Raw genomic sequence first — 54,728 nt, forward strand, 5'->3', positions numbered from 1 at the left:
GCCGGCCAGCGTCAGCTGTTGACGATCGCTCGCGCATTCCTCGCCAATCCCGCGATCCTGGTGCTCGACGAGGCGACCAGCTCGGTCGACACCCGCACCGAGTCGCTCGTGCAGGGTGCCATGGAGCAGCTGCGCTCCGGGCGCACCTCGTTCGTCATCGCGCACCGGCTGTCGACGATCCGCGACGCCGACCACATCGTGGTGATGGAGGACGGCCACATCGTCGAGCAGGGCAACCACGACTCGCTACGGGCCGCCGGGGGAGTGTACGAACGGCTCTACTCCGCCCAGTTCGCCGCTCCAGTGGGGGAGTCGGCGATCGGCGCCCCTGAGTGAGCAGCCCCTGGACGAAGCGGGTCAGTCGGCCAGGAACGCCGCGACCCGGTCCTTGGGCCGCCCGATGATCGCGCGGTCACCGCGTACGAGCACGGGCCGCTGCATCAGCCGGGGGTGCTCGACCAGCAGGTCGGCGACGGCCTCCGGCGTCGTGTAGTCCTCCGCGTCCAGGCCCTGCGCCTTGAAGAACGGGTCCTTGCGCACGAGATCCGCCGGCGGGTCCTCGAGCTTGCCCATGAGGTCGATCAGCGCGGCGCGGTCGAGCGGCTGCTTGAGGTAGTGCACGACCGCCGGCTCGACCCCGGCCCCGGCCGCTTCGTCGAGTGCGTGGCGAGAGGTCGAGCAGGCGGAGTTGTGCAGGATCGTCAGGTCAGACATGTCGCGAGCATACGACTCGTCAGCGCTTCGACCCTTCGAGCGTTCCGGTGGTGCTCGACCCGGTGGACACGAGGCACGTCACGGCGCGGTTGGCGGTCCAGGACGACTCCACCGGACGCAGGAAGAGGACGTCGAGCTGGGAGTCGGCGTAGGGCTTGCCGACGAAGGATTCGAACCGGTCGACACAACCAGCGTTGGCGAGCCGACTGACCTCCGCCTGGCCCGGGAAGTCGCCGGCGGCGAGGTCGAACTCCGCGTATGCCTCATGGAAGTGCGGGGACGTGCAGGGCGTGACGGTGATCTCCAGGTAGGTCTTCTCGCCCAGGTCGTCCGGCGTGCAGTCGCCCGGCCGCAGATCATTGCTGGAGATCTCGCCGCTGTGCGTCACGACGCCAGCGGTGTCGCGATCGGCGTCATTCAATGAGTCGACCACGACGAGCAGGACTATCACGCAGATCCAGACGGGGATGATGATGAGCGCGGCTATTGCCATGCCCTTGCCGTTCCCGGGGCGTCGCTTGGAGTCGCTGATGACCTGGATCGACAGGATGAGGGAGATGATCCAGGTGACCAGTCCCGGGACCAACGCGAGCCCCAAGGCCCACCCAGCCTTGGTCTTGGTCGGCGGTGGCATGCTGCGCCACTGGTCCTGCGGCCTGTATGCGGGGTGGGCGGGGAACGCTGGCAGCGGGGGCTGCTGAGCCGCTGGTGGTGGCGGCGCTGGCGGGTCCTGCTCGGTCATGGAAAGCTCCTCAGGCACGCCGATGTCGCGACAGGCTATCGCGGATCGAATCGCCTGTCCGGGGAATGCCTGTCGTGCGACCATGACCGGATGTGGGAGGCGTTTTCGCACAACCTGAACGACCCGGCGGGTGCCGCGGTCCCGTTCTTCCTGCTGTTCATGGTCATCGAGATGGCCGCGGTGCGCCGAGAGGACCGCGAGGATCGCGAACGTGCCGCCGGCACGCCGCAGGGGATGGGATACCTCAAGGAGGACACCCGGACGAGCCTGACGATGTTCGTCGGCTCGATCGCGTTCTCGGCGATCTTCCGCACCGCGGCGTTCCTGCTCTACACCGTGATCTACGTGCACCTGGCCCCATGGCACCTGTCGGCCGGCAACCCGTGGACGTGGGTCGGCGTGCTGCTCGGCGTCGACCTGCTCTGGTACACCTATCACCGCTTCTCGCACCGCGTACGCCTCGGCTGGGCCGGCCACCAGGCGCATCACTCGAGCGTCTACTTCAACTTCTCGACCGCGCTGCGCCAGAAGTGGAACCAGTGGTTCGAGGTGCTCATCTGGCTGCCGCTGCCGTTGCTGGGCGTGCCGCCGTGGATGATCTACTTCACGTTCTCGATCAACCTGATCTGGCAGTTCCACCTGCACACCGAGCGGATCGACCGGTTCCCGCGCTGGTGGGAGGCGGTGTTCAACACCCCGTCGCACCACCGCGTGCACCACGGCTCGGACCCGATCTACCTCGACCGCAACTACGGCGGCATCCTCATCGTCTGGGACCGCCTGTTCAGGTCGTTCCAGGCGGAACAGCACCGGCCGACGTACGGGTTGACCTATCCGGTCGGCACCTACAACGTCTGGACCCTGCAGTACGGCGAGTACGTCAAGATCTGGCACGACGTCAAGCAGTCACCGCGCTGGCGTGACCGGCTGGGGTACGTCTTCGGCCCGCCGGGCTGGGCGCCACGCAAGTAGCCGTCCGTAAGAATGGGATCCATGGATCACGTTCGGTATGACATCGACGAGAACATCTGCACCATCACGATGGACCGCCCCGAGGTGCGCAACGCCGTGGACGGCCCGATGGCCGCCGAGCTGCGCGAGGCGTTCCAGCAGTTCGAGGAGGACGAGTCCCTCGCGGTCGCGGTGCTGACGGGTGCCGGCGGCACGTTCTGCTCCGGCGCCGACCTGTCGGCGGTCGACGACCCGGAGCGCCGCAACGAGCTGGACCCTGAAGGTCTCGGCAGTGGTCCGATGGGGCCGAGCCGCATGGAGCTGACCAAGCCGGTCATCGCTGCGGTGTCCGGCCATGCGGTCGCCGGTGGCCTGGAGCTGGCGCTGCTGGCCGACCTGCGCGTCGTCGAGGAGGACGCCGTCTTCGGCGTCTTCTGCCGGCGGTGGGGTGTACCCCTGATCGATGGCGGGACCGTACGCCTGCCGCGCATCGTGGGTCAGGGCCGCGCGCTCGACATGATCCTCACGGGTCGACCGGTCGGCGCGCACGAAGCGCTGCAGATGGGCCTGGCCAACCGGGTCGTACCGGTCGGCGACTCGCTCACGGTCGCACACGACCTCGCCGAGCAGATCGCCGCGTTCCCGGCCGAGTGCATGAAGGCCGACCGGGCCTCGGCCTACCGGCAGTGGGACCTCCCGCTGGATGCCGCACTGCGCTCCGAGGGCGCGAACGGCGTGCCGATCGTGCAGCTCGAAGGTGCGGGCGGAGCCGCGCGCTTCGCCGGTGGCGAGGGCCGGCACGGCGAGTTCTGACCCGCGCGCGCCTGAGGGACGCGGCCGAATTGGAGGCACGGGCGGTGTTCTGGCAGAATGAGCCCTTGCGTCCGGTACGCGTGGAGACCCTCTCATCTTCGTGCCGCCCGGCTCACCGATTTCGTCGGCCGTGTCCCCACGCGGCACCGGCAGGTCACCACATACACACATCTGAGGAGACACCACACTCGTGGCAGTCAAGATTCGCCTGAAGCGTATGGGCAAGATCCGTACGCCGTTCTACCGCATCGTCGTCGCCGACTCGCGCACCAAGCGCGACGGACGCGTCATCGAGGAGATCGGCACCTACAACCCCAAGGCCGACCCGTCGATCATCAAGGTCGACGGCGAGCGCGCCCAGTACTGGCTCGGCGTCGGCGCACAGCCGACCGAGGCCGTCGCCGCGCTGCTCAAGATCACCGGCGACATCGGTGGCAAGAACACCATGAAGTTCGCCGAGGAGAAGCGCAGCAAGGAAGACATCTTCCAGGAAGCGCTCAAGGACCTCCACAACGAGCCCAAGGCCGACGCGACGACCAAGAAGGCCGCCGCTGCCAAGAAGGCTGCCGCCAAGGCTGACGAGGCGCCCGCCGAGGAGCCCAAGGCTGACGAGGCCAAGGCTGAAGAGCCCAAGGCCGAAGAGGCACCTGCCGAGGAGGCCAAGGCTGAAGAGCCCAAGGCCGACGAGGCACCCGCCGACGCTGCGCCTTCTGACGAGGCCAAGGCCTGATCGTGGCTGCCCCCATGATCGAGGTCATCGAGCACCTCGTCGCCGGCATCGTCGACAGTCCTGACGATGTCGACGTGCGCGCCAAGCAGACGCGCAACGGCGAGCTGTTCGAGGTCCGGGTCAACCCGGACGATCTCGGCAAGGTCATCGGTCGCCAGGGCCGCACGGCCACCGCCATCCGCAAGGTCGCGGGCGCGATCGCCGGACGTGGCGGCGCGCGCATCGACTTCGTGGACGTCGACCGCCGCAACTGACAACCATGCAGGTTGTCATCGGCCGCATCGGCCGGGCCCACGGCATCCGCGGTGAGCTGAACGTCGACATTCGCACCGACGAGCCCGAACGGCGTTTCGCCCCGGGCTCGTCGGTCGTTTGCGGCGACCGTACGCTCACGATCGCGCGCGCCCGGCACCACAGCGGCCGCCTGGTCGTCTCGTTCGAGGAGATCCTGGACCGCACGGCCGCCGAGGCCCTGCACGGCCGCATCATCGAGGCCGAGGTCGACCCGCTCGACCTGCCCGAAGACCCCGACGAGTTCTACGACCACCAGCTGGTCGGGCTCGAGGCGCGCGCGGACGATGAGGTCGTGGGCACCGTGACCGGCATCGTGCACGGCCCCTACCAGGACACCCTGGCCATCGACATCGACGGCCGCGAGGTGTTCATCCCGTTCGTCACCGAGATCGTGCCGGTCGTCGACGTCACGGGCGGCTTCGTGACGATCAACCAGGTCGCCGGACTGCTGGACCCGGCCGAGGCCGAGAATGCCGCCTCGGACCTGATGGGCGACTGACGTGCAGATCGACGTCGTCTCCATCTTCCCGGCCTACCTCGACGCCCTGCAGCTGTCACTCGCGGGCAAGGCGCAGGTCGCCGGCCTGCTGCAGGTGACCACGCACGACCTGCGCGACTTCACGACCGACAAGCACCGCAGCGTCGACGACACGCCCTACGGCGGAGGAGCCGGCATGGTCATGAAGGCCGAGCCGTGGGGCGAGGCCCTCGACGCGCTGGCCACCGACGCCGCCGTGATCGTCGTGCCGACCCCGTCGGGCGCACCGTTCACGCAGCGCATGGCCGAGCAGCTCAGCACCGAGGAGCACCTGGTGTTCGCCTGCGGGCGCTACGAAGGCATCGACCAGCGGGTCATCGACCACGCCGCCGGCCGGTGGCGGGTCGAGGAGGTCTCGCTCGGCGACTTCGTGCTCAACGGCGGCGAAGTCGCGGCGCTGGCCATGATCGAGGCGATCGTGCGGCTCATCCCCGGTTTCATGGGCAATCCGGAGTCGCTCGTCGAGGAGTCGCACGGCGACGACGGGCTGCTGGAGTATCCCGTCTACACCAAGCCCGCGAGCTGGCGCGGCCTCGACGTGCCCGACGTGCTGCTGTCGGGCAACCACGCGGCGATCGCCGCGTGGCGACGCGAGCAGGCCCTCGAGCGTACGCGGGAGCGTCGGCCCGACCTGCTGGACTGAGGCCACCGGCCGATTTCCTCCGCAGGGTCCGCATGTGGCAACATTGACCCTTGGCGCCGACGGTTCTGCCTCAGGGGAATCGTGTTCACCGCCGCAACAAACTTTCATTCGTACAGCAATCCGTGGGTGACCTGTGGCACCAGCGAGGAGTAGACCATGACCAACATCGTCGACCAGGTCGCCAGCGCATCGCTGCGCACCGACCTTCCTGACTTCCGCGCCGGCGACACGCTCGACGTGCACGTCAAGGTCATCGAGGGCAGCCGTTCGCGCGTCCAGGTGTTCAAGGGCGTCTGCATCAAGGTGCAGGGCTCGGGCATCGGCCGTACGTTCACGGTTCGCAAGGTCAGCTTCGGCGTCGGCGTGGAGCGTACGTTCCCGCTGCACACCCCGGTCATCGAGAAGATCGAGGTCGCGACCCGCGGCGACGTCCGCCGGGCCAAGCTCTACTACCTCCGCAACCTGCGTGGCAAGGCCGCGAAGATCAAGGAAAAGCGCGAGATCTGATCGCCGGTGAGTTGCCTGCCGCACCGCTGAGGTCGCGGGTTAGGCTCACTGCGTGACACGTCTGGCCAAGGGATCCACGATCCGGCGTGATGCCGGCATCTACGGTTTCGAACGCGCGCTGGCCCGCCAAGGTCTGCACCCCGTCGCGGGTGTCGACGAGGCGGGCCGCGGTGCGTGTGCCGGCCCTCTGGTGGCGGCCGCCGTCATCCTCGAGCGGCCCATCAAGGGCCTGGCCGACTCCAAGCTGCTCACCGAGGCACGCCGCGAGGCCTGCTTCGACCTGATCATGGCGCGTGCCGTCGATGTGTCGGTCGTGGTCATCCCGGCTGCCGAGTGCGACCGCATGGGGCTCCACGTCGCCAACATCGCGGCGCTGCGCCGAGCCCTGGCCCGGTTGGCCGTGCGACCCGGCTACGTCCTGACCGACGGCTTCCCGGTCGACGGTCTCGGTGCCCCGGGCCTGGCGATGTGGAAGGGTGACCGCGTCGCCGCGTCGATCGCCGCCGCATCGGTCATCGCCAAGGTCACCCGTGACCGCATGATGGTGCAGATGCACGAGGACTATCCGGCATACGATTTCGCCACGCACAAGGGCTACAGCACCCCGCAGCACCAGGCGGCGCTGCAGCTGCACGGTCCGTGCGACGAGCACCGCCGGAGATACGTCAACGTACGAGCAGCAATGGAAAGCGCGGTAGAGGCATGAGCGAGCGCCAGCGAGCGAATCGTGAGACAGGGATCATGCCGGCGGCTTCATGTCGTGGGTACCAAAGGAAGGCGTCGGCATGAGCTCTGAGGATCTCGAGCGGTACGAGTCCGAGATGGAGCTCGCGCTCTATCGGGAGTACCGCGACGTCGTCACGATCTTCAAGTACGTCGTCGAGACCGACCGGCGCTTCTACCTGTGCAACCAGGTCGACGTGAAGGTGCGCTCGGAGACCGGCGACGCCTACTTCGAGGTCTCGATGAACGACGCCTGGGTGTGGGACATCTACCGCCCGGCGCGCTTCGCCAAGAACGTCAAGGTGCTGACGTTCAAGGACGTCAACGTCGAGGAGCTGCAGGGCTCGGACTTCAAGGTGCCCGGCGCCGACGATTGACGTCGAGCGCCATGACGACGCGACTGTCGGTGGGGTGGGCGATCTCGCGGAACCCTGCGGCGCTGAACAGCTGCACGGAGCCGTGGAACAGCTCGTTGCTGCTCACCTTTCGCTGCTCGGTGTCGATCGGATAGGCCTCGACGACCCGAGCGCCGTGCTCTGCCGCGTGGTCGACAGCAGCAGTCGTGAGTGCCGCGGCGAGCCCTCGCCCGCGGTGCTCCCGGCGTACGACGAAGCACGTGATGGCCCAGACGTCGGCGTCCTCGATCGGCTCGTCGCTGGCCCTCACGATGCGTGAGCGAGCCAGTGCGGGTTGTGCGGGACGCGGGCCGACCCGCGCCCAGGCGGCAGCGACATCGTCGACGTACGCGATGAGAGCGGGCGGGATGTCGGCGTCCTTGAGCTCACGCCGGAGCAGCTGACGCTTGGCGTCGCTGCTGCAGGCGTCGAACTCCTTGCGCGTGATCATGAACCACTGGCATGAGCAGCTCGCGCCGTCACCGCCACCCGTCAGGGTGTGCTCGACGTCGTTCCATGGGGCATCTGTCGCGGCCTCGATGCGAATCGTGGACATGCCTCATCGTACGAACGGCAGCCGGCAGCGTCAGTGTGCGAACGGCGGCGGTCCGAGGATCGTCATTCCGCCGCTGCGCTGCGCCGAGGCGGCGATGCGGTCGAAGTCGACCTCGCCGGAGTCGACGTCGTCAGCGATCGGGTCGCTGGCGTCCCAGAAGAACGACTCGATGTTGCCCGGCGTCTGCACGCACAGCAGTCGCGCGACCGGCGAGGTGACCATGAAGGCGTGGGGGAGCCCGCGGGTGGCGAGCATCATGCCGCCCTCGGCGACTCGCTGCTCCGTGCCGTCGAGGTGCATCAGGATCTCACCTTCGAGGACGAAGAATGCCTCGTCGGTGTCGGGGTGGATGTGCAGCGGAGTGACCTTGCCCTGCTCCATGCGGTCCTCGAACATCAGGAACGCTCCGTTGGACTCCTCGGCTCGCACCTTCCAGGTGACGACGCCGCCACCGGCGAACCAGCGGCGCTCGCCTTCGTCCGCGGCCCTGACGACGGATGTGGGTGTGGTTGTTGCGCTCATGACGCCTTCTCCTTCGTTCGTGTCGTGGGACACGAGTACCATTACGAGACTGCAGTACCATGTCGGGTATGTCAACACCCTATGAAGCCGGCGGCCGCGTCGAGCAGAAGAACCGTACGCGCACTGCCTTGGTGGCGGCCGCGCGCGAGATGGTGGCCCGGGGTTTGGCGCCCAGCGTGGCGGAGGCGGCTGACGCGGCAGCGATCTCTCGCACCACCGCGTACCGCTACTTCCCCAACCAGCGGATTCTCCTCGCTGCTGCGCATCCCGAGACCGGTGCGACCTCGATGCTCGGCGACGATCCGCCGTCGGACCCGGCGGCTCGGCTCGATGTCGTCGTCCGGACCTTCACCGGCACGATCCTCGAGACCGAGGCGCAACAGCGGACGATGCTGCGGCTGTCGCTGGAGGACGATCCTGCTGACCGGGGCGGCCAGCCGTTGCGGCAGGGCAGGGCGATCGCGTGGATCACCGAGGCGCTCGAGCCCCTGCGCGATCAGCTCTCGGAGGACGAGCTGCATCGGCTGGTGCTCGCGATCCGCAGTGCGACCGGGATCGAGGCCCTCGTCTGGCTCACCGACATCGGCGGGCTCTCCCGCGAAGCGGCGGTCGAGCTGATGCGGTGGTCAGCGCAGTCGATGCTCCAAGCCGCGCTGAGCGGTCAGTGTCCGTAGAGGTTGACGTGGTACTGGATGGTGACCGAATCGTCGCCGTCCAAGGGTTGGTAGATGCCGCCGACGCCGATGTCGAGATAGCCGAGCACGGTGTTGCCGCCACCCTCGATGGTCAGATCGGCCGACGGGCCGCTTGAGGGCCGTCCCTCGATCTTCGCGCGCCACTCATCGACAGGTGACGTGCTGAGTCCCAACGACGTGAGACCGTCGTGCATCACCGAGTAGGCCGTGTCCAACGGCATGGCCTTGGTGTCGAAGTCCATGCCGGTGGGGCGGGTGGGATCCGCGGGGTCCTCGTGCATGATGCGCTCGAAGACCAGGAGATAGATGTCCGTCTCCAGCACCTTGCCCTGCGGCAGCAGGAAGCGGACTCGTCGCGGTTTCCGGGTCTCGTACGCGACGTGGTCCTTGTCGGCGCGCATGCCGACATCTGCTGCTGACGGCGGCGTGCGCAGGTCCCACACCTCGACGCCCTTCGCGTCCGTTGGTGCCGTTGCTTGAGGTGCCGTGCTCGGGTCCTTGTCGCCCCCGAAGCTCACGGTGCACGCGGTCGTCAGCAACAGTCCGAGCACTGCCAGCACCGCACACCGCGCACGTCTCGAAGAGCCCCCCATGGGACACAGTGTGCCCGAACGCACGGATGCCACCTGACCGACGTACGTGCCGCGGATGTCCACAGCCCTCGTCGGTCCGCCGGCCGGTCCACAGCCGAGCCGCGGCGCGTGGTGCCAGGGCACCCCGCCGCCGAGGCTGGCTGGATGACGTACGCGCGCAACAAGGCCCTCGGCAGCTACGGCGAGCGGATCGCCGCCGAACATCTCGAGGCACTCGGCATGGTGGTGCTGGCCCGCAACTGGACGTGCCGGTTCGGCGAGATCGACATCGTCGCCCGCGATGGCTCGACACTGGTGATCTGCGAGGTCAAGACCCGCACCAGCAACCACCACGGTGGGCCGTTCGAGGCGATCACGGGTCACAAGGCGACGCGGCTGCGCCGGCTCGCGATGCACTGGCTCGAGGTGCACGACGTCGAGCCGCCGAGCCTGCGCATCGACATCGTCTCGGTCGTCGTGCCGCCCCGTGGCGCTCCGGTCGTCGACCGCATCGCCGGAGTGGCCTGATGGCCGCTGCGACGCACTCGGTGACACTCGACGGACTGTCGGGACGACCCATCGAGGTCGAGGTCGACATCTCCGGCGGATTGCCTGCGACCGTTCTCGTGGGGCTGGCCGACACGATGGTCAACGAGGCCCGCGACCGATGCCGTTCCGCAGTCTCCAACTCCGGCACGACGTGGCCTGACCAGCGCGTCACGATCAACCTCGCCCCATCGACGCTGCCCAAGACGGGTTCGCACTACGACCTGGCGATCGCCCTCGCGGTGTTCGCCGCCAAGTCAGTGGTTCCCGCCGAGCGGCTGGCCGGTGCGGTGTTCCTCGGCGAGCTCGCGCTCGACGGCAGGCTGCGTGCCATACGCGGAGTCCTGCCGGCGACGCTGGCTGCGCTCGAGGCCGGCTTCGACCGGGTCTTCGTGCCCGAGGTCAATGTGCCCGAGGCAGAGCTCGTGCACGGCATCTCGGTGATCGGGGTCCGCTCGTTGCGGCAGACCGTTGCGCTGCTGACCGGCGGTGAGGAGCCCGACGATCCGCCGGTGCCGGCGCTCGACGAGATTCCCGGCATGTCCTGGACCTCGGCCGATCGGCTGTCGCATCTCGACCTTGCCGACATCGCCGGTCAGGAGGACTCCCGGACGGCGCTCGTGGTCGCCGCCGCGGGCGGACACCACCTGCTCATGACCGGGCCGCCGGGCATCGGCAAGACGATGCTCGCCCAACGCCTGCCCGGGCTGCTGCCTGACCTGACGCACGAGCAGTCCCTCGCGGTGAGTGCGGTGCACTCGGTTGCCGGGGTCCTGCCCAGCGACGCCCCACTGCTCAGACGCCCGCCGTTCCTCGATCCGCACCACACGGCCAGTGCGGTGTCGATCGTCGGCGGTGGCAGCAAGGCGATCCGTCCCGGTGCCCTGTCGCTGGCCCATCACGGCGTGCTCTTCCTCGACGAGGCGCCCGAGTTCGCCAGCAACGTGCTCGAGGCCTTGCGCCAGCCTCTCGAGAGCGGCCATGTCGTGGTCTCCCGCGCGGCCCAGACGGCTGCCTATCCAGCCCGTTTCCAGCTGATCCTCGCCGCCAATCCCTGCCCCTGCGGGCTGAGCTCGGCGGTCAGCGACCAGTGCCGGTGCACACCGCTGATGCGGCGCCGCTACTCCGACCGCCTGTCGGGCCCGATCAGGGATCGCATCGACATCCACCGCTCGTTGTCGGCGCTGTCGCGCCCAGAGCTGGCCAACGCGCTGGGCGGTGGCCGGTCGACCGCCGAGCTGGCCAGCGCCGTCGCCGAGGCGCGCGAGCGTCAGGCGCACCGGCTGCGCGAGACGTCGTGGCGGCTCAACAGCGAGGTGCCCGGGGTCGAGCTGCGCAAGCACTTCCCGGTCAGCGACCAGGGCCGGGTGCTCGTCGACCAGCAGCTGCGCACCAACAAGCTCAACGCACGATCTGCCGACCGCATCCTGCGGCTGTCCTGGAGCGTTGCGGACCTGCACGGCCACGCCGTCCCCACCGCCGATGACGTCGACACAGCGCTCTCCCTGCGGCGCGGCACGCCCCTCGGCAGTGCCCTTCGCGACCTGGTGCAGGCCTCGTGACGCGGCAGGACCGGCTCGGCCTGAGCCTCGTGGTCGAGCCGGGCGACGTGCGCCTGCGCAACCTGCTCCTGACGTTCGAGCCGGCCGAGATCCTCGCCGCGATCCTGGGCCGTCATCGGCTGGTCGACACGCGGATCCCTGAGGCGTGGATCGAACGCGGTCGCGACCTCGACCGCACCGCCGAGGTCGCGGCTGCGCGGGCCAAGGCCGCCGGCCTGCGCTGGGTCACCCCGGGCGACAAGGAATGGCCGACAGCCCTGTCCGACCTCGACCACGTCGAGCCGGTGCAGGGCGTGACCGGTGCACCAGTGGGTCTCTGGTTGCGCGGTGTCGGGCATCTCGGGGAGATGTGTGAGCAAAGCGTCGCGATCGTCGGCGCCCGCGAGTGCACGACCTACGGCGCCGAGTGCGCCTCGGACCTGGCCGCGGACTGCGCGGACGCCGGCTGGACCGTGATCAGTGGCGCGGCCTACGGCATCGACGGATGCGCGCATCGCGGGGCGTTCCTCATGAACGCGCTCACGGCCGGTGTGCTGGCCTGCGGTGCCGACCTCGACTACCCCAAGTCCCATGCGGCGCTCATCGCCCGGATCGCGGAGGGTGGAGTTGTCGTCAGCGAGCAGGCGCCGGGGGAGAAGCCCCTCAAGAACCGCTTCCTGTCGCGCAACCGGTTGATCGCCGCCATGACGCAAGGGACAGTCGTGATCGAGGCGCGCGAGCGCAGCGGCTCGCTCAACACCCTCAACTGGGCCGATCAGCTCGGACGCACCACGATGGCCCTCCCGGGCCCCGTGACCTCGGGGCAGTCTGCCGGGGTGCACGCTGCGATCCGGGCCGGCAAGGCCGTGGTCGTGACGACCGGTCGCGAGATCGTGGCGGAGATGTCCGGTCTCGGAGCTTCCACCGAGGAGCAGCCGTCGCTGCCCCTCACGGAGTTCGACCGCCTCCCACCCGCGGCGAGGTCGACCCTCGACGGACTGGAGTGGTCGACGCCCCGCGCGGTGGCCGAGATCGCAGCCTCGGTGCGACTCAGCACGCGCGAGGTGCGGGCGGCGCTCGACCTGCTCGAGCGCCGCGACCTCGTGATCCGGGCCGGAGCCGAGTGGATGCTGGCCCGGCGCGCCGACGTGGGCTGAACAGCCGCACGACGGACACTGGACTCGATGACGGAGTCAGAGGGACCGGGCGAGGCCTGGTCGGCGGTCCTGGCCGCCTATGAGCAGCACCTGCGGGCCGAGCGTGACCTCTCGGCCCACTCGGTGCGTGCCTACCTCACCGACCTCGAGAGCCTGGCGCTGCACGCCGAGCGACTCGGGGTCCACGATCCCCGGGAGCTGTCGATCCGCACGCTGCGCAGCTGGCTCGCCAACCTCCAGACGCTCGGCCGCGCCCGCACGACGATCGCCCGCCGGGCGACCTCCGCGCGGGTGTTCACGCTCTGGCTGGCCCGGACCGGCCGGGCACCTGCCGACGCCGGCGCGCTCCTCGCGAGTCCCAAGGCGCACCGCGAGCTGCCGGTGGCGCTCAGCGAGGTCGAGGTGCGTGGGCTGCTCGATACGACGGCCGCCTCACTGGTTGACGACGGACCGCGTGGACTGCGCGACCTCGCGATCCTCGAGGTGCTGTACGCCACGGGCATCCGTGTCGGTGAGCTGGTCGGGCTCGACATCGACGATCTCGACCGAAGACGCCGGGTCGTCCGCGTTTTCGGCAAGGGCCGCAAGGAGCGATCGGTGCCCTACGGCTTGCCCGCGTCCGAGGCGATCGAGCTGTGGCTCGATCGCGGTCGTCCCAGCATCGCCAACGACTCCAGCGGTGCGGCTGTGTTCCTCGGCGTGCGCGGCAGCCGCATCGACCAGCGCGCGGTGCGCCGGATCGTGCACGAGCGCCTTGCGGCCGTCGACGGTGCACCTGACCTCGGACCCCACGGCCTCCGGCACACCGCGGCGACCCACCTGCTCGAGGGTGGAGCGGACCTGCGGAGCGTGCAGGAGATCCTCGGCCATGCCTCGCTCGGCACGACGCAGATCTACACCCACGTCAGCAACGAACGCCTCCGTGCGGCCTACAAGCTCGCCCACCCGAGGGCTTAGAGGAAGTCTTGGGGGTTGACGGGCTTGCCTGACTTCAGGGCCATGAAGTGCAGGTGGCAGCCCGTCGACAGCCCGGTGTTGCCGGAACGGCCGATGACCTGGCCGGCCGTGACGCGGTCGCCGACCGACACCGACTGCGCGCTGAGGTGGCTGTAGGACGTCTTGAATTCTGGCTGGTGGCGGATGACGACCTGCTTGCCGTATGCCTTGCTGTGCGAGTGGCCGACCACGGTGCCGGCCGCCGCGGCGTGGACCGGGGTGCCGCACGGGACGCCGAAGTCGGTGCCATCGTGCAGCTTGCGCTCACCGGTGATCGGGTGGACCCGCATCCCGAACGGTGACGTGATCGGGCCGCCGAGCGGGCGCTGCAGACGGTGACCGCCGACACCGGCCGGTGGGGCCGGAGGCTTCCCCGCGGGGTCGATGAGCCGGAACCGGCCACCGCCGAGCAGCTCGAGCGGGTCGAGGTAGTCGTCGCCGACGAGCCGGCCGAGGTGCAGGCACGCTCCCGCGCAGTGACTCGGTGAGCCGAGCAGGGTGCCGATCACCTGGCCTGCGCGCACGGCGTCACCGACCCTGACCCGCGCCTTGACGGGCTGGTAGGTCGACCGCTCCCGGCCGTGATCGATGGTCACGACCGCGATCCCGCCGACCTGTCCGGCGAACACCACCCGCCCGGCGGCGACTGCGCGGACGGCATCACCGGCCGTCGCGGCCAGGTCGACTCCGCGGTGGCCTCGGCCGTAGTCGGTGGCCGGAGGGTCGAAGCGCTCGCCGATCGCGTGGTCCTCGAGCGGCCACGTCCACGGATCGGGGGTGCCCGCCTGCACCGGGGGTGGCATGACGAGCAGCAGCAGGAGTGGGGCGACGGCTATTCGACGGAGCATCTGTCCAGCCAAGTCCGACGGCGGACGCGGCGCACCGGCCGGCGTATGGTCTGGGGACAACCGCCATCGAGTCAAGGTTTGTGGATTTCCTCCCGAGTGGTCCGGTGCCCTAGACTGATGGCAACCACTTTTTCGGAAGTGGAATTCGCGCGCCTGTTTCCGTATGACGCGAGAGCTGAATACGGACGCGGTCCTGGTCTCCCGGCAGGGAGTGGGCCGTACGCGACAGGCGCCAGGTCACCGTCAACCGGCGGTGAGACAAACCAGGAACGGCACACGTGTGCCACAAGGAGATACGACCATGGCCGTCGTCACCATGCGCCAGCTGCTCGAGAGCGGCGTTCACTTCGGGCACCAGACCCGTCGCTGGAACCCCAAGATGAAGCGATTCATCTTCACCGAGCGCAACGGCATCTACATCATCGACCTGCAGCAGTCGCTCGCCTACATCGATGCTGGCTACGAGTTCGTCAAGAACACCGTCGCCCGCGGCGGCACGATCCTGTTCGTCGGCACCAAGCGCCAGGCACAGGAGCCGATCGAGGAGCAGGCCAAGCGCGTCGGCATGCCGTTCGTCAACCAGCGTTGGCTCGGCGGCATGCTCACCAACTTCCAGACGATGCACCAGCGCCTTCAGCGTATGAAGGAGCTCGAGGAGATCGACTTCGACGACGTCGCGGGATCCAACCGCACGAAGAAGGAGCTCCTCGGCATGAGCCGCGAGTACGCGAAGCTCTCGCGCACTCTCGGCGGAATCCGCGACATGGGCCGCACGCCGTCCGCCGTCTGGATCGTCGACACCAAGAAGGAGCACCTCGCGGTCGACGAGGCCAAGAAGCTCGGCATCCCGATCATCGCGATCCTCGACACCAACTGCGACCCCGATGACGTCGACTTCCCGATCCCGGGCAACGACGACGCCATCCGCTCGGTCGGCCTGCTGACCCGTGTCATCGCCGACGCCGTTGCCGAGGGCCTCATCGCCCGCGGTGGCAGCAAGACCGGCGAAGAGGAGCCCGGAGCCGAGCTCGGCGCCGAGGAGCCCCTGGCCGACTGGGAGCGCGAGCTCCTGGAGCAGAAGGACGCCGCCCAGACCGGCGCTGTCTCGCCGGTCAAGGCCGACGCTGCTGCTGACGAGACCGCCGTGACCGTCGAGGACGCCGCTGCCGAGACCGAGGCGCCCGTCGTCGAGGCCACCGAGGCCGTTGCCGACGAGGCCCCGGCCGAGAAGGCGCCCGCCAAGAAGGCCCCGGCTGCCAAGAAGGCTGCTGCGACCGACGAGGCTCCCGCCAAGAAGGCCGCCGCCAAGAAGGCCCCGGCTGCCAAGAAGGCTGCTGCGACCGACGAGGCCCCGGCCAAGAAGGCGCCCGCCAAGAAGGCTGCCGAGAAGGTCGACGCCGACGCCGCCGAGTGATCTCGGCACACACGACTACCTGAGAAGCGAGAAGAGAAACATGGCTATCACCGCCACAGAGGTCAAGAAGCTCCGCGACGCCACCGGCGCCGGCATGATGGACGCCAAGAAGGCGCTCACGGAGGCTGACGGCGACTTCGACAAGGCGATCGAGGTGCTCCGCATCTCGGGAGCCGCCAAGGCTGCCAAGCGTGGCGCCGAGCGTGAGGCTTCGGCCGGTCTCGTCGCCAACTACGGCAACGCGATCGTCGAGCTCAACTCCGAGACCGACTTCGTCGCCAAGAACGACCAGTTCATCGCGCTGGCCGAGGAGCTCGCGGTCCTGGCCGACAAGGTCAAGCCCGCCGACGCTGCTGCGTTCGCGACCGAGACGCTCGAGAGCGGCAAGACCGTCGCCGAGGCCGTCGCGGATCTCGCGGTCGTCATCGGCGAGAAGATCGAGCTCGGCCGCGTTGCCAGCTTCGAGGGCAACGTCGCGACCTACATGCACCGTCGTGCCAGCGACCTGCCGCACGCCGTCGGCGTGCTGGTGGAGTTCGAGGGCGACGAGGCCGGTCACGACGTGGCTCGCGGTGTCGCGATGCAGATCGCCGCGATGCGTCCTCGCTACCTCACGCGTGACGAGGTCCCCGCGGACGTCGTCGCCAAGGAGCGCGAGATCGCCGAGGCGACGGCTCGCGAAGAGGGCAAGCCCGAGCAGGCCATCGCCAAGATCACCGAGGGACGCCTCAACGGGTTCTTCAAGGACACGGTGCTGCTCGACCAGGCATCGGTCCAGGACAGCAAGAAGACCGTCAAGGCTCTCCTCGATGAGGCCGGCGTGACGCTCAAGCGTTTCGCGCACATCGAGATCGGCGCCTGACCCTTCGAACGAATTCAGCACCAGCTCGCACGACCAACATCGGAGGCCGGAACGTGGACACTGACACCGCTCAGGAAGTCGACGCTCCGGCCTCTGGTCATGGGCTCAAGCGTGTGCTGCTGAAGCTGTCCGGCGAGGTGTTCGGCGGCGGCAAGATCGGCATCGACCCCGACGTCGTCAACGGCATCGCCAAGCAGGTCGCCGAGGCCGTGGCCGAGGGCGTCGAGGTTGCGATCGTTGTCGGCGGCGGCAACTTCTTCCGCGGCGCCGAGCTCAGCCAGCGCGGCATGGACCGTTCGCGCGCCGACTACATCGGCATGCTCGGCACCGTCATGAACTGCCTCGCGCTGCAGGACTTCTGCGAGAAGCAGGGCATCGAGACCCGTGTGCAGTCGGCCATCACGATGGGGCAGGTCGCCGAGCCCTACATCCCGCGTCGCGCGATCCGGCACCTCGAGAAGGGGCGCGTCGTGATCTTCGGCGCCGGGGCGGGTATGCCCTACTTCTCGACCGACACGGTCTCGGCGCAGCGTGCGCTGGAGATCGGCGCCGACGCCGTGCTGATGTCCAAGAGCGGCGTGGACGGCGTCTACTCCGCCGACCCGCGCACCGACCCGACCGCCCGCAAGTTCGACGAGATCACGTTCGACGACGCGTTGCGACTGGGCCTCAAGGTCGTCGATGCGGCAGCATTCGCGTTGTGCATGGAGAACAGGCTCCCCATGATCGTGTTCGGCATGGAGGGTGAGGGCAACATCGCCCGCGTCCTCCGTGGTGAGAAGATCGGAACGCTGGTCCACGCCGCCTAGGCGTACGGACCGACCAGAACCGGATGGAGACATCGTGATTGACCAGACCCTGCGTGACGCCGACAGCAAGATGGCGCGCGCCGTCGAGCACACCCGCGAGGAGTTCGCGGCGATCCGCACCGGCCGCGCCCACCCGGCGATGTTCGCCCAGATCACGGCCGACTACTACGGCCAGCAGACCCCGCTCAACCAGCTCGCGGGCTTCCAGGTCCCCGAGCCGCGCACCGTCATCATCCAGCCCTACGACGCCGGCGCCAAGCCTGCGATCGAGAAGGCCATCCGCGAGTCCGACCTCGGCGTCAACCCGAGCGACGACGGCAAGGTGCTGCGCGTGACGCTGCCCGAGCTGACCGAGGACCGCCGCAAGGAGTACATCAAGCTCGCCAAGACCAAGGCCGAAGAAGGCCGGGTCTCCGTCCGCAACCTGCGTCGCGCGGCCAAGCAGGCGCTCGACAAGGCCGAGAAGGACTCCGAGATCAGCAAGGACGAGAACGTCGGCGCCGAGAAGCGCCTCGACGGACTGACCAAGAAGTACGTCGACACCGTCGACGAGCTGCTCAAGAACAAAGAGGCAGAGCTCCTTGACATCTGAGTCTCCTGCCGAGACCCCGGAGTCGGCGGAGACACCAGCCGCGGCGGAGAAGACGAGCCGCGCGGGCCGCAACCTGCCCGCGTCGATCGCGGTCGGTGTCGGCCTGATCGGACTCGTCATCGCGACGCTGTTCATCCAGAAGGAAGCGTTCATCCCGGTCGTGGTGATCGCGCTCGGCATCGGCGTGCTGGAGCTGACCCGGGCCTTCTCGACGGCGCGCATCAAGATTCCCGTCGCGCCAGTCCTGACCGGCGGCACCATCATGCTCGTCGGCAGCTACTGGGGCGGCATGGAGACCGCGTCGGTCGCCCTCGCCCTGACGATCATCGGCACGCTGGTCTGGCGGCTGTCCGACGGCGCAGAGGGCTTCGTACGCGACAGCAGCGCGGGCGTCTTCGTGCTGGGCTACCTCTACCTCATGGGCTCGTTCGTCGTGCTGATGCTGACCGAGGACGACGGGCCTTGGCGCATCATCGCGTTCATCGTCGCGACGATCGCCTCCGACATCGGCGGCTACGTCGCCGGCGTGCTGTTCGGCAAGCACCCGATGGCGCCCACGATCAGCCCCAAGAAGTCCTGGGAGGGCTTCACCGGCTCCCTGATCTTCGGCATCGCCGCAGGCATGGTGACGATCACCTACGCGCTCGACGGCGACTGGTGGGTCGGCATCATCCTCGGCATCGCCGGCGTCGTGTTCGCGACGCTCGGCGACCTGTCCGAGTCGCTCATCAAGCGTGACCTCGGCATCAAGGACATGGGCGACCTGCTGCCCGGGCACGGTGGCCTGATGGATCGCCTCGACTCGCTGATCGCCGTGGCGCCGGTCGCCTGGTTGATCCTGCACACGCTCGTCCCGGTCACCTGATCATGTCGGCGGTCAGCCGATGACGGCGCTGCGGGACTACTCCGCTGCCGTCACCCAGCCCACGCTGACCGGCGACCCGGCGCGCTACGACGAGGTCGTCGGCCCCGACGGCTCACTGCGTGCGGGCTGGAAGCTGCTCGCCGAGACCGCCGTGGCGCTGACCGATGCGGACCTGCGCCGCGTCGGCCGCGACATCGAGCGGTTCCTGGCCAACGACGGGGTGACCTACACCCCGCCGGAGGACCAGCCGGGACCGTGGCGGCTCGACCCCATCCCGCTCATCATCGACGCGGCCGAGTGGGCACAGCTGGAGATCGGGCTGGCACAGCGTACGGAGCTGCTCAACGCGATCCTGGTCGACCTCTACGGCCCGCAACGCCTGCTCTCGTCGGGTGTGCTGCCACCCGCAGTCGTGTTCGGCCACGAGGGCTTCCTTCGCGTCGCCGCCCGGGCATCCGCGGCTGACCCGCAGCCGCTGCTCCTCGCCGCGGCCGACCTCGGCCGCAACGCGGCGGGGGAGTGGCAGGTGATCGCCGACCGGGCTCAGGCGCCGTCGGGCATCGGTTTCGCGATGGAGAACCGCAGGGTCATCTCGCGGGTCATGCCGGAGATGTACCGCCAGGCCGGGTTGCACCGCATGGCACCGTTCTTCCAGGCGCTGAGGTCGACGTTGATCGACTCGGCCCCGGGCAGCAGCCCCAACCCCCGCGTCGTCGTGCTGTCGCCCGGCACGCACTCGGAGACCGCGTACGACCAGGCGTTCGTCGCGTCGAGCCTCGGGTTCCCGCTCGTCGAGGGCAGCGACCTCGTGATGCGCAACGGCGCGGTGTGGATGCGGGTGTTCGGCCGGCTCGAGCGGGTCGACGTGATCATGCGCCGTGTCGACGCCGCATGGAGCGACGCGCTCGAGCTGCGCAAGAACTCGCAGCTCGGCGTCGCCGGGCTCTCCGAGGCGGTGCGCCGCGGCACCGTGCGGGTCGTCAACGGACTGGGGTCCGGGGTGCTGGAGAACCCGGGTCTGCTGCCGTTCCTGTCGGCCATGTGCGAGACGTTGCTCGACGAGCCGCTGCGCCTGCCGTCGGTGCAGACCTACTGGACCGGCGATCCGCGCTCCCAGGCATACGTGCTGGACAACCTCGACGATCTCGTCGTGCGGTCGATCGACCAGCCCACCGAGCTGGTCCGGCCCCGCGACGAGCTGCGGGCAGCGATCCTCGCCGAGCCGCACCGCTACGTGGGGCAGGAGCCGCTCGCGCTCTCGCAGTCACCGACGCTCGACGCGCGTGGCGTGCGCCCCCAGGTGCTCACGCTGCGGACGTTCACGCTGCGCTACGGCTCGACCTACCGGCCGCTGATCGGTGGTCTCGCCAACGTCTTCGAGTCGGGTCGGCCGGCGTCGAGCAAGGACGTCTGGGTGCTCAAGGACAAGCCGGAGGACCCCGACCAGGGCCTGACGGACGTGTTGCCGCTGACGAACGTACGCGCACCCGCCGCGATGGTGCCGCGCGTGCTCGAGGACATGTTCTGGTTCGGCCGCTACGCCGAGCGGGCCGAGGACATGCTGCGCCTCGTCCTGACCGCGCACGCGAGCGCCGAGGACTTCCGGTCGCGCCCGCAGTCTGCCGGCGGCGCGAGTCTCGCGGTGCTGATGGGGGCGATCGCCCGCCTCAGCGGATCGCCGTTCGGGCCGGACCAGCTCGACGAGGACTTCCGGTCGTTGCTGCTCGATGCGCACCGGCCCGGCTCGGTCGGCCAGTCGATCAGCGCGCTGCGCGACGCCGCCCAGAGCGTCCGAGATCAGCTCTCGCCCGACACGTGGCAGGCGTTCAGCTCGACCGACAGCGCTGCCGCCGCGCTGCGGAGCTATCACTACAGCCATCAGGTCGCCGAGAGCGCCGGCCGCATGTTGACCGGCATCCTGTCGCTGCAGGGCGTCACGGCCAACATGATCCGCGATCCCGGCTGGCGGATGATCGGCACGGGCCGGGCGGTCGAACGCGGTCTGCAGCTGTGCCACCTGCTGCGCTCGACCACGACCGTGCGTCGCGGCATCGACGTCGACCGTGACCTCAACATCGCCGTGCTGTCCGCGGCCGAGAGCGCCGTCACCCATCGCAGGCGCTATCGCGGATACGTACGCCTGTCCGGTGTCCTCGAGCTGTTGCTGGCCGATCCGGACAACCCGCGATCGCTCGCGTTCGGCATCGCCGAGCTGCGGGAGCACCTGGCCGCGATGCCCGGGTCGACCGGGTCGACGCGTCCCGAGCGGCTGCTCGACGACCTCGCGGACGAGCTCGACCGCGCCGACATCGCCGCACTGACGGCGATCGCAGGGGAGAACCGGCCCAACCTCGAGCGGTTCCTCGACGGCTACGTCGCCCAGCTGACCCGCTTCGCGGACGCCGTCGCCGAGCTGCACTTCGCGGCCGGTCCGGCGCCGCGGTCCTTCGGCTTCGCGACGGTGACGGAATGACGACCTATGCGGTGAGCCACCGCACGACGTACTCGTACGACGAGGACGTCAGCGACAGCCTCGGGATCGCCTACCTCGTGCCGCGCGAGCTGCCGTGGCAGCGCGTCGTCTCGCACGACCTGGTGCTCGATCCGGCGACCGACGACGCGTCCACCGACCTCGACTACTACGGCAACTCGGCGACCTACTTCCAGGTGACCACGCCGCACCGGGTGCTCGACATCCTCGCGACGAGCCAGGTCGAGGTCGACACCCCGTCCTACGACCCCGAGGCGCTCGCGGTGCCCTGGGAGTCGGCGCAGCCGATGCAGCGTGACGACGTCGCCGACGCGTGGCAGGCACAGGACTTCGCGCTCACCTCGTCGCTCGCCGACCAGACCGCCGAGGCGCAGGCGTACGCAGCGCAGTCGCTGACTCCCGGCCGGCCCGTCGGCGAGGCCGTGACCGACCTGATGCACCGCATCCACGCCGACTTCACGTACGACAAGACCGCGACGACGGTCACCTCGACGGTCGACGACATCTTCGACAAGCGGGCCGGCGTCTGCCAGGACTTCGCCCACCTCACGCTCGCCTGCCTGCGGACGCACGGCCTCGCGGTGCGCTACGTCAGCGGCTACCTCGCGACCACGCCACCGCCGGGCAAGGAGCGCGTCGTCGGGGCCGATGCGACGCACGCCTGGGCTGCGGTCTGGATCCCCGACGGTGGATGGCTCGCGCTCGACCCGACGAACGACCACTGGGTCGACGACCGCTACATCACCGTCGCGTGGGGCCGCGACTACGCCGACGTACCTCCCGTCAAGGGCGTGATCTTCACCGAGGCGAAGAAGTCGACCCTCAAGGTCGAGGTCGACGTCGCGCCGACGAGCGAGTCGCCGCAACCCTGACAGGATTGGTCTGTGAAAGCCTTCTCCTGCCGTGTCTGCGGCAACGCGCTCTACTTCGGCAACTCGAGCTGCGTCCAGTGCGGCACCCGCCTGGGGTTCTCCCGCGACGAGAAGGCGATCGTGCCGGTCGACACGCACGGCCAGTACGTCGACGCATCCGGGCGGGTGTGGCACGTGTGCGCCAACTCCGGGCTCTCCGGCTGCACCTGGCTGGCGGAAGCTCCCGGTGGCCGCTGCTTCAGCTGTGAGCTCACCCGCACACGGCCGTCCGATGACGACGTCAAGGGCTTGTCGGAGTATCCGATCGCCGAGAGCGCCAAGCGTCGCCTGATCGTCGAGCTCGACGACCTCGGCTTCCCGATCCCCACGCGGCGGGACGACCCCGACACGGGGCTGGCGTTCGACCTGCTCTCGAGCGTCAACGAGAAGGTGACGATCGGCCACGCCGACGGCATCATCACGCTCGACCTCGCCGAGAGCAACGATGTCCACCGGGAGCAGCTGCGGGTGTCGATGGACGAGCCCTATCGCACGATGCTGGGGCACTTCCGGCACGAGATCGGGCACTTCTACTGGCAGCAGCTGGTCGCCGGCGACCTGCTCGAGGCGTTCCGCGAGCTGTTCGGCGACGAGCGCGCGAGCTACGCCGACGCGGTCGGGCGGCACTACAGTCAGGGTGCGCCGGCCGGCTGGCAGGACCGGTTCATCAGCCAGTACGCCACGATGCACCCATGGGAGGACTTCGCCGAGACGTTCGCGCACTACCTGCACATCTGCGACACCGTCGAGACGGCCTCGGCGTACGGGCTGGCCACCGTCGCATCGCCCCAGCACTTCTCGTCGTTCCGGGAACTCGTCACCGGCGTGTGGGTGCCGCTGAGCATCGCGCTCAACCAGATCAACCGCAGCATGGGCAAGGACCCGCTCTATCCGTTCGTCATCCCGCCGCCCGTGCTCGACAAGCTGGACTTCGTCGCGCGGCTCTCTCGGACGTAGTCGACGATTCGGGGAAGTCAGGGCACGAATGAGAGAATGGAGCGTGTCCTCCGTCAACCCGAATCCACTGCCGCTCGTCTTCGAGCAGAAGCGTGGCCGCGTGAAACCACCGCGGCATCTGGCCGACCTGACGGCCGACGAGCGTACGGCTGTCGCTGAGGCGCTGGGCGAACCCGCGTTCCGGGTCAAGCAGGTCGCCAACCACTACTACGCGCGTCTCGAGCGCGACCCCGCCAACATGACCGACCTGCCGGCAGCGAGCCGCGACCGGATCGTCGCCGAGCTCCTGCCGACGCTGCTCAACCCCGTGCGCACCATGGAGGCCGACAAGGGCGCCACGGTCAAGTCGCTCTGGAAGCTGTTCGACGGAGCGCTCGTCGAGTCGGTGCTGATGCGCTACACCGACCGCGCCACGATCTGCGTCTCGAGCCAGGCCGGCTGCGGCATGGCGTGCCCGTTCTGCGCGACCGGACAGGGCGGCCTGGAGCGCAACATGAGCTGTGCCGAGATCGTCGACCAGGTCCAGGACGCCGCAGGCAAGATGACCCGCGGCGAGATCGCCGGCGGGCCCGGTCGGCTCTCCAACGTCGTGTTCATGGGCATGGGTGAGCCGATGGCCAACTACAAGGCCGTGATCGGCGCCGTACGCCGCATGGTGGCGCCCGCGCCCGACGGCCTCGGCATGTCGGCGCGCAACATCACGGTCAGCACCGTCGGCCTCGTGCCGCGCATGAAGCAGCTCGCCGACGAGGGCATCCCCGTGACCTTGGCACTGTCGCTGCACGCACCCGACGACGAGCTGCGCAACGAGCTCGTCCCGATCAACACGCGCTGGTCCGTGCACGAGGCGGTCGAAGCGGCTTGGGAGTACGCCCAGAAGACCAAGCGTCGTGTCTCGATCGAGTACGCCATGATCAAGGACATCAACGACCAGGCCTGGCGCGCCGACCTGCTGGGCGACGTCCTGCAGTCGTACGGCGACTGGGGCTGGGTGCACGTCAACCTGATCCCGCTCAACCCGACGCCGGGGTCCATGTGGACCGCCTCACGACCCGAGGACGAGCGCGAGTTCGTCCGTCGGCTGATCGCCAAGGGCATCCCGACGACGGTCCGCGACACCCGCGGCAGCGACATCGACGGCGCCTGCGGCCAGCTCGCCGCCGTCGAAGGCTGAGACCGACGTGGGCGCGGGCGCTCTGCCGGCGCTTGCTCCTCCGCTGAAGCTCTATCGTGGGGTTCTGGTGAGCTCGATCATCGGGGCAGTGGTGCTTCTCGTGATGGCCGGAGTTTTCATCTGGGCATCTGTGATCGAGAACGAGCCCTGGGGCCTCCTGTTCGCCGTGTTTCCACTTGTGATGGCGGTGGTGTTCGGGGTTCAGGCGCGAGCTCGACTGGAGATCTGGCCCGATCGCTTTGTCGTCCGCATGATTGGGACCCGCGCGTATCGGTTTGACGAATGCTCGGAGTTTGAGGCCAAGACGTTGCCTGGTCTTCCCAACGGTGGACGTGTCGTCAGGTTCGTGCACGCGCCTGAAGGGGAAATCAAGTCGAAGAAGTTCACGCGAGTGTTCGGCTACAACATGTCCATCCCGAAATTCCGCGGTGGCGCCAAGGCCTTGGCGCGCGATCTCAACCAGTACCGCGAGAGGTGGCTCGCCAGCGAAGGCACCCAGGCGGGACGCTAGACCAGCGCGGGCTTCGGGGTCAGCAGCTCGACGTTGCGATCCGTCGGCGTGCCTTCCTGTCCCGAGGTGCGCTGCTGGGGATCGTTCATCGCCAGCTCGCGGGCCAGGCCGGCCAGCGCCACGGGGTTGTTGAGCACGCCGCCGTATGCCGCCGGTCCCGCATGGTCGACCATCGTGGTGAAGATCGACAGCGTGCCGTCGTGGTTGTCGACGAGCTCGATGAGCCGGGACTGCTGCGGGAAGTCGATGTGCGACGCGGTGTTGATCTCCCAGAAGCCGCCGCTGCCGTCCGGGCGGGTGCGGGCCCAGATCTGGTTCTCGTGCGTGTGGCCGTTGACCCACGCGACGACGTTGGGGTTGGCGAGCAGCAGCGCGACGACCTCGGGGCCGAGCACGCGATCCTGGAGGTCGAGGCCGGTGGCGATCAGTCCGTTGTCCATCGTGTCGGAGGTGTGGTGGCTGAAGACCATGACGTACTTGTTCTTCGACATCGCGAGGAGCGTCGTGAGCCAGGTCATCTGCTTGGCGTCGATCGAGCCGGTGTCGTAGCCGTTGGGGTTGACGGTGTCCATGACGATGCAGCGCACGTCGCCCTTGTCGAACGCGTAGTAGGCGGTGTTGTCCTTCTGGTTCTGGGCCGTGAAGCCGTGCCCCTTGGGCGTGCCCGTCGTCTTGAAGTGCTCGTCTACGACCTGCCCGCGGGTGACCTGGCGCCGGTTGAGATCGGGTGAGACGAGCCGGACCGGAAGGTCGAGGTTCAGGGCGTTGACGAGCGCGCTGGCGTCGGCGCCCATGATGCTCTTGAGCAGGTCCGCCTGGGAGACGCCCGGGGTCACGGTCGTCACCTTGAGGGCGCCGGTGGAGATCAGGCTCAACGGCAATGTGTGGGGGAAGTTGCCCTGCACCAGGCCGTCGTGGTTGCCGAAGGCGGCGTACCACGGCATCTTGAGGCCCTCGGACGTGAACGGCTTGCGGGCAGCGTCGAGCAGGCCCGGCACCTGGGGGAAGCCGAACACGGACTTGTAGATGTCGGGGGCCTTGCCGCTCGGTGGCGTGTCGGGGTGCCAGTAGTGCGTGTCGTAGTTGATGGCGGTGTTGTCGGACACGCCCTCGTACTTGGTCTTGGTGCCCGAGTCGGGGACGATCTGCTTGCCACCGTCCATGATGTCGATGTTCCAGCGGAACTCGTTGAGCTGGCAGTTGTCGGAGTTGTCGCCGGTCTGGATCGCGAACGCGAGCGGGGTGCCGCTGACCGGCGCCGCGTCCTTGACGGTGTTGATCGCCCGGACCATGGCCTCGGCGACCTGGAGCGTGAGCATCTCGTGCGCCCGGTAGCTCGAGCTGAGCAGGCCGATGACGGGGTCGCTCGGCGCGTACTTGTCCTCGAACCGGTCGACGTACTCCAGCCGCATGGGCGACTGCGCGTCGACGAGGTGCACGTCGGTCATGTGCGCGAACGCGAGGATCGGGGTGCGGGTGGTCGTACGTGCGTCGTTCGCGGTGCCGCCCAGCTCGGTGCGCAGCGTGTGCGGCTCGCCCGTCTGCACGATGACCGGGGCGTAACCACCGGCGCCCGGCGCTCCGCGCACGAGCCGCGTCGCGAGGGTCGTGTGCTCCGGGGAGAGCTGACCGGTGACGGCCCAGGCCGCGGTGGAGAACGACAGGTCGGTCAGTGCCGCCGCTCCTCCGATGACAACGCTGGACTGGATGAGCGTGCGACGAGACAGAGCCATGCACCAACAACGAGCCGGCTCCTGTGACGTTACTCACAGGTCATATAGCCGAGGTGCGGGCACGTCGAGCCGACTTCGATCAGGGCCGATAGCGTGGCCGGGACCCCGAAGGAGACCCATGCTCGGTGTGACCACGGACGGACCTGTCACGGTCCTCGAACTCCAGCGCGAGGACCGGCGCAACGCGCTCAACCTCGAGCTCTGCCGCGCGATCCACGCAGCCGTCGACGACGCGGTCGCCGGGGGAGCGCGGGTTATCGTCGTCACCGGCCAGGGCACGGCGTTCTGCTCAGGCGCCGACCTCGGCGGCGTGTACGGGGACGAGTTTCTCGACGCGCTCTACGGCATGCTGCACCACCTGGCCAAGCTCCCGGTGCCCCTCATCGCCGCCGTCAACGGCGCCGCGATCGGTGCGGGCACGCAGCTGGCCATCGCGTGCGACCTCAGGGTCGCTGACGAGAAGGCCGCGTTCGGCGTCCCGACCGCCCGCAACGGGCTCGCCGTCGACGCATGGACCATCCGTACGCTGTCGGACATCGCCGGGGCGGGTCCGGCGCGGCGACTGATGCTCGCCGCCGAGACGTTCGACCGCGACACGGCCCTCGGCATGGGACTGGCCGACCGGCCCGGCACGCTCGACGACGCGATCGCCTGGGCGCACGAGATCGCCGAGTTCGCACCTCTGACGCTGGCGCACAACAAGCTGATCCTCAACGGCTCGCCTGACGATGACGCCGCGATCGACGCGAGCTTCGACGCGGTCTGGGCCAGCGCCGACGTACGCGAAGGCGCGGCGGCGCGAGCCGAGAAGCGTACGCCGAAGTTCGAGGGGCGCTGATGGCCAGCCTGATATACCGGGTGCTCGACGAGCACGTGATCCACGGCCTCGCCGACAACCTCGCGATCGAGGACGAGCGCGGCACGATGTCGTACGCCGAGCTGCTCCACGAGTCGGCGTCGGTCGCCGGCGCGTTCACCAACATCGGCATCGTGGCCGGCACGGGCGTGCAGCTCGACGTCCCCCAGGGTCGTGAGCTCGTGGTCGCCGTACTGGCTCTGGCGCGTCTCGGCGCGGTGCCCCATGGCGACGCCGAGCTCAGGCTCGTCGGCGTTCCGCCCGTGCTGCACACGCCGGACACCGAGGTGACGTGGGACCTGCTGATCCACGCCGGCCGCATGGATCCGGCGCAGGCTCCGGCGACCGACCCCAAAGGCTACGAGGCGTTGATGCGCGAGGCGTACCCCGACATCTTCCAGGCCCTGGAAGCCGGCGAGACGGTCACCTGATGTGGTCCCGATACGATCCCTCGTTCCTCGGGATCACTCGATCAGCGAGTACTCGCTGGTCGAGTAGCTGACCGAGCCCTGCGAGGGAGGCGTATCGAGACCTCGCGAGCCCTTACCGCACACCCCAGGCGTAGGTCTGCTTCTCGAGGCGCAGGTAGACGAACGTCTCGGTCGTGACGACCCGGTCGAGGGCACTGATCTGCTCCGACACCACCTCGAGCAGCTCGTCGTCGCTCTCGGCGACGATCTCGGCGAGGATGTCGAACCGGCCGGTCGTGATGACGACGTAGTCGAGCTTCTCCATGGCGGCGAGCTCCGCCGCGACCTCACGCACGTTGCCGGTGACCTTGACGCCGATCATCGCCTGACGGGCGAAGCCCATCTGCATCGGATCGGTCACCGCGACGACCTGCATGACACCGCTCTCGATGAGCTTCTGCACGCGGTGGCGCACCGCGGCCTCGGACAGCCCCACCTGCTTGGCGATCGCCGAGTAGGAGAGCCGGCCGTCGTCCTGCAGGAGCTCGATGATCTGCTTGGCGGTGTTGTCGAGGTTCTGTCCTCGGCCCTCCGGTCTGCGCTCGCTCATGTCGGTCATTGTGCCGTACACGACGGATTCCGTCGCCCCCTATCCGGCGGAAAGAATGACGCTTTCCTGAGCGAAACACGATGTTTACGCCGGAATCCCTTGTCGTGGGCCCATTATCTTGCGAGTATTCGTGGTCAGGGCTATTGCGAGGGTGGGATATGGCTGAACTGGAACGACGAACTCTGCTCAAAGGCTCGGTCGGTGTCGCGGCGCTCGGCGCGAGCGCCGCGGCGCTCAAGTGGGGCTTCAACACCCCCGACCGCAAGCAGAACCCCGCGGACTGCCAGGCCAAGGACGTCTCGGCGACCGACAAGCGGCTGATCTTCTCGAACTGGCCCGAATACATCGACGAGGACGACAAGAAGTACGTATCGACGTTGACCCAGTTCGAGAAGGACACCGGGATCAAGGTCGACTACACCGCCGACGTCAACGACAACAACGAGTTCTTCGCGAAAGTGGCCAACCAGCTCGGCTCGTGCAGCTCGTCGAAGCGCGACTTGTTCGCGCTGACGGACTGGATGGCGGCGAAGATGATCCAGGTCGGCTGGATCCAGAAGCTCGACGCCTCGAAGGTGCCCAACCTTCACGCCAACATCATCGACTCGCTGAAGTCGCCGGGCTGGGACAAGAAGCGTGAGTACTCCGCACCGTGGCAGAGCGGCCTGACCGGCATCGCCTACAACAAGAAGAAGGTCGGCGAGGTCAAGTCGTTCAGCGAGCTGCTGACCCGCAAGGACCTCAAAGGCCGCGTCACGCTGCTGACCGAGATGCGCGACACGATGGGATTCATGCTCCTGCTCGAGGGAGCCGATCCGTCGAACTTCACCGACGCCCAGTGGCAGAAGGCGATGGAGCGGCTCAAGAAGGCCGACGGCGACGGCCAGTTCCGGGCGTTCACCGGCAATGACTACGTCCAGGACCTGGCGTCCGGCAACGTGCTGGCGGCCGAGGCGTGGTCGGGTGACATTGCGAACGCCGGCGACGACAACCTCGTGTGGATCCCGCCGGAGGAGGGGATCATGATCTGGGCCGACAACATGCTGATCCCCAACCTCGCGACCCACAAGGACAACGCCGAGGAGTGGATCAACTACTACTACGAGCCCGAGGTCGGCGCGAAGCTCGCCAACTACAACAGCTACATCTGCCCGGTGAAGGGGGCTCAAGAGGCGATGGAGAAGGTCAATCCCGAGAACGTCCACAACGAGCTGATCTTCCCCACGGAGAAGACGCTGTCCCAGACCCACGGCTTCATGGCACTCGACGAGGCCAAGTCGCGCACCTACGAAGGGGATTTTTCCAGTGTCACAGCTTCATGAGTCAACGACCACGGACCGACCCGCCAGCGGATCGCGTGACCTGCGGCTGAGCGGACTGACCAAGGAGTACGCCGCGTTCACCGCGGTGAAGTCACTCGACCTGGTCATGCCGCAGGGGTCGTTCTTCGCTCTGCTGGGTCCCTCCGGCTGCGGCAAGACCACCACGCTTCGCATGGTGGCCGGCCTCGAGACCCCGACCTCGGGCGCGATCCACCTCGGCGACACCGAGATCACGTACGCGAAGCCCTACAAGCGGCCGGTCAACACGGTGTTCCAGAACTATGCGCTCTTCCCGCACCTCAACATCTCCAAGAACGTGGCCTTCGGCCTGGAGCGTCGCGGTGTGAAGAACGTCGGCCAGCAGGTCGCCGACATGCTGGAGCTCGTCGAGCTGACTTCGCAGGCGCACAAGAAGCCGGCCCAGATGTCGGGCGGCCAGCAGCAACGCGTCGCCCTCGCCCGTGCCCTGATCAACCAGCCCGAGGTGCTGCTCCTCGACGAGCCGCTCGGCGCGCTCGACCTCAAGCTGCGCCGCGGCATGCAGCTCGAGCTCAAGCGCATCCAGACCGAGGTCGGCCTGACGTTCGTCCACGTGACGCACGACCAGGAGGAGGCCATGACGATGGCCGACACCATCGCGGTCATGAACCAGGGCGTCATCGAGCAGATGGGCGCACCCAACGACCTCTACGAGAACCCCAAGACCACGTTCGTCGCCAACTTCCTTGGCCAGTCCAACCTCATCGAGGCCGAGATCCAGGGTCGCGAGGGTGGCCAGGTCAAGGTACGCGTGCAGGGCGCACTCGCGTCGATCCCGACCGAGCGGGCGCACTCCGAGTCCGGCAAGGGCTGGCTCGGCATCCGGCCCGAGAAGGTGCTCATCGCCGAGGCCGGACACCCCATCGACGCTCCCGGTGATGTCATCACCGGCGGCTTCATCACGGACGTCAGCTTCGTCGGCGTGAGCACCCAGTACATGGTCAAGATGCCGTGGGGCCAGGAGCTCATGGTGTTCGAGCAGAACACCGGCGCCCGCCGCATGCTGCCGGTCGGCACCAAGGTCGATGTGTCCTGGCGCCCTGAGTACGCCTTCCTGCTCGACGCCAGCCAGGACGCCAAAGCCGGCATCGAGGAGGACTGACGATGACCTCGACCGCCGGCATCGCTCCGGCCAACCCGCACGACTCAGCCGCGCCGGCGCCACGTGGCCGCAAGCTCACGGGCTACTGGTTGATCCTGCCCGCCGCACTGTGGCTCGGGGTCTTCTTCGTCATCCCGTTCTACTCGCTGGTCTCCTCGAGCCTGTTCGACCCCAACGGATCGGTCCTGACCGGCTACAACATGACGTGGCACTTCGCCAACTACGTCGACGCGATCAACGACTACAAGGGCCAGCTGTGGAGGTCGATCTGGTATGCGGGCCTCGCGACCCTCGCCTGCCTCGTCATCGGCTATGTCCTGGCCTACGCGATCGCGTTCAAGGCCGGCCGCTGGAAGAACCTGATGCTGGTGCTGGTCATCGCCCCGTTCTTCACGTCGTTCCTGCTCCGGACCCTGTCGTGGAAGCTGATCCTCGCTGACGACGGCTGGGTCGTGGGATTCGCCCAGACGATCCACCTGACCAACCTGCTCAACTTCATCGGCCTGACCGGCACAGACGACCGGTTGCTGGCGACACCGTTCGCCGTGATCGCCGGTCTGACCTACAACTTCCTGCCGTTCATGGTGCTGCCGCTCTACGCGAGCCTGGAGAAGATCGACGTACGCCTGATCGAGGCGTCCAGCGACCTGTACGCCTCGCCGATGCGCGGCTTCTTCAAGGTCACGTTCCCGCTGTCGCTGCCCGGCGTCGTCGCCGGCACGTTGCTGACGTTCATCCCGGCGGCCGGTGACTACATCAACGCCACGCTGCTCGGCAACACCAACACCAAGATGGTGGGCAACGTCATCCAGAGCCTGTTCACGACGCAGGGTGACTACGCCGCGGCTGGCGCGCTGTCGGTCACGCTCATGGCGATCATTGTCGGGCTCGTCCTGATCTATGTCCGCACCTCGGGAACGGAGGACCTCGTATGAGCACCCTCGCACGCCTGAGGCGCTGGATCGGCAAGCACCTCGTGCTCGGACTCGGGCTGCTGGTGCTGGTCTACACGTTCGTGCCGATCGCTGTCGTCGTGCTGATGAGCTTCAACAACAACAGCAAGTCCAAGAACGTCTACAAGTTCCAGGACTTCACCTGGAACAACTGGCTGCACCCGTTCAAGCCCGGTGGGATGAAGGACTCGGTCATCCTCAGCATCGAGATCGCGCTTCTGGCCACGTTGGTCGCCACGATCCTCGGCACGCTGGCCGCGTTCGCCCTGTCCCGCCACAAGTTCGTCGGGCGCAAGGCGGCGAACCTCATCATCTTCCTGCCGATGGCGTCACCCGAGATCGTGATGGGCTCGTCGCTGTTGGCACTCTTCGTGTCGCGCGGATTCGGTGGGCAGCTCGGCTTCATCACGATCCTCATCGCGCACGTCATGTTCTGCCTGTCGTTCGTCATCGTCACGGTCAAGGCGCGCCTGAGCGGGCTCGACGACAATCTCGAGCAGGCCGCGATGGACCTGTATGCCAACGAGGTGCAGACGTTCTGGCGGGTGACGTTCCCGCTGGTCCTGCCGGGCATCATCGGTGCGGCATTGCTGAGCTTCTCGTTGTCGTTCGACGACTTCATCGTCACGAACCTCAACGCGGGCCAGGAAGTGACCTTCCCGATGTTCGTCTACGGCGCCAACCAGCGCGGCGTGCCGATGCAGGTCAACGTGATCGGCACGGCGATGTTCGTCATCGCGATCGCGATCGTCCTGGGCAACGAGATCTTCCGCCGTCGCCAGGAAAAGGCGTTGGCTGCCTGACCGGGGCGGCGGTTTACCAAGAGGCCACGGCAAACTTCGCCTCGTCGCGGACGCTGCACGGCAAACAGCCACTCCTCAAGGTGCGTACGCCCTGAGGAGTGGCGGTCTGCCCTGACCTCTTGGTAAACCGCCGAGGTCAGAGGTGACCCTGTGCCTCCGTCAACACCGATCGCAGGATCGACTCCATCTCGTCGAAGTGGCTCTGCTCGGCGATGATCGGCGGCGAGAGCTGGATGACCGGGTCGCCACGGTCGTCGGCGCGGCAGTAGAGACCGTTCTCGAACAGCGCCTTCGAGAGGAACCCGCGCAGCAGCCGCTCGGACTCGTCGTCGTCGAACGTCTCCTTGGTCGCCTTGTCCTTGACCAGCTCGATGCCGTAGAAGAAGCCGTCACCGCGTACGTCGCCGACGATGTCGAGGTCCAGCAGCTTCTCGAGGGTGGCCCGGAACGCGCCTTCGTTGTTGCGGACGTTCTCGTTGAGCTTCTCGCGCTCGAAGATGTCGAGGTTGGCCATCGCGACGGCCGTCGACACGGGGTGCCCGCCGAACGTGTAGCCGTGGGCGAAGCTGTTGTCGCCCTGCAGGAACGGCTCCATGACCCGGTCGGTCGCGATCATCGCGCCGAGGGGGGAGTAGCCGGACGTCAGGCCCTTGGCGCACGTGATCATGTCGGGCACGTAGTCGTACCGCGTGGCGCCGAACATCTCGCCGAGCCGGCCGAACGCGCAGATGACCTCGTCAGACACGAGCAGGACGTCGTGGCGGTCGCAGATCTCGCGTACGCGCTGGAAGTAGCCGGGCGGGGGCGGGAAGCAGCCGCCCGCGTTCTGCACGGGCTCGAGGAACACCGCGGCGACCGTGTCGGGACCCTCGGCGAGGATCGCGTGCTCGATCTGGTCGGCCGCCCAGATGCTGAAGTCGTCGAGGTTGTCACCGTGCTCGGGGGCGCGGTAGAAGTTCGTGTTGGGCACGTGCACTGTCGACGGCACGAGCGGCTCGAACATCTGCTTGAGCGCCGGGATGCCGGTGATCGAGAGCGCGCCGTGCGGGGTGCCGTGATAGGCGATCTGGCGGCTGATGACCTTGGTCTTGAGCGGCTTGCCGGTCAGCTTGAAGTACTGCTTGGCAGCCTTCCATGCGGTCTCGACGGCCTCGCCGCCGCCCGTCGTGAAGAACACCCGGTTGAGGTCGCCCGGGGCGTACGACGCGATGCGCTCGGCGAGCTCGATCGCGTTGGGGTGCGCGAACGTCCAGATGGGGAAGAACGAGAGCTCGGCGGCCTGCTTCGCGGCGGCCTCGGCCAGCTCCTGGCGACCGTGGCCGGCCTGGACGACGAACAGCCCGGCGAGCCCGTCGAGGTACTTGCGCCCCTTGGCGTCCCACACGTACATGCCGTCGCCCTTGGTGATGATGGGGATGTCGTGGGCATCGTCGTAGCTCCCGTGGCGGGAGAAGTGCATCCACAGGTGGCGCTTGCCGGCCTTCTGCAGTCGGGTGTAGTCCTCGTCGGAGTAGCTCATGCAGCCATGATCGCAAGACACCGGACACAAAGACAAGGGAATTCGTCGTGTGATCTGCCCTTTAGTTCGGATTCCGTTGCCTCAGGCGGGAGATTGGGGTTGGATGGAGCCCATGGACCGAGCGATCACCAACGTCATCAACGGAGCACTCGTCCCGGCGGTGAGCGGCGCGACGTACGACGTCATCGATCCGTCGACCGGTCAGGTGTACGCCTCGGCGCCGCTGTCCGGCGCGGAGGACGTCGATCGCGCGTTCGGGGCCGCGGCGACGGCGTTCGAGACGTGGCGCGACACCACACCGTACGAGCGGTCGAAGCTGCTCAACCAGTTCGCTCGCGCGATCGAGGACCGGGCCCACGAGATCGTCGACGTCGAGTCGCGTGACACCGGCAAGCCCAAGGCGCTGACGCTGAGCGAGGAGATCCTCGGCCAGGCACTCGACGCCATGACGTTCTACGCCGGCGCGGCACGGGTGCTCGAGGGCAAGTCGGCGGGGGAGTACCTGCGCGGCCACACCTCGATGATCCGGCGTGAGCCGATCGGGGTCGTGGCGCAGGTGACGCCATGGAACTACCCGTTCGTCATGGCGATCTGGAAGATCGCTCCTGCCCTGGCCGCCGGCAACACGATCGTGCTCAAGCCCAGCGACACGACGCCGGCCTCGACGACGCTGCTGGCCGAGATCGCGCAGGAGTTCTTCCCGCCGGGCGTCTTCAACGTCGTATGCGGTGACCGTGACACCGGCCGGGCGCTGGTGACCCACCCGACGCCCCAGATGGTCGCGATCACCGGATCCGTGCGCGCCGGGATGGAGGTGGCCGCTGCGGCAGCCGCCGACCTCAAGAAGCCCCACCTCGAGCTCGGCGGCAAGGCGCCCGTCGTGGTGTTCGACGACGCCGACCTCGCTGCTGCTGCCGAGGGCATTGCCGGCGCCGGCTACTTCAACGCCGGCCAGGACTGCACCGCGGCGACGCGCGTGCTGGTCCACCCGCGGGTGGCAGCCGACTTCACCGCTGCCCTGACGGAGGCCGCTCGTGCGACCAAGGTCGGCATGCCGGACGACGACGTCGATCTGGGGCCGGTCAACAACGCCAACCAGCTCGCCCACGTCAAGGAGTTCATCGACTCCCTTCCCGACCACGCGCGGCTGGAGACCGGCGGATCGCGGATGACGGCGCTCGGCGACGGCTACTTCTTCGAGCCGACCGTGCTCTCCGGGCTGCTGCAGGACGACCACGCCAGCCAGGACGAGATCTTCGGCCCGGTCATCACCGTCCAGCAGTTCAGCGACGAGGACGAGGCGGTGCGCTGGGCCAACGGCGTGGACTACGGCCTGTCGTCGTCGGTGTGGACCAAGGACCACGGCCGGGCGATGCGCATGGCCCGGCGCCTCGACTTCGGCTGCGTCTGGATCAACACGCACATCCCGATCGTCGCCGAGATGCCACACGGCGGCTTCAAGCACTCCGGCTACGGCAAGGACCTGTCGATGTACGGCCTCGAGGACTACACCCGCATCAAGCACGTGATGACCAACCTGGACGCCTAGGGCCGGGGACGGACGATGGTGGAGCACCACGACGTGATCGTGGTCGGGGCCGGCGTGGCGGGGCTGACGGCCGCCCGGCTCCTCGCGCGTGAGGGCCAACGGGTGGTCGTGCTCGAGGCGCGCGACCGGGTCGGCGGCCGCGTGTGGACCGACCGAAGCGACGGAGGCACCACGGATCTCGGCGCCTCGTGGATCCACGGGACGACCGGCAGCCCGGTCGCCGCGGCCGCGGAGGCATTCGGGATGCGGATGCGCGAGTTCACGGTGGGCGGCTACCAGCCCGACGGCCGGCCGATCGCCTATTACGGCCCGGACGGCGAGCGCTTGTCGGACGTCGCGGCTCAGCGATTCGTCGACGACATCCACACCGTCGACGCCCTGCTGCCTGACGTCATCGCGACCTCCGAGGCGGACGCGTCATACGCAGGCGTCACCGAGAGCGTCCTCGCGTCCCTCGGGTGGGACGAGGCTCGGGCGGAGCGGGTGCGCGAATATCTCCGGCACCGCTCGGAGGAGCAGTACGGGGTGGCGAGCCGGGACCTGGCGGCGCACGGTCTCGACGACGACGTGATCGATGGCGACGAGGTGGTGTTCCCCGACGGGTACGACCGACTGCCCGAACGTCTCGCGGCAGGGCTCGACATTCGCCTCGGACACGTCGTTTCGCACGTGCGCTGGGGTTCTGACGGTGTGGTCGTCACCGGCGGTGGGGGCGAGATGTCGGCCCGGTCCGTCATCCTCACGGTGCCGGTCGGGGTCCTGCGCAGCGCCGATCTCGTCATCGAGCCTCCGCTGCCCGAGCCGGTGGCCGGCGCTCTGAGCCGGCTCGAGATGAACGCGTTCGAGAAGGTCTTCCTGCGCTTCCGGACCCGGTTCTGGGACGAGGACGTCTACGTCGTACGTCAGCAGGGTCCGGAAGGTGCGTGGTGGCACTCCTGGTACGACCTCACCTCGCTGGACGGCACTCCGACGCTGCTGACGTTCGCCGCCGGCCCTGCGGCCGCCGCCACGCGTGGGTGGGAGAAGTCGAGGATCGCGGAGTCGGTGCTCGCGCAGCTGCGGCGGCTGTACGGCGACCGGGTGGAGGAGCCGGTCGAGGTCCACACCACCGACTGGCAGGGTGATCCGTTCGCGCGCGGCTCCTATGCGTACATGACAGTGGGCTCGACGACCGCTGACCACGATGATCTGGCCACCCCGGTCGGCGGGGTCCTGCACATCGCGGGCGAGGCGACATGGACCGACGACCCGGCGACCGTGACTGCAGCCATGGCGTCGGGCCGCCGGGCCGCTGTCAACGTCCTGCAGCGCGACATCCCGATCGAGCAGGTGTGGGAGACGTCCTGAGCGGACCGCACAGCCTGACCGGGCTGGACTATCCTGACCGCGTCCAGCCGAAGGAGAACGTATGCCCAAGCGCGAGATCGTCCCCGAGCCGATCGTGACGGTGATCGACGACTACGACGGCAAGGAGCTGCACCCCGATACGCCTCCCGAGCGCTATCGGATCAATGGTCGGACGTACGAGCTCTACCTGTCCGACGAGTCCAAGAAGGCCGTCGACGACTTCCTGCGCAACCTCCTGGACGGTGCCGAGGAGGTCCGTGACACGTACGCGCCGCGCAGCAGTCGTGGGCGCGGCGGGTCTGGCGTCGCGATCATGGAGGGCTACACGATCCACGACCTCCGGGAATGGGCACGAGCGAACGGCCATCAGGTCAGCGACAACCGCCGAGCACCCTCCAAGGTGATCGAGGCGTTCAACGCCGCGCACTCCTGACGTCGCGTGGCGCCAGGAAGAGCTCAACCCGACTTGACGGCCTGCAGCGTGTAGGAGTGAGGGAGCCGCCAGGGGCGATCGGACAATTGGAACTCACCGTTGCCCAGATCGTCCATCTGCCCTTCCATCGGCACCCAAGGCACGCTGTCGTGCTCGACCAGGCCGGTGATCTGCAGGCCCTCGTCGAGAAGCGCCGTGACGATTTCGCCGAGGCCGTGGTTCCACTCGTGGGTCACGGTGTGCTGGAACTCGACATCACTCTCGACGTAGGTGCCGGGCTCGTCCCAGACGGAAGGCTCGGCGCGCTCGAAGTAGGGATGATCGATGACGATCAGGCCGTCAGGTCGCGGATCGGCCAACGACCACAACACGGGATGACCCTCGCGGATGAAGAGGCGCCCGCCGGGAGCCAGCAGGCCGGCCACCACGCCGGCCCAGCGTCGGATGTCGGGCAGCCAGCCGAGGGCGCCGATGCCGGTGAACACCAGGTCGTACGTGTGCGCGGGCAACACGTCGGGTGCGGAGTACAGATCGGCCTCGACGAAGTCGGTCGGGTCGCCCAGCTCCGCGGCGAGGCGTCGAGCCTCGGCGAGTGAGGCCGCGCTGAAGTCGAGCCCCGTCATCCGGGCGCCCAGCCGGCTCAGTGAGATCGTGTCGGTGCCGATGTGGCACTGCAGGTGCACGCCTCGCAGCCCGGCCACCGACCCGAGCAGCGGCAGGTCGAAGCGAATGACGTTCGAAATGAATTCAGGGTCCGAGCGGAACTTGTCGACGGCGTAGTCGGGCGAGGCGACGTGAGCCGGAGCCCGTTCGTCCCAGGCGGCGCGGTTGACCTCGCGGTAGTCGTCGAGCATGTGCCTGAATCTACCGGCCATCGAGGTGAGAGCAGGCCGTCCGTCCCACCTACGCGCTACAGCAGGCCGGCGTCGTGCATCGCGATGGCGACCTGGACCCGGTTGGTCGCATCGAGCTTGGTGAAGATGTGCGAGATGTGCGCCTTGACCGTCGCGACGCTCATGTGGAGATCGGCGGCGATCTCGGCGTTCGACGAGCCACCGCCCACGGCGATCGCCACCTCACGCTCGCGATCGGTGAGGCAGGCGACCCGCGACAGTGCCGCGGCATCGTCGCGCTGGCCCGGCGCAGCGTCGGTCACCTGACGGATGAGCTGCTGGGTGATCGTCGGCGACAGCATGGGTTCGCCGTCGACGACCTTGCCGATCGCCGCGACGATCTCGGCCGGCGGCGTGTCCTTGAGCAGGAAGCCGTTGGCACCCGCAGCCAGCGCCCGTACGACGTACTCGTCGGCGTCGAACGTCGTCAGCACGATGACCTTCGGTGGATCCGGCAGCTCGAGCACGGCTGCGGTCGCCGCGATGCCGTCGAGCACCGGCATCCGGATGTCCATCAGCACGACGTCGATGCCACCCGACCGCACGGTGTCGACGGCCTCCTGGCCGTTGGCGGCCTCCCCGACGACGCTGATGGTGTCGGAGCCGCCGAGGATCAGGGCGAGCCCGGCGCGGACCAGCGGATCGTCATCTGCCAGCAGCACCCGGGTGGTCATGCGGGCCACGGTAGCCATGCCTCGACGACGAACTCACGCCCCGGGGTGATCCGGTGCGAGAGCTTCCCGCCGACCAGAGCCGTACGCTCGGCCAGCCCGATCAGGCCGAGCCCCGACTCGGGCACCGCGACGCGGCTGGAGCCGACCTCGAGCGGGTTGGTCACGACGATCGTCAGCCCAGCCCACGGGCTGCCGGTCACGGACACCGTGACGAGCGTGTTGGGCGCGTGCTTGCGGGCATTCGTGAGGCTCTCCTGCACGACGCGGTAGAGCGTACGTCCGAGGGTCTCGGGTATGCCGTCGAGCGCGACGAGCTCCTCGGTCTCGATCCGCATGCCGGTCGCGCGTGCCTCGTCGAGTAGCGCCGGCAGGTCGACCGCCGACGGTTGCGGGCGCTCGGGGCTGGCATCTCCGGCGTCGTCGCGCAGGATGCCGAGCACGTCACGCAGCTCCACGAGTGCCTGGTGCGAGCTCTCCTGGATCACCGCAGCGGTGGCGCGCATCTCCTCAGCCGTGAGGTCCTCGCGGTACGTCAGCGCACCGGCGTGCATCGTGACGAGCGAGATGCGGTGCGCCAGCACGTCGTGCATCTCGCGCGCGATGCGGCCACGCTCGGCCGTACGTGCCTGGGCGACGCGTGCTGCCTGCTCTGACTCGGCAGTGCGGGCGCGTTCACGCAGGGTCGTCAGCAGCTCCCGGCGTGACCCGATGTACATGCCCCAGCCGACGGAGACGCCGATGATCGCGATGATGAACGGGATCGTGAACGCCAGGACGTCCTCGCTGACCGGGTTGTTGTTCTCGGCGACCAGGCTCGCCACGATCGCCAGGACCCCGAGCGGGATGACCTCGCGCCACCGCCGGCGGGTCGACAGCGAGACGAGGGCGAGCGTGCCCGGCCCGGCGGACGACCACGACACGAACGAGGCGGCGTTGGTGAACACGGCGACGGCGACGGGGAACCGACGACGCCACTGGAGTGCGACAAGTCCCACGAGGCCGAGTCCGAGATCGCTCCAGAACCACAGCCGGTTGTGGTCCCATTGCCAGTAGGCGATCTCGAACCACGCCACTCCAGAGATCGTCAGCACGAGTGCGTAGCGCCAGGCGTGGTTCCACCACCGAAGAGGCGGTTGGTAGTCGGCGGCCGGCATCCTCCAAGGCTAGGGGTCGCGCGCGTGAGCCACGACCGCCCATCGGCTCGTCCATCTCATACTTTCGGCTAGCGATCAATGGTCGCTCGACCGATGTTTGTGCACCTTCCCGCGGGCAGACTGGGTGTCATGATCACAGTTGAAGGACTCACGAAGACGTACGGCGGCTTCAAAGCCGTCGACAATGTCTCGTTCGAGTGCCGACCGGGAGCCGTCACCGGCTTCCTCGGCCCGAACGGTGCCGGCAAGTCGACCACGATGCGCATCATGGCCGGGCTCACGCCCGCGTCCGCTGGTGAAGCACGGGTCGGCGGCGTCCTGTACCAAGACATCCCGAACCCAGGCACCCAGATCGGCGTCCTGCTGGACGCCTCCGCGCAGCACGCCGGCCGCACCGGCCGCGAGATCCTGACGCTCAGCGCTCTGACGATGGGCCTGCCGATGTCGCGCGTCGACGAGATGCTCAAGCTCGTCAGCCTCACGGCGGAAGAGTCGACGCGACGGGTGCGCAACTACTCGCTCGGCATGCGCCAGCGTCTCGGTATCGCCAATGCGCTGCTGGGCGACCCGAAGATCCTGATCCTGGACGAGCCGGCCAACGGCCTCGACCCGGCAGGCATCCACTGGATGCGCAGCCTGTTGCGCGAGTACGCCAACCGTGGCGGCACCGTGCTGCTGTCGTCGCACCTGCTGCATGAGATCGAGGTCATCGCCGACGAGATCATCGTCATCGGCAACGGCCGCATCGTGGCCCAGGGCACCAAGGCAGAGCTTCTGCAGACCGCCGGCACCTTCGTGAAGGCCGGCGACACCTCGGCGCTCGCCAACGCGCTCACCTCCGCGGGCATCACTGCCTCGCCGTCCGGCGACGGCGGGCTCCGTACGGAGGCCACCCCCGAGCAGGTCGGCAAGGCTGCCGCGTCAGCGGGAGTTGCCCTGATCGAGCTGCGACCCGCCGAGGGCGCCGGACTCGAGGAGATGTTCCTCGAGCTGACCTCCGACACGCAACGCGAAGAGATCACTCCCGAAGGAGCGCAGTCATGAGCACCGCAGTCGCCACGATCGACACGACCAGGCCCGCCATTCCGCTGAGCCGCCTCGTCAAGGTCGAGCTCCGCAAGATGTTCGACACCCGCTCGGGATTCTGGCTGATGATGAGCATCGGGATCGTTGCGACGATCGCGACCATCGCCTGCATCATCTTCGTGCCCAACGACAACCTCGAGTACTCGGTGTTCGGCACGGCCATCGGCGTGCCGTTCGCCATCCTGCTCCCGGTCGTCGCGATCTTGTCGGTGACAGGCGAGTGGAGTCAGAGGACGGGTCTCATCACGTTCACGCTGCTGCCGCATCGCGGACAGGTCATCCTCGCCAAGGCCATCGCGGCAATCATCGTGGCGGTCGTCTCGATGATCTTCTCGTTCGCGGTCGGCGCGCTCGGCAACGTCGTCGGCTCAGCGCTCAACGGTGTCGACACCAGGTGGGACGTGTCGGTCGCCGACATGCTCTACATCATCCTGGCCAACATTCTCGGCCTGATGGTCGGCTTCATGCTCGGCGTCCTGATCCGCAACTCTGCCGGGGCGATCGTCGCCTACTTCGTGTACTCCTTCGTCATCCCCGGCATCTTCGGGTTCCTGGCGGCGACCCAGGACTGGTTCGAGAAGATCCAGCCGTGGATCGACTTCAACGACGCGCAGACCCCGCTGTTCGACGGTGGTCCGAGCGGTGAGCAGTGGGCCCAGATCGGCACCTCCAGCCTGATCTGGTTCATCATCCCGCTGTCGCTCGGCGTCATGGCGGTCCTCAAGTCCGAGGTCAAGTAACCGAACTCCCGGAGCGGAGGGGGCGCGGCGACAGGACATCCCTCGTCTGCCGCCGCTCCGGGGCTCACCCAGGATGGCGACTTCCTTTCGAGGAGGTCGCCATCCTGCATGTCCGGACTAGGGCATGGGCAACGCATCGGGGACAATGGTCGGATGCGCAAGCGTGTCGCCGTTCTCGGCTCAACGGGATCCATCGGGACCCAGGCCCTCGAGGTCATCGCGGCCAACCCCGAACGGTTCGAGGTCGTCGCGCTGGCCGCCGGCGGGGGCAGCCCGCGACTGCTCGCCGAGCAGGCGATCGCGTTCAACGTGCCCCTCGTCGCCGTCGCCAAGGCGAGCACCGCCGAGGACGTCCAGCTCGCGCTCTACGCCGAGGCGCAGCGCAACGGCTACGCCCAGGGCGACCACCGGGTGCCGCGCCTCATCGCCGGACCCGACGCGGCGGTCGACGTCGCCCGCATCGAGTGCGACGTCGTGCTCAACGGGATGACTGGTGCCGTCGGCCTGCTTCCGACGCTGGCCGCGCTCGAAGCCGGTACGACCTTGGCGCTCGCCAACAAGGAGTCGCTGATCATCGGCGGCGAGCTCGTGATCGGCGCGGCCAAGCCCGGCCAGCTCGTCCCGGTCGACTCCGAGCACTCAGCTCTCGCCCAGGCGATGCGAGGGGAGCGGCGTGACGAGGTCCGCAGGCTCATCGTCACCGCGAGCGGCGGCCCGTTCCGCGGGCGTACGCGCGCCGAGCTTGCCGATGTCACACCCGCCGAGGCGATGGCGCACCCGACGTGGGACATGGGTCCGGTCATCACGATCAACTCCGCGACCTTGGTCAACAAGGGGCTCGAGGTCATCGAGGCCAATCTGCTGTTCGACATCGACTTCGACCGCATCGACGTCGTCGTGCACCCGCCGTCGATCGTCCACTCGATGGTCGAGTTCATCGACGGCGCCACGATGGTGCAGGCGTCGCCGCCCGACATGAAGCTGCCGATCGCGCTCGGCCTGGCCTGGCCCGATCGCGTGCCCGACGCTGCCGCAGGCTGCGACTGGACGCAGCCGGCGACGTGGGAGTTCTTCCCGCTCGACGACGAGGCGTTCCCGGCCGTCAGCCTGGCGCGCAAGGCCGGCACCTTCGGGCGTACGGGCCCGGCAGTGTTCAACGCCGCCAACGAGGTGTGCGTCGACGCCTTTGTCGGCGGCGACTTGGACTTCCTCGGCATAGTGGACACGGTGGGCAGCGTCCTCGACGAGCATCTCGGCGATCCGGCCGTCGCCCGCCAGGATCTGACCCTCGACGGCGTGCTCGACGCCGATGCATGGGCCCGCACCCGGGCCGCGGAGCTGGTGGAGAAACGATGAACGCACTGATCTACACCCTCGGTGTCGTCGGATTCATCATCGGCGTCGCGGTCTCGATAGGCCTGCACGAGCTCGGCCACATGTACCCGGCCAAGAAGTTCGGCATCAAGGTCACCCAGTTCTTCGTGGGCTTCGGCAACACCGTGTGGTCGGTCAAGCGCGGCGAGACCGAGTACGGCATCAAGTCGATCCCGCTCGGCGGCTACGTCAAGCTCGTCGGCATGCTGCCGCCGGCCAAGGACGCCGACCCGCACGAGGTGCGCACGACCAACACGGGCCTGTTCACGCAGCTGATCTCGGACGCCCGCAACGCCGAGTACGAACATGTCGACGACAAGGACCTCGACCGGTTGTTCTATCGCAAGCCGTGGTGGCAGAAGCTGATCGTCATGGCCGGTGGCCCGATGGTCAACGTCCTCATCGCGATCGTGCTGTTCACGATCGTGTTCATGGGGTTCGGAGCGCTCAAGCCGTCGACCACGGTCAACACGGTCTCCGACTGCGCCATCAGCGACGCCGAGGCGGGGCGCACGTGCACGTCGAAGGACCCGATCACGCCGGCCAAGAAGGCCGGGCTGCTCCCGGGCGACCAGATCACCTCGTTCAACGGGCACCGGGTCACGTCGTGGGACGGGCTCACCAAGCTCATCCGCGCCAACGGCTCGCGCGAGGCCGCCATCGGCTTCGAGCGCGACGGCAAGGCCCGCGAGGTCAGCGTCGCCACCTCGGTGCTGGCACGCGCCGACGTCGACGACCCGACCAAGACCGTCAACGTCGGCTTCCTGGGCGTCGCACCCACCGAGACGTACGTCCGACAGGGCCCTGGCTACGTCGTGTCGACCATGGGCACGTACGTCAAGGGCACCGCCGAGGCGATTGTCCACCTGCCGCAGCGCATGGTCGACGTGACCAAGGCCGCGTTCGGCGGCAAGCGCGACGCCGACGGCCCGATCAGCGTCGTCGGGGCGAGCCGGGTCGCCGGTGAGATGGTCACGGTCGACGACCCGACGTGGGGTGAGCGGGTCCAGCGCGTGCTCGTGCTGCTCGCCGGGCTCAACCTGTTCCTCGCGCTGTTCAACTTCATCCCGCTGCTGCCGCTCGACGGCGGCCACATCGCCGGTGCGCTCTACGAGGCCGTACGTCGCGGAATCGCCCGCCTGCGTGGCCAGCCCGACCCCGGATACGTCGACGTGGCCAAGATGTTGCCGGTCGCCTACGCCGTGGGTGCCCTCCTTATGCTGATGAGTGTGATCCTGATCTACGCCGACATCGTCAACCCCGTGAAACTGAGCTGAAGACATGACTGATCTCGGACTCCCCGCGATGCCGCCTCCGGTGCTGGCACCACGACGCAAGACGCGCAAGATCAAGGTCGGCACGGTCGACGTCGGAGGCGACGCGCCCATCTCGGTGCAGTCGATGACCACGACGCTGACCTCCGACGTCAACACGACGCTGCAGCAGATCGCCGAGCTCACCGCCGCGGGCTGCGACATCGTCCGCGTGGCCTGCCCGAGCCAGGACGACGCCGACGCGTTGCCCGAGATCGCCAAGCACTCCAACATCCCGGTCATCGCCGACATCCACTTCCAGCCCAAGTACGTCTTTGCGGCGATCGACGCCGGCTGTGCCGCCGTACGCGTCAACCCCGGCAACATCCGCAAGTTCGACGACCAGGTCGGCGCGATCGCCCGCGCGGCCAAGGACGCCGGTGTCTCGATCCGCATCGGCGTCAACGCCGGCTCGCTCGACAAGCGCATCTACGACAAGTACGGCAAGGCCACGGCCGAGGCGCTCGTCGAGTCGGCCGTCTGGGAGGCGTCGCTGTTCGAGGAGCACGACTTCCACGACTTCAAGATCTCGGTCAAGCACAACGACCCCGTCGTGATGGTGCAGGCCTACGAGCAGCTGTCGCAGCGCGGCGACTGGCCGCTGCACCTCGGCGTCACCGAGGCCGGACCGGCGTTCCAGGGCACGATCAAGAGCGCCACCGCGTTCGGCGCGCTCCTGAGCCAGGGCATCGGCGACACGATCCGCGTCTCGCTATCGGCGCCGCCGGTCGAGGAGGTCAAGGTCGGCCTGCAGATCCTGCAGTCGCTCAACCTGCGCGAGCGCAAGCTCGAGATCGTCTCGTGCCCGTCGTGCGGTCGCGCCCAGGTCGACGTCTACACGCTCGCCGAAGAGGTCACCGCCGGCCTCGAGGGCATGGAGGTGCCGCTGCGCGTCGCCGTCATGGGCTGCGTCGTCAACGGACCGGGGGAGGCCCGCGAAGCCGACCTCGGTGTCGCGTCCGGCAACGGCAAGGGCCAGATCTTCGTCAAGGGCGAGGTCATCAAGACCGTGCCGGAGTCCAAGATCGTCGAGACGTTGATCGAGGAAGCCATGCGCATCGCCGAGGGCATGGAGCCGGTCGAGGGCGGCTCGCCCGCCGTCACCGTCAGTTGATCGGTGTGCCGCGGGCGTCCGCGCCGGGTCCGTCGTAGGCTGGTGGCACCACCCAGGGAGGCGCTGTGCTCAAGACGACGACGACGCACGTCCGTGCGCTGACGACGTCCGACCTCCCTGAGCTGAACGCCCTGCTCGACCGCGATCCCTTGGTCAACCTGTTCATCCGCAACCGCGTCGACGCCACCAAGCTGCAGACGCGCTGGTTGGGCGGGCAGGTCTGGGGCTACTTCGAGGACGGCGCTCTCGTGTCGGCGTGCCACGCCGGCGCCAACGTCGTACCCGCCCAGGCGACACCGGCGGCCGTCGAGGCGTTCGCCGAGCAGGCGGTCTCCGACAACGTACGTCCGTCGTCGATCGTGGGGCCGCGTGACGCCGTGCTGCCGATGTGGAAGCTGCTCGAGCCGCACTGGGGTCCCGCCCGCTCGCCACGCCTCGACCAGCCGTTCATGGTGCTCGAGCACGACAGCCACCTGCGCCCTGACCCGCGTGTACGCCCGGTGGTGCTCGACGAGTTCGACACGGTCTATCCCGCCTGCGTCGCGATGTTCACCGAAGAGGTCGGCGTCGACCCCGAGATCGGCAACCGCAGCGGCTATCGCGCCCGCGTCGCCCAGCTGATCTCGCAGGGCTGGGCGTTCGCGATCATCGAGGACGGTGACGTGCTGTTCAAGGCCGAGGTCGGCGCCGCGACTCCGTACGCCTGCCAGATCCAGGGCGTCTACGTCAGGCCGGACCAGCGGGGCCAGGGCATCGCCGCGCCCGCGCTGGCTGCGGTCGTGCAGCAGGCGCGCGCGACGGTCGCACCGATCGTCACGCTCTACGTCAACGACCACAACACCGCGGCCCGCCGGGCGTACGAACGGGTCGGCTTCGAGCAGACTGCGACGTTCGCGTCGATCCTTCTCTGACATGCTCATGGCATGAGTCGTGACATCAAGGTCCTGGCCGGCATCTTCGCGGTGTCCGGCGTGCTGCACTTCGTGACCCCTCGCACGTACGAGGCGATCGTGCCGAAGGCGCTGCCGCGCAAGCGCGAGCTCGTCCAGGTGTCCGGCGCGGCGGAGCTCGCCCTGGCCGGGATGCTGCTGCATCCCCGCGGCCGGCGACTCGGTGGCCTGGGTTCGGCCGCGCTGCTCGTGGCGGTGTTCCCGGCCAACGTGCAGATGTCGGTCGACGCAGCTCGTGACTCGCGCAAGCCGTGGTGGTTCACGCTCGGCACCGTGCTGCGCCTCCCGCTGCAGCTGCCGATGATCCGCATCGCGATGAAGGCCGCCCGAAGCTGACGTGACACCGACCGCATAAGGTCGTCCCATGCGTATGTCCCGGCTCTTCCTGCGTACTCTCCGCGACGATCCGGCCGACGCCGAGGTGCCCAGCCACAAGCTTCTGGTGCGCGCCGGCTACGTCCGTCGTGTGGCACCCGGCATCTACTCGTGGCTGCCGCTCGGCCTCAAGGTGCTCGCCAAGGTCGAGAAGATCATCCGCGAGGAGATGGAGTCGATCGGCTCCCAGGAGGTGCGCTTCCCGGCGCTGCTGCCCCGCGAGCCCTACGAGGCCTCCGGACGATGGACCGACTACGGTCCCAACGTGTTCCGGCTCAAGGACCGCAAGGGCAACGACATGATGCTCGGCCCCACGCACGAGGAGTTCTTCACGCTGCTGGTCAAGGACCTCTACTCGTCCTACAAGGACCTGCCGCTGAGCCTCTACCAGATCCAGACGAAGTACCGCGACGAGGCGCGTCCCCGTGCGGGCATCCTGCGCGGCCGCGAGTTCATCATGAAGGACTCCTACTCGTTCGACATCGACGACGCCGGCCTCGCCGAGTCCTACCAGGCCCACCGCGAGGCGTACGTCCGCATCTTCGACCGGCTCGGCTTCGAGTACGTCATCGTGCACGCGCAGTCCGGTGCGATGGGTGGCTCGGCCAGCGAGGAGTTCCTTGCGGTCTCCGAGACGGGCGAGGACACGTTCGTACGCTCGCCCGGTGGTTACGCCGCCAACGTCGAGGCCGTCACGACCGTCGTGCCCGACGCCATCCCGTACGACGACGCGCCTGCCGCGCATGCGGAGCAGACCCCCGGCACGCCCACGATCGACACGCTCGTGGCGCACCTCAACGAGGCATTCCCGCGAGACGACCGCCCGTGGACCGCGGCCGACACGCTCAAGAACGTACTGGTGATCCTGCGGCAGCCCGACGGCACCCGCGAGCCGCTGGCGATCGGCCTGCCCGGAGACCGCGAGGTCGACGCCAAGCGCCTCGAGGCGGTTGTCTCGCCGGCCGAGGTCGAGCCGTTCGAGGACAAGGACTTCGCCGCCAACCCCGCGCTGGTCAAGGGCTACATCGGACCTGCTGCGCTGGGCACCGAGAGCGCGTCCGGCATCCGCTATCTCGTCGACCCCCGTGTCGTCGAGGGCACCCGCTGGGTCACCGGCGCCAACGTCGAGGGCTCGCACGTCATCGACCTCGTGGCCGGCCGCGACTTCACCGCCGACGGCACGATCGAGGCCGCGGAGGTCCGCCCCGGCGACCCGGCTCCTGACGGTTCGGGCCCCCTCGAGCTGGCCCGCGGCATCGAGATGGGCCACATCTTCCAGCTCGGCCGCCTCTACGCCGACGCGCTCGACCTCAAGGTGCTCGACGAGAACGGCAAGCTCGTCACGGTGACGATGGGTTCGTACGGCGTCGGGGTGTCCCGCGCAGTCGCAGCGGTCGCGGAGTACGCCCACGACGACCTCGGCCTCATCTGGCCCAAGGAGCTCTCGCCGTATGACGTGCACCTGATCGTGGCCGGCAAGGACGAGGCCGTGGTGGCTGGCGCGGAGCAGGTCTACCAGGACCTGATCGGCGAGGGCATCGACGTGCTCTACGACGACCGCCTCGGCAAGGTCTCGCCGGGCGTGAAGTTCAAGGACGCCGAGCTGATCGGCGTGCCCACGATCGTCGTGGTCGGCAAGGGCTTCGTCGACGGCGTCGTCGAGGTCAAGGACCGGGCGACCGGGGAACGTACCGACGTCCCGCTCGCCGACCTCATCGCCCACCTCCGCGGCTAGGTCACCGAGATTTGGATCGAGCTGCACCACGAAGTGACCTGGCGTGGTGCACCAGCATCCACATCTCGGCGGCTAGGGGAGGCCGGGGAACGCGTCGGGGCGGCCGCCCCACGTGAGCTCGGCGAGCGCCGCACGGCGCAGCCCCCTCGTCGCATACGTCCGTAGGTCGCCGGTGCTGTCACCGGCGAGCCTCAGGCAAACCGCAGCGATGTCGCGCTCGAGCTGCCGGGCGGCGGCGAGCGCCCTGGCCTTGTTGCGCACCCGCACCACGTCGTACGACAGCGCGGGCGGCACCGGCTCGACCCTGAGCTGGTGCAGGCGCGCCAGCAGGCCGTCCCGCACGGTGCCGTGATCGTCGTAAGACGTGCGGGCCCGCTCGGCCAGCGCGCCGAACCGGGCGCCGATGACGGGGTAGAGCCACACGGCCTCGTGCTCGAGCGCGAGCCAGTCCTGCAGGGTCTCGGTCGACGTCATCGCAGCTCACCGACCCCGCGTGCGCACTGGGCCAGGCCTGCGGACATCGACGCCAGGACGCGGGCGAGCGCGGGGGAGGCCGCCTTGACCGAGTCGGCCGCTCGGGCCTTCGACGCTGCCGAGTAGGCGGCGACCAACGCATCGACGGCCTTGGCGCGGTTCGCCGGCGGCGCCGCGATGTCCGGGACGACCGCTGGGACGCCGACGGCCTTGGCATGCGCGGTGCTGATCGCGACGAACGGGCTGAGCCCGAGCTTGGCGTGCTTGACCGCTAATGCCTCCACCTGCGCGAGCAGCGTGTTCTGGTCGGCGGCGACCCGGGCGATGAGTCGATCGTCGGCGGGATCGGGCTCCTTGTGCGGCTCGATGCCCACGTTGCGGGCGAGGTCGTCGAGGCGATGGCCCAGGGCCGCACCGCCGAGACCGGCCGCGACTACCACGGTGGCTGCGCCGGTTGCCAGGAGCGCGCGTCGGCTGATCACCACGGCAGGCTAGCCGACTCGTCGCGTTCACCGGAGGGCCGCTGGTTGGGTAGGGTGGACCCGACACTGATGCCGGTGCCGACGACAGCCGAATCACAAGTGAACACTGGAGGACGAGCCATGGACGAACGACTCGCGTCTCTCGTGGATGACTGTGTGTCGGCGCTCGGGTTCGACCTCGAGGCGATCGAGCTCACTCCGGCCGGCAACAAGCGGGTCCTGCGCATCGCGCTCGACCGCGACGGCGGAGTCGGCATCGACCACATCACCGACGCCACCCGGGCGCTCTCCGAGGAGCTCGACGCCTCCGACGTGATGGGCTCGCAGCCCTACACCCTCGAGGTCACCTCGCGCGGCGTCGACCGCCCCCTCACCGAGCCCCGCCACTGGCGGCGCAACGCCGGCCGGCTCGTGCGCCTGCGGCTCGCCGACGACTCGTCGATCGACGGCCGCATCGGCGAGAGCGATGAGGCGGGCGTCGTCATCGAGGGCCGCACCACGAGCCAACGGCTCACCTACGACCAGATCAACACCGCGCTCGTGCAAACCGAGCTGAACAGGAAGGACGCCTGATGGACATCGACATGGCCGCATTGCGCGCCCTCGAGCACGAGAAGGACATCTCTTTCGACATCGTCGTCGAGGCGATCGAGACCGCACTGCTCTCCGCCTACCACAAGACCGGAGGCTCCCACCCGCACGCGCGGGTCGAGCTCGACCGCAAGAGCGGACACGTGACCGTGTGGGCCAAGGAGCGCCTCGAGACCGAGCCGCCGCCGGAGCCCGCCGAGGGTGACGAGGCGCAGGAGGTCTCGGAGGAAGCCGAGCAACGCCCGGCGCCCCAGTTCACCGAGGAGTTCGACGACACCCCCGACGATTTCGGCCGGTTCGCCGCGACGATCGCCCGCCAGCTCATCATGCAGCGCATCCGCGACGCCGAGGACGAGTCCAAGTACGGCGAGTTCGCCGGCAAGGTCGGCGACATCGTCTCCGGCGTGATCCAGCAGAGCCGCCCCGGCGACGTCGCGCTCGACCTCGGTCGCATCGAGGCGATCCTGGTGGCCTCCGAGCGGGTGCCCGAGGAGAAGTACGCCCACGGTGAGCGCCTCAAGGCGTACGTCTACGAGGTCGAGAAGGGCCTGCGCGGCCCGCGGGTCAAGGTCTCGCGCACGCACCCCAACCTGGTCAAGCTGCTGTTCGCCCTCGAGGCGCCGGAGATCGCCGACGGCTCGGTCGAGATCGTGGCGATCGCCCGCGAGGCGGGTCACCGCAGCAAGATCGCGGTGCGGGCCAACGTGCCCGGCGTCAACGCCAAGGGCGCGTGCATCGGTCCCATGGGCCAGCGCGTCCGCAACGTGATGCACGAGCTGCACGGCGAGAAGATCGACATCGTCGACTACAGCGACGATCCTGCGGAGTTCATCGCGCACGCCCTGTCGCCGTCGCAGGTCAAGGGCGTGACGCTGGTCGACGAGGCCACTCGCTCGGCGCGCGTCGTCGTGCCCGACTTCCAGCTGTCGCTCGCGATCGGCAAGGAGGGCCAGAATGCCCGCCTCGCCGCCAAGCTCACGGGCTGGCGCATCGACATCCGCTCGGACACCGAGGCGCCCCGCACCGAAGGCGCTTGACTCAATGGCGCGACCGCTTCGCGAAACGGGTAGACTGGTCGAGGTCGTCCGGACATGCATCGGTTGCAGGCAGCGTGCGGACAAGACCACTCTGGTGCGAGTCGTCGCAGTTCGGGAGCCCACGACCACGGTCGTGACACCTGATCCGCACGGCACGCTGCCGGGGCGAGGGGCGCATCTGCACCCCACGACCCGGTGCCTGGAGCTCGCGACTCGCCGCAAGGCGTTCGGTCGGGCCCTTCGAGTCGAAGGGCCGCTCGACCTGAGCGCCGTGGCGGCTCTGGTCGAGGATTCGGGGCCAACAGCTTGACCACCAGGAGCGTCCACGCGATGGGCGCTTCACGACACGAAATCGGAGCACTTCGCTCATGAAGACCAAGTGAGTACTGCGCGATGAGTACTGCGCAATGAGCACGTTCGTCAACTAGTGGTCTGATCCTCCTTCGGGGTCGGACCCCCCTGAAGGAGAAGAGTGGCTGTAAGAGTCCACGAGCTCGCACGCGAGTTCGGTGTCGAGAGCAAGGTCGTCCTGTCCACCCTGAAAGACATGGGTGAGTACGTGAAGTCGGCCTCCTCGACCGTAGAAGCCCCCGTCGTCCGGCGCCTCAACGAGGAGCACGGCGACGCCCTGCGCGCGCAGGGCGCCAAGAAGTCAGGCGGCAAGGCCGCCGCCAAGAAGGCAGCACCGGCACCCGCCGCCGAGCCCGAGGCCGCACCGGCCCCGGTCGAGGCTGCTGCCCCCGCTGCCCCTGCCCCGACGCGTACGCCCGGCCCCACGCCCGGACCTCGGGTCGCCCCGACGCCCGAGCCTGAGCCCGAGCCGACTCCGGTCGCGGAGGCCCCGGCCCCCGCAGCCGAGCCCGAGGCGCCTGCTGCGGCTGCCTCGGCTCCGGCCGCGCCCGGACCCCGTCCGGGTCCCAAGGCACCCGGTGCCCGTCCCGGCAACAACCCGTTCTCGTCGACGCAGGGCATGCAGGCCCCGCGTCCGCCGGCCGCACGTGCCGGCGGCCCGACGCCGGGTGGCGCACCCGGCATGCCGCGCCCCAACCCGGCCATGATGCCGCGCCAGTCCGGCCTCGCCGGCCCCTCGACCGGTCGCGGTGCGCCCGGTCGTGGCGGCCCCGGCGGAGCCCCCGGCCGCGGTGGACCCGGTGGTGCACCGGGTCGTGGCGCTCCCGGCGGAGGCGGCGGCGGATACGCCGGTCGTCCCGGTGGTGGCGGCGCTCCCGGTCGCGGTGCTCCCGGCGGTGGAGGCGGCTTCAGCGGTCCTCCGCGCACGGGTGGCCCCGGTGGCCGCAACACGCGTGGTGGCACGCAAGGCGCGTTCGGTCGCGCCGGCGGCCCCGTACGTCGTGGACGCAAGAGCAAGCGCGCGAAGCGCCAGGAATTCGACCAGATGCAGGCGCCCGCCATCGGCGGCGTCCGCGTCCGCAAGGGCAACGGCGAGACCGTACGCCTGACGCGCGGTTCTTCGCTGGCGGACTTCGCCGACAAGATCGGCGGCGACTCCGCATCGCTCGTCGAGGTGCTGTTCCACCTCGGTGAGGTCGTCACGGCGACACAGTCGGCCAACGACGAGACCCTGATGTTGCTGGGCGAAGAGCTCAACTACAACGTCGAGGTCATCTCGCCCGAGGACGAGGACCGCGAGCTGCTCGAGTCGTTCGACATCGAGTTCGGCGAGGACGAGGGCGACGAGGCCGACCTGGCCGCGCGACCCCCCGTCGTCACCGTCATGGGTCACGTCGACCACGGAAAGACCAAGCTCCTCGACGCGCTGCGCAGCAGCAACGTCGTCGACAAGGAGGCCGGTGGCATCACGCAGACCATCGGTGCCTACCAGGTCGCCACCGAGGTCGACGGCACCGAGCGTCGCATCACCCTGATCGACACACCGGGTCACGAGGCGTTCACCGCCATGCGTGCCCGTGGTGCCCAGGCGACCGACATCGCGATCCTCGTGGTCGCAGCCGACGACGGCGTCATGCCGCAGACGGTCGAGGCGCTCAACCACGCCAAGGCCGCCGGTGTCCCGATCGTCGTCGCGGTCAACAAGGTCGACAAGCCCGACGCCGACCCGACCAAGGCACGTGGCCAGCTCACCGAGTACGGACTCGTGCCCGAGGAGTACGGCGGCGACACGATGTTCGTCGACGTCTCGGCCAAGGCCGGCACGGGTCTTGACGACCTGCTCGAGGCCGTCATCCTCACGGCTGACGCCTCGCTCGACCTGCGCGCCAACCCCAACCAGAACGCCGAGGGTCTCGTCATCGAGGCACACCTCGACCGCGGTCGGGGACCTGTCGCCACCGTGCTGGTCCACCGCGGAACGCTCAAGGTCGGTGACTCGATCGTCGCCGGTCCGGCGTTCGGACGTGTCCGCGCCATGCTCGACGAGCACGGCGAGAACATCGAAGAGGCCACTCCGTCGCGTCCGGCACTCGTGCTGGGTCTGACGGCGGTGCCTGGCGCCGGCGACAACTTCATGGTCGTCGCGGACGATCGTCTGGCTCGCCAGATCGCCGAGAAGCGCGAGGCGCGCGAGCGCAACGCCCTCCTGGCGCAGCGCACCGGCCGTCGTACGCTCGAGGACTTCATGTCCTCGATGGAGAAGGGCGAGACCGACGAGCTGCTCCTCATCCTCAAGGGTGACGGTTCCGGTTCGGTCGAGGCGCTCGAGGACGCACTGGCTCAGATCGACGTCGGCGAGGAGGTCGCACTCCGGGTCATCGACCGCGGTGTCGGTGCGATCACCGAGACCAACGTCATGCTGGCCGCCGCGTCCAACGCCGTCATCATCGGCTTCAACGTCCGCCCGCAGGGCAAGGCGACGGAGCTGGCCGACCGCGAAGGTGTCGAGATCAAGTACTACTCGGTCATCTACAACGCGATCGAGGAGATCGAGGCATCGCTCAAGGGCCTGCTCAAGCCGGAGTTCGAGGAGGCGCAGCTCGGTACCGCCGAGATTCGCGACATCTTCCGCTCCAGCAA

At 68.5% G+C, this 54,728-nt stretch carries 60 protein-coding genes (2 of these 60 only partly in view); 46 read left to right on the forward strand and 14 right to left on the reverse strand.

Translation table 11 applies throughout. The annotated features are described in order from the left end of the window. Window positions 1-336, forward strand: partial view of an ABC transporter ATP-binding protein gene (locus ESP70_RS11990; RefSeq protein WP_281287324.1) — the 3' portion only. The gene continues 1,614 nt to the left of window position 1, outside the view; only the last 336 of its 1,950 coding nucleotides appear in the window; the start codon falls outside the window, past its left edge; its stop codon occupies window positions 334-336. 21 nt (window positions 337-357) lie between these two features. On the opposite strand, the gene ESP70_RS11995 is transcribed toward ESP70_RS11990, so the two are convergent. Continuing rightward, window positions 358-714: an arsenate reductase family protein gene (locus tag ESP70_RS11995; RefSeq protein ID WP_149689478.1), complete on the reverse strand. Its 357-nt coding sequence runs from the start codon at window positions 712-714 to the stop codon at window positions 358-360. Between the two features lie 19 nt (window positions 715-733). Next, window positions 734-1,456, reverse strand: coding sequence for a septum formation family protein (locus tag ESP70_RS12000; RefSeq protein WP_149689479.1), 723 nt, complete (start codon window positions 1,454-1,456; stop codon window positions 734-736). A 90-nt stretch (window positions 1,457-1,546) separates the two neighbouring features. On the opposite strand from ESP70_RS12000, the gene ESP70_RS12005 reads away from it, so the two are divergent. The 9 genes from ESP70_RS12005 to ESP70_RS12045 all read left to right on the forward strand — a co-directional run bounded on the left by ESP70_RS12005 (window position 1,547) and on the right by ESP70_RS12045 (window position 7,032). Then, entirely contained in the window at window positions 1,547-2,428 is an 882-nt protein-coding gene (locus ESP70_RS12005; RefSeq protein WP_149689480.1) for a sterol desaturase family protein, read from the forward strand. A gap of 21 nt (window positions 2,429-2,449) precedes the next feature. Then, window positions 2,450-3,220: a crotonase/enoyl-CoA hydratase family protein gene (locus ESP70_RS12010; RefSeq protein WP_149689481.1), complete on the forward strand. Its 771-nt coding sequence runs from the start codon at window positions 2,450-2,452 to the stop codon at window positions 3,218-3,220. A 190-nt stretch (window positions 3,221-3,410) separates the two neighbouring features. Further along, window positions 3,411-3,950 (forward strand): 30S ribosomal protein S16, encoded by a 540-nt coding sequence (rpsP, locus tag ESP70_RS12015; RefSeq protein WP_149689482.1) that lies wholly within the window; start codon window positions 3,411-3,413, stop codon window positions 3,948-3,950. A gap of 14 nt (window positions 3,951-3,964) precedes the next feature. After that, window positions 3,965-4,204, forward strand: coding sequence for an RNA-binding protein (locus ESP70_RS12020; protein WP_056397763.1), 240 nt, complete (start codon window positions 3,965-3,967; stop codon window positions 4,202-4,204). Window positions 4,205-4,209: 5 nt separating this feature from the next. After that, complete coding sequence (gene rimM, locus ESP70_RS12025) at window positions 4,210-4,743, forward strand: ribosome maturation factor RimM (protein ID WP_149689483.1); 534 nt, start codon at window positions 4,210-4,212, stop codon at window positions 4,741-4,743. Between the two features lies 1 nt (window position 4,744). Continuing rightward, complete coding sequence (trmD, locus tag ESP70_RS12030) at window positions 4,745-5,425, forward strand: tRNA (guanosine(37)-N1)-methyltransferase TrmD (protein WP_149689484.1); 681 nt, start codon at window positions 4,745-4,747, stop codon at window positions 5,423-5,425. Between the two features lie 156 nt (window positions 5,426-5,581). Continuing rightward, on the forward strand, window positions 5,582-5,932 hold the full coding sequence (rplS, locus tag ESP70_RS12035) for a 50S ribosomal protein L19 (protein WP_056215029.1): 351 nt from the start codon (window positions 5,582-5,584) through the stop codon (window positions 5,930-5,932). Window positions 5,933-5,984: 52 nt separating this feature from the next. After that, a complete protein-coding gene (locus ESP70_RS12040) occupies window positions 5,985-6,638 on the forward strand; it encodes a ribonuclease HII (protein ID WP_149689485.1) in 654 nt (217 codons plus the stop codon). 79 nt (window positions 6,639-6,717) lie between these two features. Continuing rightward, a complete protein-coding gene (locus ESP70_RS12045; protein WP_056215024.1) occupies window positions 6,718-7,032 on the forward strand; it encodes a DUF2469 domain-containing protein in 315 nt (104 codons plus the stop codon). On the opposite strand, the gene ESP70_RS12050 is transcribed toward ESP70_RS12045, so the two are convergent. Together ESP70_RS12050 and ESP70_RS12055 are read right to left on the reverse strand one after the other, a co-directional pair. Further along, entirely contained in the window at window positions 7,007-7,606 is a 600-nt protein-coding gene (locus ESP70_RS12050) for a GNAT family N-acetyltransferase (protein WP_149689486.1), read from the reverse strand. The genes ESP70_RS12045 and ESP70_RS12050 overlap by 26 nt on opposite strands. A gap of 30 nt (window positions 7,607-7,636) precedes the next feature. Beyond that, a complete protein-coding gene (locus tag ESP70_RS12055) occupies window positions 7,637-8,128 on the reverse strand; it encodes a cupin domain-containing protein (RefSeq protein WP_149689487.1) in 492 nt (163 codons plus the stop codon). Window positions 8,129-8,196: 68 nt separating this feature from the next. On the opposite strand from ESP70_RS12055, the gene ESP70_RS12060 reads away from it, so the two are divergent. Next, complete coding sequence (locus ESP70_RS12060) at window positions 8,197-8,802, forward strand: TetR family transcriptional regulator (protein ID WP_149689488.1); 606 nt, start codon at window positions 8,197-8,199, stop codon at window positions 8,800-8,802. Here ESP70_RS12060 and ESP70_RS12065 read toward each other — a convergent pair. Then, a complete protein-coding gene (locus ESP70_RS12065) occupies window positions 8,790-9,416 on the reverse strand; it encodes a hypothetical protein (protein WP_149689489.1) in 627 nt (208 codons plus the stop codon). The genes ESP70_RS12060 and ESP70_RS12065 overlap by 13 nt on opposite strands. Before the next feature lie 144 nt (window positions 9,417-9,560). On the opposite strand from ESP70_RS12065, the gene ESP70_RS12070 reads away from it, so the two are divergent. Genes ESP70_RS12070 through ESP70_RS12085 form a run of 4 tightly spaced genes read left to right on the forward strand, consistent with a single transcriptional unit; the run spans window position 9,561 to window position 13,596 of the window. Further along, window positions 9,561-9,923: a YraN family protein gene (locus tag ESP70_RS12070; RefSeq protein WP_149689490.1), complete on the forward strand. Its 363-nt coding sequence runs from the start codon at window positions 9,561-9,563 to the stop codon at window positions 9,921-9,923. Further along, window positions 9,920-11,503 carry a YifB family Mg chelatase-like AAA ATPase gene (locus tag ESP70_RS12075; protein ID WP_149689773.1) on the forward strand — a complete coding sequence of 528 codons (1,584 nt, stop codon included), beginning with the start codon at window positions 9,920-9,922 and terminating at the stop codon, window positions 11,501-11,503. The genes ESP70_RS12070 and ESP70_RS12075 overlap by 4 nt, the downstream gene beginning before the upstream one ends. After that, complete coding sequence (locus ESP70_RS12080; RefSeq protein WP_149689491.1) at window positions 11,500-12,639, forward strand: DNA-processing protein DprA; 1,140 nt, start codon at window positions 11,500-11,502, stop codon at window positions 12,637-12,639. Before ESP70_RS12075 ends, ESP70_RS12080 begins: the two co-directional genes overlap by 4 nt. A gap of 27 nt (window positions 12,640-12,666) precedes the next feature. Next, complete coding sequence (locus ESP70_RS12085; protein WP_149689492.1) at window positions 12,667-13,596, forward strand: tyrosine recombinase XerC; 930 nt, start codon at window positions 12,667-12,669, stop codon at window positions 13,594-13,596. Here the strand turns inward: ESP70_RS12085 and ESP70_RS12090 are convergent. Further along, window positions 13,593-14,483 carry a M23 family metallopeptidase gene (locus ESP70_RS12090; protein WP_149689493.1) on the reverse strand — a complete coding sequence of 297 codons (891 nt, stop codon included), beginning with the start codon at window positions 14,481-14,483 and terminating at the stop codon, window positions 13,593-13,595. The two genes, ESP70_RS12085 and ESP70_RS12090, sit on opposite strands and share 4 nt — an antisense overlap. Before the next feature lie 301 nt (window positions 14,484-14,784). Here ESP70_RS12090 and rpsB point away from each other — a divergent pair, with 301 nt between their 5' ends. From rpsB to ESP70_RS12140, 10 genes are all read left to right on the forward strand, one after another. Then, the gene (gene rpsB / locus ESP70_RS12095) at window positions 14,785-15,897 is read left to right on the forward strand and encodes a 30S ribosomal protein S2 (protein ID WP_149689494.1); all 1,113 of its coding nucleotides are present in this window, start codon (window positions 14,785-14,787) and stop codon (window positions 15,895-15,897) included. Window positions 15,898-15,937: 40 nt separating this feature from the next. Further along, entirely contained in the window at window positions 15,938-16,759 is an 822-nt protein-coding gene (gene tsf / locus ESP70_RS12100) for a translation elongation factor Ts (RefSeq protein ID WP_149689495.1), read from the forward strand. 53 nt (window positions 16,760-16,812) lie between these two features. Next, a complete protein-coding gene (gene pyrH, locus ESP70_RS12105; protein ID WP_149689496.1) occupies window positions 16,813-17,568 on the forward strand; it encodes a UMP kinase in 756 nt (251 codons plus the stop codon). Window positions 17,569-17,605: 37 nt separating this feature from the next. Further along, a complete protein-coding gene (gene frr / locus ESP70_RS12110; RefSeq protein WP_188110618.1) occupies window positions 17,606-18,160 on the forward strand; it encodes a ribosome recycling factor in 555 nt (184 codons plus the stop codon). Beyond that, the gene (locus tag ESP70_RS12115; protein ID WP_149689497.1) at window positions 18,150-19,025 is read left to right on the forward strand and encodes a phosphatidate cytidylyltransferase; all 876 of its coding nucleotides are present in this window, start codon (window positions 18,150-18,152) and stop codon (window positions 19,023-19,025) included. The genes frr and ESP70_RS12115 overlap by 11 nt, the downstream gene beginning before the upstream one ends. A gap of 19 nt (window positions 19,026-19,044) precedes the next feature. Next, window positions 19,045-21,498, forward strand: coding sequence for a circularly permuted type 2 ATP-grasp protein (locus ESP70_RS12120; RefSeq protein ID WP_149689498.1), 2,454 nt, complete (start codon window positions 19,045-19,047; stop codon window positions 21,496-21,498). Then, entirely contained in the window at window positions 21,495-22,388 is an 894-nt protein-coding gene (locus tag ESP70_RS12125; protein ID WP_149689499.1) for a transglutaminase family protein, read from the forward strand. The genes ESP70_RS12120 and ESP70_RS12125 overlap by 4 nt, the downstream gene beginning before the upstream one ends. A gap of 12 nt (window positions 22,389-22,400) precedes the next feature. Beyond that, a complete protein-coding gene (locus ESP70_RS12130) occupies window positions 22,401-23,384 on the forward strand; it encodes a zinc-binding metallopeptidase family protein (protein ID WP_149689500.1) in 984 nt (327 codons plus the stop codon). Between the two features lie 43 nt (window positions 23,385-23,427). Next, window positions 23,428-24,558 (forward strand): dual-specificity RNA methyltransferase RlmN, encoded by a 1,131-nt coding sequence (rlmN, locus tag ESP70_RS12135; protein ID WP_246162010.1) that lies wholly within the window; start codon window positions 23,428-23,430, stop codon window positions 24,556-24,558. Window positions 24,559-24,625: 67 nt separating this feature from the next. Further along, window positions 24,626-25,069 (forward strand): hypothetical protein, encoded by a 444-nt coding sequence (locus ESP70_RS12140; RefSeq protein WP_149689502.1) that lies wholly within the window; start codon window positions 24,626-24,628, stop codon window positions 25,067-25,069. Here ESP70_RS12140 and ESP70_RS12145 read toward each other — a convergent pair. Next, window positions 25,066-26,802 carry a TIGR03767 family metallophosphoesterase gene (locus ESP70_RS12145; RefSeq protein WP_149689503.1) on the reverse strand — a complete coding sequence of 579 codons (1,737 nt, stop codon included), beginning with the start codon at window positions 26,800-26,802 and terminating at the stop codon, window positions 25,066-25,068. The genes ESP70_RS12140 and ESP70_RS12145 overlap by 4 nt on opposite strands. A 118-nt stretch (window positions 26,803-26,920) precedes the next feature. Between ESP70_RS12145 and ESP70_RS12150 the strand changes: the two genes are divergently transcribed. Continuing rightward, window positions 26,921-27,640: an enoyl-CoA hydratase gene (locus ESP70_RS12150; protein WP_149689504.1), complete on the forward strand. Its 720-nt coding sequence runs from the start codon at window positions 26,921-26,923 to the stop codon at window positions 27,638-27,640. Next, entirely contained in the window at window positions 27,640-28,089 is a 450-nt protein-coding gene (locus ESP70_RS12155) for an AMP-binding protein (RefSeq protein WP_149689505.1), read from the forward strand. The genes ESP70_RS12150 and ESP70_RS12155 overlap by 1 nt, the downstream gene beginning before the upstream one ends. A 112-nt stretch (window positions 28,090-28,201) precedes the next feature. Here ESP70_RS12155 and ESP70_RS12160 read toward each other — a convergent pair whose 3' ends face one another. Next, window positions 28,202-28,678 carry an Lrp/AsnC family transcriptional regulator gene (locus ESP70_RS12160; RefSeq protein ID WP_149689506.1) on the reverse strand — a complete coding sequence of 159 codons (477 nt, stop codon included), beginning with the start codon at window positions 28,676-28,678 and terminating at the stop codon, window positions 28,202-28,204. Between the two features lie 158 nt (window positions 28,679-28,836). Between ESP70_RS12160 and ESP70_RS12165 the strand changes: the two genes are divergently transcribed. From ESP70_RS12165 to ESP70_RS12180, 4 genes are read left to right on the forward strand one after another with little or no spacing between them, the layout of a single operon-like run. Further along, window positions 28,837-30,000: a polyamine ABC transporter substrate-binding protein gene (locus tag ESP70_RS12165; RefSeq protein WP_149689507.1), complete on the forward strand. Its 1,164-nt coding sequence runs from the start codon at window positions 28,837-28,839 to the stop codon at window positions 29,998-30,000. Continuing rightward, the gene (locus ESP70_RS12170; protein WP_246162011.1) at window positions 29,984-31,141 is read left to right on the forward strand and encodes an ABC transporter ATP-binding protein; all 1,158 of its coding nucleotides are present in this window, start codon (window positions 29,984-29,986) and stop codon (window positions 31,139-31,141) included. Before ESP70_RS12165 ends, ESP70_RS12170 begins: the two co-directional genes overlap by 17 nt. A gap of 2 nt (window positions 31,142-31,143) precedes the next feature. Then, window positions 31,144-32,076, forward strand: a complete 933-nt coding sequence (locus ESP70_RS12175) for an ABC transporter permease (RefSeq protein WP_149689508.1) — start codon at window positions 31,144-31,146, stop codon at window positions 32,074-32,076. Then, window positions 32,073-32,897, forward strand: coding sequence for an ABC transporter permease (locus ESP70_RS12180; protein ID WP_149689509.1), 825 nt, complete (start codon window positions 32,073-32,075; stop codon window positions 32,895-32,897). Before ESP70_RS12175 ends, ESP70_RS12180 begins: the two co-directional genes overlap by 4 nt. Window positions 32,898-33,033: 136 nt before the next feature. On the opposite strand, the gene ESP70_RS12185 is transcribed toward ESP70_RS12180, so the two are convergent. Beyond that, window positions 33,034-34,416 (reverse strand): aspartate aminotransferase family protein, encoded by a 1,383-nt coding sequence (locus ESP70_RS12185; protein ID WP_149689510.1) that lies wholly within the window; start codon window positions 34,414-34,416, stop codon window positions 33,034-33,036. A 112-nt stretch (window positions 34,417-34,528) separates the two neighbouring features. Here ESP70_RS12185 and ESP70_RS12190 point away from each other — a divergent pair, with 112 nt between their 5' ends. The 3 genes from ESP70_RS12190 to ESP70_RS12200 all read left to right on the forward strand — a co-directional run bounded on the left by ESP70_RS12190 (window position 34,529) and on the right by ESP70_RS12200 (window position 37,745). Continuing rightward, window positions 34,529-35,965, forward strand: a complete 1,437-nt coding sequence (locus tag ESP70_RS12190; RefSeq protein ID WP_149689511.1) for a gamma-aminobutyraldehyde dehydrogenase — start codon at window positions 34,529-34,531, stop codon at window positions 35,963-35,965. Window positions 35,966-35,980: 15 nt separating this feature from the next. After that, a complete protein-coding gene (locus ESP70_RS12195) occupies window positions 35,981-37,312 on the forward strand; it encodes a flavin monoamine oxidase family protein (protein ID WP_149689512.1) in 1,332 nt (443 codons plus the stop codon). A 61-nt stretch (window positions 37,313-37,373) separates the two neighbouring features. Further along, a complete protein-coding gene (locus tag ESP70_RS12200) occupies window positions 37,374-37,745 on the forward strand; it encodes an Lsr2 family DNA-binding protein (protein WP_149689513.1) in 372 nt (123 codons plus the stop codon). Between the two features lie 23 nt (window positions 37,746-37,768). Here ESP70_RS12200 and ESP70_RS12205 read toward each other — a convergent pair whose 3' ends face one another. Genes ESP70_RS12205 through ESP70_RS12215 form a run of 3 tightly spaced genes read right to left on the reverse strand, consistent with a single transcriptional unit; the run spans window position 37,769 to window position 40,466 of the window. Beyond that, window positions 37,769-38,599, reverse strand: coding sequence for a class I SAM-dependent methyltransferase (locus ESP70_RS12205; protein WP_149689514.1), 831 nt, complete (start codon window positions 38,597-38,599; stop codon window positions 37,769-37,771). A 56-nt stretch (window positions 38,600-38,655) separates the two neighbouring features. Then, complete coding sequence (locus ESP70_RS12210) at window positions 38,656-39,312, reverse strand: response regulator transcription factor (protein ID WP_149689515.1); 657 nt, start codon at window positions 39,310-39,312, stop codon at window positions 38,656-38,658. Then, complete coding sequence (locus tag ESP70_RS12215; RefSeq protein WP_149689516.1) at window positions 39,309-40,466, reverse strand: sensor histidine kinase; 1,158 nt, start codon at window positions 40,464-40,466, stop codon at window positions 39,309-39,311. Before ESP70_RS12215 ends, ESP70_RS12210 begins: the two co-directional genes overlap by 4 nt. 129 nt (window positions 40,467-40,595) lie before the next feature. Between ESP70_RS12215 and ESP70_RS12220 the strand changes: the two genes are divergently transcribed. From ESP70_RS12220 to ESP70_RS12255, 8 genes are all read left to right on the forward strand, one after another. Then, window positions 40,596-41,510, forward strand: coding sequence for an ABC transporter ATP-binding protein (locus ESP70_RS12220; RefSeq protein ID WP_149689517.1), 915 nt, complete (start codon window positions 40,596-40,598; stop codon window positions 41,508-41,510). Continuing rightward, complete coding sequence (locus ESP70_RS12225; RefSeq protein ID WP_149689518.1) at window positions 41,507-42,292, forward strand: ABC transporter permease; 786 nt, start codon at window positions 41,507-41,509, stop codon at window positions 42,290-42,292. Before ESP70_RS12220 ends, ESP70_RS12225 begins: the two co-directional genes overlap by 4 nt. A gap of 153 nt (window positions 42,293-42,445) precedes the next feature. After that, the gene (gene dxr, locus ESP70_RS12230) at window positions 42,446-43,648 is read left to right on the forward strand and encodes a 1-deoxy-D-xylulose-5-phosphate reductoisomerase (RefSeq protein ID WP_149689519.1); all 1,203 of its coding nucleotides are present in this window, start codon (window positions 42,446-42,448) and stop codon (window positions 43,646-43,648) included. Continuing rightward, window positions 43,645-44,943: a M50 family metallopeptidase gene (locus ESP70_RS12235; protein ID WP_149689520.1), complete on the forward strand. Its 1,299-nt coding sequence runs from the start codon at window positions 43,645-43,647 to the stop codon at window positions 44,941-44,943. The genes dxr and ESP70_RS12235 overlap by 4 nt, the downstream gene beginning before the upstream one ends. Before the next feature lie 4 nt (window positions 44,944-44,947). Further along, the gene (gene ispG / locus ESP70_RS12240) at window positions 44,948-46,093 is read left to right on the forward strand and encodes a flavodoxin-dependent (E)-4-hydroxy-3-methylbut-2-enyl-diphosphate synthase (RefSeq protein ID WP_056214930.1); all 1,146 of its coding nucleotides are present in this window, start codon (window positions 44,948-44,950) and stop codon (window positions 46,091-46,093) included. Between the two features lie 65 nt (window positions 46,094-46,158). After that, complete coding sequence (locus ESP70_RS12245; RefSeq protein WP_149689521.1) at window positions 46,159-47,004, forward strand: GNAT family N-acetyltransferase; 846 nt, start codon at window positions 46,159-46,161, stop codon at window positions 47,002-47,004. A gap of 12 nt (window positions 47,005-47,016) precedes the next feature. Then, window positions 47,017-47,379 (forward strand): DoxX family protein, encoded by a 363-nt coding sequence (locus tag ESP70_RS12250; RefSeq protein WP_149689522.1) that lies wholly within the window; start codon window positions 47,017-47,019, stop codon window positions 47,377-47,379. Window positions 47,380-47,413: 34 nt separating this feature from the next. Beyond that, window positions 47,414-49,153 (forward strand): proline--tRNA ligase, encoded by a 1,740-nt coding sequence (locus ESP70_RS12255; protein WP_188110619.1) that lies wholly within the window; start codon window positions 47,414-47,416, stop codon window positions 49,151-49,153. A gap of 72 nt (window positions 49,154-49,225) precedes the next feature. On the opposite strand, the gene ESP70_RS12260 is transcribed toward ESP70_RS12255, so the two are convergent. Both ESP70_RS12260 and ESP70_RS12265 read right to left on the reverse strand, forming a co-directional pair. Next, a complete protein-coding gene (locus ESP70_RS12260) occupies window positions 49,226-49,627 on the reverse strand; it encodes a DUF4439 domain-containing protein (RefSeq protein WP_149689524.1) in 402 nt (133 codons plus the stop codon). Continuing rightward, a complete protein-coding gene (locus tag ESP70_RS12265) occupies window positions 49,624-50,109 on the reverse strand; it encodes a hypothetical protein (protein WP_149689525.1) in 486 nt (161 codons plus the stop codon). The genes ESP70_RS12260 and ESP70_RS12265 overlap by 4 nt, the downstream gene beginning before the upstream one ends. 120 nt (window positions 50,110-50,229) lie before the next feature. Between ESP70_RS12265 and rimP the strand changes: the two genes are divergently transcribed. The 4 genes from rimP to infB form a co-directional block, all read left to right on the forward strand. Beyond that, window positions 50,230-50,682, forward strand: a complete 453-nt coding sequence (gene rimP, locus ESP70_RS12270; protein ID WP_149689526.1) for a ribosome maturation factor RimP — start codon at window positions 50,230-50,232, stop codon at window positions 50,680-50,682. Next, window positions 50,682-51,737 (forward strand): transcription termination factor NusA, encoded by a 1,056-nt coding sequence (nusA, locus tag ESP70_RS12275; RefSeq protein WP_149689527.1) that lies wholly within the window; start codon window positions 50,682-50,684, stop codon window positions 51,735-51,737. The genes rimP and nusA overlap by 1 nt, the downstream gene beginning before the upstream one ends. A 4-nt stretch (window positions 51,738-51,741) precedes the next feature. Further along, window positions 51,742-52,047, forward strand: a complete 306-nt coding sequence (locus ESP70_RS12280) for a YlxR family protein (RefSeq protein ID WP_149689528.1) — start codon at window positions 51,742-51,744, stop codon at window positions 52,045-52,047. Window positions 52,048-52,266: 219 nt separating this feature from the next. Continuing rightward, window positions 52,267-54,728 carry the 5' portion of a translation initiation factor IF-2 gene (gene infB, locus ESP70_RS12285; protein ID WP_425458392.1) on the forward strand. Its footprint extends 247 nt past the window's final position, so only the first 2,462 of its 2,709 coding nucleotides appear in the window; it begins with the start codon at window positions 52,267-52,269; the stop codon falls past the right edge of the window.

This window comes from Aeromicrobium ginsengisoli (genome assembly GCF_004134905.2).
Taxonomy (GTDB): Bacteria; Actinomycetota; Actinomycetes; order Propionibacteriales; family Nocardioidaceae; genus Aeromicrobium; species Aeromicrobium ginsengisoli.

What these genes read in the sequence shown, in the direction of transcription:
- ESP70_RS12180 (WP_149689509.1), top strand. Translation starts at nt 32,073, where the DNA reads ATGAGCACCCTCGCACGCCTGAGGCGCTGGATCGGCAAGCACCTCGTG.
- ESP70_RS12195 (WP_149689512.1), top strand. Translation starts at nt 35,981, where the DNA reads ATGGTGGAGCACCACGACGTGATCGTGGTCGGGGCCGGCGTGGCGGGG.
- ESP70_RS12220 (WP_149689517.1), top strand. Translation starts at nt 40,596, where the DNA reads ATGATCACAGTTGAAGGACTCACGAAGACGTACGGCGGCTTCAAAGCC.
- rpsB (WP_149689494.1), top strand. Translation starts at nt 14,785, where the DNA reads ATGGCCGTCGTCACCATGCGCCAGCTGCTCGAGAGCGGCGTTCACTTC.
- ESP70_RS12085 (WP_149689492.1), top strand. Translation starts at nt 12,667, where the DNA reads ATGACGGAGTCAGAGGGACCGGGCGAGGCCTGGTCGGCGGTCCTGGCC.
- ESP70_RS12060 (WP_149689488.1), top strand. Translation starts at nt 8,197, where the DNA reads ATGTCAACACCCTATGAAGCCGGCGGCCGCGTCGAGCAGAAGAACCGT.
- ESP70_RS12070 (WP_149689490.1), top strand. Translation starts at nt 9,561, where the DNA reads ATGACGTACGCGCGCAACAAGGCCCTCGGCAGCTACGGCGAGCGGATC.
- ESP70_RS12050 (WP_149689486.1), bottom strand. Translation starts at nt 7,606, where the DNA reads ATGTCCACGATTCGCATCGAGGCCGCGACAGATGCCCCATGGAACGAC.
- rimM (WP_149689483.1), top strand. Translation starts at nt 4,210, where the DNA reads ATGCAGGTTGTCATCGGCCGCATCGGCCGGGCCCACGGCATCCGCGGT.
- ESP70_RS12160 (WP_149689506.1), bottom strand. Translation starts at nt 28,678, where the DNA reads ATGAGCGAGCGCAGACCGGAGGGCCGAGGACAGAACCTCGACAACACC.
- ESP70_RS12010 (WP_149689481.1), top strand. Translation starts at nt 2,450, where the DNA reads ATGGATCACGTTCGGTATGACATCGACGAGAACATCTGCACCATCACG.
- rimP (WP_149689526.1), top strand. Translation starts at nt 50,230, where the DNA reads ATGGACGAACGACTCGCGTCTCTCGTGGATGACTGTGTGTCGGCGCTC.
- ESP70_RS12175 (WP_149689508.1), top strand. Translation starts at nt 31,144, where the DNA reads ATGACCTCGACCGCCGGCATCGCTCCGGCCAACCCGCACGACTCAGCC.
- ESP70_RS12000 (WP_149689479.1), bottom strand. Translation starts at nt 1,456, where the DNA reads ATGACCGAGCAGGACCCGCCAGCGCCGCCACCACCAGCGGCTCAGCAG.
- ESP70_RS12145 (WP_149689503.1), bottom strand. Translation starts at nt 26,802, where the DNA reads ATGGCTCTGTCTCGTCGCACGCTCATCCAGTCCAGCGTTGTCATCGGA.
- ESP70_RS12165 (WP_149689507.1), top strand. Translation starts at nt 28,837, where the DNA reads ATGGCTGAACTGGAACGACGAACTCTGCTCAAAGGCTCGGTCGGTGTC.
- ESP70_RS12005 (WP_149689480.1), top strand. Translation starts at nt 1,547, where the DNA reads ATGTGGGAGGCGTTTTCGCACAACCTGAACGACCCGGCGGGTGCCGCG.
- ESP70_RS12055 (WP_149689487.1), bottom strand. Translation starts at nt 8,128, where the DNA reads ATGAGCGCAACAACCACACCCACATCCGTCGTCAGGGCCGCGGACGAA.
- ESP70_RS12125 (WP_149689499.1), top strand. Translation starts at nt 21,495, where the DNA reads ATGACGACCTATGCGGTGAGCCACCGCACGACGTACTCGTACGACGAG.
- ESP70_RS12090 (WP_149689493.1), bottom strand. Translation starts at nt 14,483, where the DNA reads ATGCTCCGTCGAATAGCCGTCGCCCCACTCCTGCTGCTGCTCGTCATG.
- ESP70_RS12150 (WP_149689504.1), top strand. Translation starts at nt 26,921, where the DNA reads ATGCTCGGTGTGACCACGGACGGACCTGTCACGGTCCTCGAACTCCAG.
- ESP70_RS12215 (WP_149689516.1), bottom strand. Translation starts at nt 40,466, where the DNA reads ATGCCGGCCGCCGACTACCAACCGCCTCTTCGGTGGTGGAACCACGCC.
- ESP70_RS12190 (WP_149689511.1), top strand. Translation starts at nt 34,529, where the DNA reads ATGGACCGAGCGATCACCAACGTCATCAACGGAGCACTCGTCCCGGCG.
- ESP70_RS12250 (WP_149689522.1), top strand. Translation starts at nt 47,017, where the DNA reads ATGAGTCGTGACATCAAGGTCCTGGCCGGCATCTTCGCGGTGTCCGGC.
- tsf (WP_149689495.1), top strand. Translation starts at nt 15,938, where the DNA reads ATGGCTATCACCGCCACAGAGGTCAAGAAGCTCCGCGACGCCACCGGC.
- ESP70_RS12065 (WP_149689489.1), bottom strand. Translation starts at nt 9,416, where the DNA reads ATGGGGGGCTCTTCGAGACGTGCGCGGTGTGCGGTGCTGGCAGTGCTC.
- rplS (WP_056215029.1), top strand. Translation starts at nt 5,582, where the DNA reads ATGACCAACATCGTCGACCAGGTCGCCAGCGCATCGCTGCGCACCGAC.
- ESP70_RS12185 (WP_149689510.1), bottom strand. Translation starts at nt 34,416, where the DNA reads ATGAGCTACTCCGACGAGGACTACACCCGACTGCAGAAGGCCGGCAAG.
- ESP70_RS12120 (WP_149689498.1), top strand. Translation starts at nt 19,045, where the DNA reads ATGACGGCGCTGCGGGACTACTCCGCTGCCGTCACCCAGCCCACGCTG.
- ESP70_RS12255 (WP_188110619.1), top strand. Translation starts at nt 47,414, where the DNA reads ATGTCCCGGCTCTTCCTGCGTACTCTCCGCGACGATCCGGCCGACGCC.
- ESP70_RS12260 (WP_149689524.1), bottom strand. Translation starts at nt 49,627, where the DNA reads ATGACGTCGACCGAGACCCTGCAGGACTGGCTCGCGCTCGAGCACGAG.
- ESP70_RS12155 (WP_149689505.1), top strand. Translation starts at nt 27,640, where the DNA reads ATGGCCAGCCTGATATACCGGGTGCTCGACGAGCACGTGATCCACGGC.
- ESP70_RS12280 (WP_149689528.1), top strand. Translation starts at nt 51,742, where the DNA reads ATGGCGCGACCGCTTCGCGAAACGGGTAGACTGGTCGAGGTCGTCCGG.
- ESP70_RS12210 (WP_149689515.1), bottom strand. Translation starts at nt 39,312, where the DNA reads ATGACCACCCGGGTGCTGCTGGCAGATGACGATCCGCTGGTCCGCGCC.
- ESP70_RS12200 (WP_149689513.1), top strand. Translation starts at nt 37,374, where the DNA reads ATGCCCAAGCGCGAGATCGTCCCCGAGCCGATCGTGACGGTGATCGAC.
- ispG (WP_056214930.1), top strand. Translation starts at nt 44,948, where the DNA reads ATGACTGATCTCGGACTCCCCGCGATGCCGCCTCCGGTGCTGGCACCA.
- ESP70_RS12225 (WP_149689518.1), top strand. Translation starts at nt 41,507, where the DNA reads ATGAGCACCGCAGTCGCCACGATCGACACGACCAGGCCCGCCATTCCG.
- ESP70_RS12205 (WP_149689514.1), bottom strand. Translation starts at nt 38,599, where the DNA reads ATGCTCGACGACTACCGCGAGGTCAACCGCGCCGCCTGGGACGAACGG.
- nusA (WP_149689527.1), top strand. Translation starts at nt 50,682, where the DNA reads ATGGACATCGACATGGCCGCATTGCGCGCCCTCGAGCACGAGAAGGAC.
- ESP70_RS12045 (WP_056215024.1), top strand. Translation starts at nt 6,718, where the DNA reads ATGAGCTCTGAGGATCTCGAGCGGTACGAGTCCGAGATGGAGCTCGCG.
- ESP70_RS12235 (WP_149689520.1), top strand. Translation starts at nt 43,645, where the DNA reads ATGAACGCACTGATCTACACCCTCGGTGTCGTCGGATTCATCATCGGC.
- dxr (WP_149689519.1), top strand. Translation starts at nt 42,446, where the DNA reads ATGCGCAAGCGTGTCGCCGTTCTCGGCTCAACGGGATCCATCGGGACC.
- ESP70_RS11995 (WP_149689478.1), bottom strand. Translation starts at nt 714, where the DNA reads ATGTCTGACCTGACGATCCTGCACAACTCCGCCTGCTCGACCTCTCGC.
- ESP70_RS12020 (WP_056397763.1), top strand. Translation starts at nt 3,965, where the DNA reads ATGATCGAGGTCATCGAGCACCTCGTCGCCGGCATCGTCGACAGTCCT.